This is a genomic window from Pontibacter sp. JAM-7 (assembly GCF_048548695.2).
GTDB lineage: Bacteria > Pseudomonadota > Gammaproteobacteria > Pseudomonadales > Balneatricaceae > Neptuniibacter.
The window spans coordinates 228,415-283,820 of sequence record NZ_JBLYIF020000005.1; the positions used below are offsets into that span (position 1 = coordinate 228,415).

The 55,406-nt window shown below is 51.1% G+C and carries 44 protein-coding genes and 2 tRNA genes (1 of these 46 running past the window's edge); 31 read left to right on the top strand and 15 right to left on the bottom strand.

Translation table 11 applies throughout. The annotated features are described in order from the left end of the window. A protein-coding gene (rlmD, locus tag ACFVYJ_RS08905) for a 23S rRNA (uracil(1939)-C(5))-methyltransferase RlmD (RefSeq protein WP_419415566.1) crosses the window boundary here: on the bottom strand, positions 1–498 show its 5' portion. It extends 852 nt beyond the left edge of the window; the window shows 498 of its 1,350 coding nt (coding positions 1–498); it begins with the start codon at positions 496–498; its stop codon lies beyond the left edge, outside the window. 132 nt (positions 499–630) lie between these two features. Between rlmD and ACFVYJ_RS08910 the strand changes: the two genes are divergently transcribed. Continuing rightward, positions 631–1,620: a glycosyl transferase family protein gene (locus tag ACFVYJ_RS08910; RefSeq protein ID WP_419415565.1), complete on the top strand. Its 990-nt coding sequence runs from the start codon at positions 631–633 to the stop codon at positions 1,618–1,620. On the opposite strand, the gene ACFVYJ_RS08915 is transcribed toward ACFVYJ_RS08910, so the two are convergent. After that, complete coding sequence (locus ACFVYJ_RS08915) at positions 1,617–2,795, bottom strand: cation:proton antiporter domain-containing protein (protein ID WP_419415564.1); 1,179 nt, start codon at positions 2,793–2,795, stop codon at positions 1,617–1,619. The two genes, ACFVYJ_RS08910 and ACFVYJ_RS08915, sit on opposite strands and share 4 nt — an antisense overlap. A gap of 113 nt (positions 2,796–2,908) precedes the next feature. Further along, positions 2,909–4,237, bottom strand: coding sequence for an MATE family efflux transporter (locus ACFVYJ_RS08920; RefSeq protein ID WP_419415563.1), 1,329 nt, complete (start codon positions 4,235–4,237; stop codon positions 2,909–2,911). A gap of 142 nt (positions 4,238–4,379) precedes the next feature. Here ACFVYJ_RS08920 and nfuA point away from each other — a divergent pair, with 142 nt between their 5' ends. The 6 genes from nfuA (at position 4,380) to ACFVYJ_RS08950 (ending at position 10,571) form a co-directional block, all read left to right on the top strand. Further along, positions 4,380–4,973, top strand: a complete 594-nt coding sequence (gene nfuA / locus ACFVYJ_RS08925) for a Fe-S biogenesis protein NfuA (protein WP_419415562.1) — start codon at positions 4,380–4,382, stop codon at positions 4,971–4,973. Positions 4,974–5,204: 231 nt separating this feature from the next. After that, positions 5,205–7,631 carry an endopeptidase La gene (gene lon / locus ACFVYJ_RS08930; RefSeq protein WP_419415561.1) on the top strand — a complete coding sequence of 809 codons (2,427 nt, stop codon included), beginning with the start codon at positions 5,205–5,207 and terminating at the stop codon, positions 7,629–7,631. A 116-nt stretch (positions 7,632–7,747) separates the two neighbouring features. Continuing rightward, positions 7,748–8,038, top strand: coding sequence for an HU family DNA-binding protein (locus tag ACFVYJ_RS08935; RefSeq protein WP_419415600.1), 291 nt, complete (start codon positions 7,748–7,750; stop codon positions 8,036–8,038). Positions 8,039–8,069: 31 nt separating this feature from the next. After that, positions 8,070–8,146, top strand: a tRNA-Asp gene (locus ACFVYJ_RS08940). Positions 8,147–8,219: 73 nt separating this feature from the next. Next, complete coding sequence (locus ACFVYJ_RS08945; RefSeq protein WP_419415560.1) at positions 8,220–10,103, top strand: SurA N-terminal domain-containing protein; 1,884 nt, start codon at positions 8,220–8,222, stop codon at positions 10,101–10,103. Between the two features lie 114 nt (positions 10,104–10,217). Further along, positions 10,218–10,571 (top strand): DUF4870 family protein, encoded by a 354-nt coding sequence (locus ACFVYJ_RS08950; protein ID WP_419415559.1) that lies wholly within the window; start codon positions 10,218–10,220, stop codon positions 10,569–10,571. 2 nt (positions 10,572–10,573) lie between these two features. Here the strand turns inward: ACFVYJ_RS08950 and dbpA are convergent, their stop codons facing one another. Further along, positions 10,574–11,947: an ATP-dependent RNA helicase DbpA gene (gene dbpA / locus ACFVYJ_RS08955; protein ID WP_419415558.1), complete on the bottom strand. Its 1,374-nt coding sequence runs from the start codon at positions 11,945–11,947 to the stop codon at positions 10,574–10,576. 147 nt (positions 11,948–12,094) lie between these two features. Here dbpA and ACFVYJ_RS08960 point away from each other — a divergent pair, with 147 nt between their 5' ends. Continuing rightward, the gene (locus tag ACFVYJ_RS08960) at positions 12,095–13,327 is read left to right on the top strand and encodes an FAD-dependent monooxygenase (protein ID WP_419415557.1); all 1,233 of its coding nucleotides are present in this window, start codon (positions 12,095–12,097) and stop codon (positions 13,325–13,327) included. A 92-nt stretch (positions 13,328–13,419) separates the two neighbouring features. On the opposite strand, the gene ACFVYJ_RS08965 is transcribed toward ACFVYJ_RS08960, so the two are convergent. Then, entirely contained in the window at positions 13,420–13,908 is a 489-nt protein-coding gene (locus tag ACFVYJ_RS08965; RefSeq protein WP_419415556.1) for a phasin family protein, read from the bottom strand. 319 nt (positions 13,909–14,227) lie between these two features. Here ACFVYJ_RS08965 and ACFVYJ_RS08970 point away from each other — a divergent pair, with 319 nt between their 5' ends. The 5 genes from ACFVYJ_RS08970 to ACFVYJ_RS08990 all read left to right on the top strand — a co-directional run bounded on the left by ACFVYJ_RS08970 (position 14,228) and on the right by ACFVYJ_RS08990 (position 21,106). Next, positions 14,228–17,149: an insulinase family protein gene (locus ACFVYJ_RS08970; RefSeq protein ID WP_419415555.1), complete on the top strand. Its 2,922-nt coding sequence runs from the start codon at positions 14,228–14,230 to the stop codon at positions 17,147–17,149. Between the two features lie 70 nt (positions 17,150–17,219). Next, positions 17,220–18,074, top strand: coding sequence for a DMT family transporter (locus ACFVYJ_RS08975; RefSeq protein ID WP_419415554.1), 855 nt, complete (start codon positions 17,220–17,222; stop codon positions 18,072–18,074). Between the two features lie 158 nt (positions 18,075–18,232). Next, positions 18,233–18,583 (top strand): ribosome hibernation-promoting factor, HPF/YfiA family, encoded by a 351-nt coding sequence (hpf, locus tag ACFVYJ_RS08980; RefSeq protein WP_419415553.1) that lies wholly within the window; start codon positions 18,233–18,235, stop codon positions 18,581–18,583. Between the two features lie 106 nt (positions 18,584–18,689). Continuing rightward, positions 18,690–19,673, top strand: a complete 984-nt coding sequence (locus ACFVYJ_RS08985; protein ID WP_419415552.1) for a TIGR00341 family protein — start codon at positions 18,690–18,692, stop codon at positions 19,671–19,673. Positions 19,674–19,861: 188 nt separating this feature from the next. Next, positions 19,862–21,106, top strand: coding sequence for a hypothetical protein (locus ACFVYJ_RS08990; RefSeq protein WP_419415551.1), 1,245 nt, complete (start codon positions 19,862–19,864; stop codon positions 21,104–21,106). Positions 21,107–21,186: 80 nt separating this feature from the next. Here ACFVYJ_RS08990 and ACFVYJ_RS08995 read toward each other — a convergent pair whose 3' ends face one another. The 3 genes from ACFVYJ_RS08995 to metH all read right to left on the bottom strand — a co-directional run bounded on the left by ACFVYJ_RS08995 (position 21,187) and on the right by metH (position 26,296). Continuing rightward, positions 21,187–21,750: a DJ-1 family glyoxalase III gene (locus ACFVYJ_RS08995; protein ID WP_419415550.1), complete on the bottom strand. Its 564-nt coding sequence runs from the start codon at positions 21,748–21,750 to the stop codon at positions 21,187–21,189. A gap of 11 nt (positions 21,751–21,761) precedes the next feature. Beyond that, the gene (locus ACFVYJ_RS09000; RefSeq protein WP_419415549.1) at positions 21,762–22,517 is read right to left on the bottom strand and encodes a DUF4197 domain-containing protein; all 756 of its coding nucleotides are present in this window, start codon (positions 22,515–22,517) and stop codon (positions 21,762–21,764) included. A gap of 77 nt (positions 22,518–22,594) precedes the next feature. After that, positions 22,595–26,296, bottom strand: coding sequence for a methionine synthase (metH, locus tag ACFVYJ_RS09005; RefSeq protein ID WP_419415548.1), 3,702 nt, complete (start codon positions 26,294–26,296; stop codon positions 22,595–22,597). 411 nt (positions 26,297–26,707) lie between these two features. Between metH and panD the strand changes: the two genes are divergently transcribed. The 4 genes from panD (at position 26,708) to ACFVYJ_RS09025 (ending at position 30,380) form a co-directional block, all read left to right on the top strand. Then, positions 26,708–27,142, top strand: coding sequence for an aspartate 1-decarboxylase (gene panD / locus ACFVYJ_RS09010; RefSeq protein WP_419415547.1), 435 nt, complete (start codon positions 26,708–26,710; stop codon positions 27,140–27,142). 193 nt (positions 27,143–27,335) lie between these two features. Then, entirely contained in the window at positions 27,336–27,953 is a 618-nt protein-coding gene (gene thrH / locus ACFVYJ_RS09015; RefSeq protein ID WP_419415546.1) for a bifunctional phosphoserine phosphatase/homoserine phosphotransferase ThrH, read from the top strand. A 152-nt stretch (positions 27,954–28,105) separates the two neighbouring features. Next, positions 28,106–30,085, top strand: a complete 1,980-nt coding sequence (locus ACFVYJ_RS09020; protein WP_419415545.1) for a diguanylate cyclase domain-containing protein — start codon at positions 28,106–28,108, stop codon at positions 30,083–30,085. Between the two features lie 43 nt (positions 30,086–30,128). Further along, the gene (locus ACFVYJ_RS09025; RefSeq protein WP_419415544.1) at positions 30,129–30,380 is read left to right on the top strand and encodes a hypothetical protein; all 252 of its coding nucleotides are present in this window, start codon (positions 30,129–30,131) and stop codon (positions 30,378–30,380) included. Here ACFVYJ_RS09025 and pabB read toward each other — a convergent pair. After that, positions 30,371–31,711 (bottom strand): aminodeoxychorismate synthase component I, encoded by a 1,341-nt coding sequence (pabB, locus tag ACFVYJ_RS09030; protein WP_419415543.1) that lies wholly within the window; start codon positions 31,709–31,711, stop codon positions 30,371–30,373. The two genes, ACFVYJ_RS09025 and pabB, sit on opposite strands and share 10 nt — an antisense overlap. Positions 31,712–31,866: 155 nt before the next feature. On the opposite strand from pabB, the gene ACFVYJ_RS09035 reads away from it, so the two are divergent. The 7 genes from ACFVYJ_RS09035 to ACFVYJ_RS09065 all read left to right on the top strand — a co-directional run bounded on the left by ACFVYJ_RS09035 (position 31,867) and on the right by ACFVYJ_RS09065 (position 41,417). After that, a complete protein-coding gene (locus ACFVYJ_RS09035; RefSeq protein ID WP_463255178.1) occupies positions 31,867–32,769 on the top strand; it encodes an alpha/beta fold hydrolase in 903 nt (300 codons plus the stop codon). A gap of 140 nt (positions 32,770–32,909) precedes the next feature. After that, positions 32,910–33,620 (top strand): GntR family transcriptional regulator, encoded by a 711-nt coding sequence (locus tag ACFVYJ_RS09040; RefSeq protein ID WP_419415541.1) that lies wholly within the window; start codon positions 32,910–32,912, stop codon positions 33,618–33,620. Beyond that, complete coding sequence (prpB, locus tag ACFVYJ_RS09045; RefSeq protein ID WP_419415540.1) at positions 33,610–34,503, top strand: methylisocitrate lyase; 894 nt, start codon at positions 33,610–33,612, stop codon at positions 34,501–34,503. Before ACFVYJ_RS09040 ends, prpB begins: the two co-directional genes overlap by 11 nt. A gap of 151 nt (positions 34,504–34,654) precedes the next feature. Further along, positions 34,655–35,782: a bifunctional 2-methylcitrate synthase/citrate synthase gene (prpC, locus tag ACFVYJ_RS09050; protein WP_419415539.1), complete on the top strand. Its 1,128-nt coding sequence runs from the start codon at positions 34,655–34,657 to the stop codon at positions 35,780–35,782. Positions 35,783–35,913: 131 nt separating this feature from the next. Beyond that, positions 35,914–38,511 carry a Fe/S-dependent 2-methylisocitrate dehydratase AcnD gene (acnD, locus tag ACFVYJ_RS09055; RefSeq protein WP_419415538.1) on the top strand — a complete coding sequence of 866 codons (2,598 nt, stop codon included), beginning with the start codon at positions 35,914–35,916 and terminating at the stop codon, positions 38,509–38,511. Positions 38,512–38,685: 174 nt separating this feature from the next. Next, the gene (prpF, locus tag ACFVYJ_RS09060) at positions 38,686–39,864 is read left to right on the top strand and encodes a 2-methylaconitate cis-trans isomerase PrpF (protein ID WP_419415537.1); all 1,179 of its coding nucleotides are present in this window, start codon (positions 38,686–38,688) and stop codon (positions 39,862–39,864) included. Positions 39,865–40,328: 464 nt separating this feature from the next. Further along, positions 40,329–41,417: a diguanylate cyclase domain-containing protein gene (locus ACFVYJ_RS09065; RefSeq protein ID WP_419415536.1), complete on the top strand. Its 1,089-nt coding sequence runs from the start codon at positions 40,329–40,331 to the stop codon at positions 41,415–41,417. Positions 41,418–41,466: 49 nt separating this feature from the next. On the opposite strand, the gene ACFVYJ_RS09070 is transcribed toward ACFVYJ_RS09065, so the two are convergent. From ACFVYJ_RS09070 to trxC, 4 genes are all read right to left on the bottom strand, one after another. Then, positions 41,467–41,781, bottom strand: coding sequence for an antibiotic biosynthesis monooxygenase family protein (locus ACFVYJ_RS09070; protein WP_419415535.1), 315 nt, complete (start codon positions 41,779–41,781; stop codon positions 41,467–41,469). Positions 41,782–41,935: 154 nt separating this feature from the next. Beyond that, complete coding sequence (locus ACFVYJ_RS09075; protein ID WP_419415534.1) at positions 41,936–42,145, bottom strand: cold-shock protein; 210 nt, start codon at positions 42,143–42,145, stop codon at positions 41,936–41,938. Positions 42,146–42,418: 273 nt separating this feature from the next. Then, complete coding sequence (gene metE, locus ACFVYJ_RS09080) at positions 42,419–44,701, bottom strand: 5-methyltetrahydropteroyltriglutamate--homocysteine S-methyltransferase (protein WP_419415533.1); 2,283 nt, start codon at positions 44,699–44,701, stop codon at positions 42,419–42,421. Between the two features lie 519 nt (positions 44,702–45,220). After that, the gene (gene trxC, locus ACFVYJ_RS09085; RefSeq protein ID WP_419415532.1) at positions 45,221–45,655 is read right to left on the bottom strand and encodes a thioredoxin TrxC; all 435 of its coding nucleotides are present in this window, start codon (positions 45,653–45,655) and stop codon (positions 45,221–45,223) included. A 220-nt stretch (positions 45,656–45,875) separates the two neighbouring features. Here trxC and ACFVYJ_RS09090 point away from each other — a divergent pair, with 220 nt between their 5' ends. The 6 genes from ACFVYJ_RS09090 to ACFVYJ_RS09115 all read left to right on the top strand — a co-directional run bounded on the left by ACFVYJ_RS09090 (position 45,876) and on the right by ACFVYJ_RS09115 (position 51,729). Then, positions 45,876–46,295, top strand: a complete 420-nt coding sequence (locus tag ACFVYJ_RS09090) for a CBS domain-containing protein (RefSeq protein WP_419415531.1) — start codon at positions 45,876–45,878, stop codon at positions 46,293–46,295. 126 nt (positions 46,296–46,421) lie between these two features. After that, a complete protein-coding gene (locus ACFVYJ_RS09095; RefSeq protein WP_419415530.1) occupies positions 46,422–48,584 on the top strand; it encodes a di-heme-cytochrome C peroxidase in 2,163 nt (720 codons plus the stop codon). A gap of 11 nt (positions 48,585–48,595) precedes the next feature. Further along, positions 48,596–49,936, top strand: coding sequence for a cytochrome P450 (locus tag ACFVYJ_RS09100; protein ID WP_419415529.1), 1,341 nt, complete (start codon positions 48,596–48,598; stop codon positions 49,934–49,936). A gap of 156 nt (positions 49,937–50,092) precedes the next feature. Then, positions 50,093–50,296 (top strand): hypothetical protein, encoded by a 204-nt coding sequence (locus ACFVYJ_RS09105; RefSeq protein WP_419415528.1) that lies wholly within the window; start codon positions 50,093–50,095, stop codon positions 50,294–50,296. 65 nt (positions 50,297–50,361) lie between these two features. After that, positions 50,362–50,853, top strand: coding sequence for a SixA phosphatase family protein (locus ACFVYJ_RS09110; protein WP_419415527.1), 492 nt, complete (start codon positions 50,362–50,364; stop codon positions 50,851–50,853). A gap of 24 nt (positions 50,854–50,877) precedes the next feature. Beyond that, positions 50,878–51,729: a CHAD domain-containing protein gene (locus ACFVYJ_RS09115; RefSeq protein WP_419415526.1), complete on the top strand. Its 852-nt coding sequence runs from the start codon at positions 50,878–50,880 to the stop codon at positions 51,727–51,729. 16 nt (positions 51,730–51,745) lie between these two features. Here the strand turns inward: ACFVYJ_RS09115 and modF are convergent, their stop codons facing one another. Further along, a complete protein-coding gene (gene modF, locus ACFVYJ_RS09120) occupies positions 51,746–53,182 on the bottom strand; it encodes a molybdate ABC transporter ATP-binding protein ModF (protein WP_419415525.1) in 1,437 nt (478 codons plus the stop codon). 93 nt (positions 53,183–53,275) lie between these two features. Further along, positions 53,276–54,751, bottom strand: a complete 1,476-nt coding sequence (ilvC, locus tag ACFVYJ_RS09125; protein ID WP_419415524.1) for a ketol-acid reductoisomerase — start codon at positions 54,749–54,751, stop codon at positions 53,276–53,278. Positions 54,752–55,104: 353 nt separating this feature from the next. Between ilvC and ACFVYJ_RS09130 the strand changes: the two genes are divergently transcribed. Then, positions 55,105–55,181: transfer RNA gene (locus ACFVYJ_RS09130), tRNA-Met, on the top strand. Positions 55,182–55,406: the final 225 nt, after the last annotated feature.

Consider the following 55,406-nt stretch of genomic DNA (forward strand, 5'->3'; position numbering starts at 1 on the left):
ACTGCCTCTGCGGCGAAAGCCTACCAGGGCGCTACCATCTTTCTGGCGTTGATTGATACCAATGCGGCAGCTACGCCGGTAGTTCCACTGAGGGCCTTCTATCGCGGCCTCAACCTGTTCCGGTACGACTCCACCTAACCGCTGCAACTGGTCTAGCACTAATGCTTGCTTAGTGACGAGTTGCACTACAGGTGCAAGATGTTGCAGATCGCAACCGCCGCAGCTTGTATAATGCGGGCAGAGTGGTTCTGCGCGATCTGCAGAGGCTTCGATGATCTCAGTGCAGTGAGCTTCATCAAAACGGCGGTGCTGCTTTAGCAGCTGAAACTTTATGGTTTCACCCGGTAGTGCACCGCTAACAAAGATCGTTTTACCCTCGTGCCGGGCGATGCCGCGGCCTTCATGGCTCAGACCGGTTATGTGCAATTGCTCTGGCAATGCGCTCGGTTTTTTTTTCACCGGCGGGCGGCGATGCAGCAGTGAGGGTTTTCGTTTCATGGGTGTTGGCTGGCAGTGGTAAAAAGCGGATTCTAGCAGAATGTTTTACGGTTTGGCGTGTCTATCTCGCTGGAACCATACCCCTATAGTTCATTACACTTATGCAATAACAAACCATCGAGTAATTGATTTATGACCACAGAGCACCCGTTTGCGCCCTTCGTTCGTATTCTTGGTAAGGGTAAGTCCGGCAGTCGTTCACTGGATCGGGAGGAAGCCCGCATTGCCATGGGGATGATTCTCGACGGGCAAGTTAGGCCAGAGCAGTTGGGTGCTTTTCTAATGCTGTTGCGGGTGAAAGAGGAGGCGCCGGAAGAGTTGGCAGGTTTTGCCGATGCCGTGCGTGCGCGATATGCACCGCCAGCAGGAATCAATGTTGATCTGGACTGGTCCAGTTATGCTGGTAAAAAACGTCGTCATACTTGGTACCTTCTAGTTGCATTATGTCTGGCGTCTCATGGTTATCGAGTTTTTCTGCACGGCTCGCGCGGTCACACTCCCGGGCGTATCTATGTCGAAGATATGTTGAGCCAGTTCAATCTCAGCCCAGTCACTGATTGGCAAGCCGCCTCAGCCGAGCTGGACCGCTGCGGCTTTGTGTATCAGTCGGTTGATCATTTTTGTCCGCCGTTGGGCCAGATTATTCAGTTACGCGCCATTCTCGGATTGCGTTCTCCGGTACATACTCTCTGCCGAATGCTAAATCCGCTGGATGCCCGTTGCAGTGTGGATGGCGTATTCCATCCGCCTTATGGGCCAATGCATCAGCGTGCTGCAGGCCTGTTAGGTACGCCCAGAAACCTGACCTTGAAAGGTGATGGCGGTGAGGCAGAAGTTCGGCCGGATGCGGAGTGTCAGTTGCAATGGGTACTGGAAGGCGAGTTAAGTGAATCTGTGTGGCAGCGCACGGTGCCGCAGCGTTTTGTCAAAGAGGCTGAGCTTGACCCCGCGATGTTACAGCAGGTTTGGCAGGGGACGGCATCACACCCATACGGGGAGGCCGCTGTCATCTCTACCCTGGCGCTGATATTGCGATTGCTGGGTAAGTCTGGCGATCAGGAGGCGCTGCTGCAACAGGCGGAGCAATTATGGCAGCAGCGCGATATCCAGCGGTTTGTTTAATCCCGGCGCAGCCGGTCATTGACCGCAATCGGTGATGGATAGTTGAGCACCACAATGTAGCTTGAAAACAGAAACGTCAGGATGGCTGTAGCCTGAATTAAATGGGAAGCTTCCTGGCCAATCAAGCTGGCGCTGGCTGCGATATAGGCGATCAGCAGGGAAAACTCACTGATCTGCCCCAGTCGGAATCCTACCTCCCAGCCAAGCGCTTTGGATTCATCGATGCGGCTCAGCAACACGCGGAAAATCATTGGCTTCAGCGCCAGTACCAGCATGGCCAGAATAATTGCAGGTAGGGCAATCATGCTGACCAGGCCCAGATTAAAGCTGGCACCGATAGAGAAGAAGAACAGAATCAGGAAAAAGTCGCGCAGGGGTTTCAGGCTGACCGCAATATATTGCGAGATCGGGCTGGTTGCCAATGCGACACCCGCGACAAATGCGCCAATCTCAGCGGACAGCCCGCACAGGTTGGCGAGTTCAGCCATTCCGAGGCACCAGCCCAGAGCCAGCAGAAAGATATATTCATGAAACCGATCAAACCGGGTAATCAGTTTTAGCAGGACATATTTGACTACCAGGAAAGCTGCCAGGATTAATAACGGCAGAGCGGCCAATGCCTTGGCAAACTCTATCATGGTGTCTTTGCCTTCACCGCTGGCGGTACTGTTATAGAGAAATAGCAGTACCAGAATGGCGATTACATCCTGTAGCAATAACAGACCAACTACCAGTTCGCCTGTGTGTCGATGATGTAGCACAGTGGTCGGTAGCAGCTTGATGCCGATGATGGTGCTGGAAAACATCAGTGCCGCCCCCACCACAATGGACTCGGTCTGGGTGTAACCAAATAGCAGGCTGACGCTGTAGCCAAGAAGAAAGAACAATACCGAGCTGCCGATTGCTACCAGAGTGGCTTTTTTCAGCATATGCACCAGATGGCTGGGTTGCATATCCAGCCCTAACAGGAACAGTAGGAAGATAATTCCGGCGTGGGAAATATCAGTCATCAGCTCGGTGTCGGATACCAATGAAAAACCGTATGGGCCTATGAGTGCGCCCAGCGCTATATAGGCAACCAGCAGTGGTTGACGGGTATAGAGTGCAACAGACGCCAGCACGGCTGCGCCGGTAAAAATAAGGAAAAAAGAAAAAACGAGGGACTGCTGATCCATTTTCAGGCTTCCTGCATGAGAACCTTTTTAACTCTATCAGAGCGCCGCTTACTAAGTCTAATAACCTGAGGAGAATACAGTTTTTAATATAAAAAACAAATAAAAACAATATTTTATATTGTTATATGAATCCATTTTCTAGTTTTCCAGATATGTATGAAAACCAGCGATGACAGTGCACGATACAGCAGTTGAACCCACCAGATACCCACCAAGCCAAACCCTAGTACCGGGCCCATGAGCCAGGCCAGCGGCAGGAAAAAGAACCATTGCCCCAGGCTGCTGATCAATAACACTGTGCGGTTTGCTCCGGCACCAAGCAGGGCCTGTGTAAATACAATACCAGCTACATCGACACAGATACCGGCAGCGGTTAATTGCAGGGGCAGGGTTGCTTTCTGGATCAGTGCTTCCGATTGTAGGAAAACGCCTAAGACGGTCTCTGGGATTAACCACAACGGCAGACTTAGCAAGGCTACCACGACCAATGCTGTGCGCCACACTGCCCAGCCCCAGCGATAAGCCCCTCGGGTATTGCCTGCTCCCAATGCATGGCTCACCAGAGAAGTGGCTGCGACACCAAACCCCACCGCAGGCAGAATTAGAAACAGCGCCAGGTTTATCAGCACATGGGCTACGGCTTGCTCCTGCGTGCCCAGGTAACCAACAATCCAGATCAGTGCGCAGATGGCGAGCGCAAACAGAAGTTGCTGTAAGCTGTGCGGGATGGATAGCCTTAACAGTGAAATAATGGCACTGGATGATTGCCGACGCCAGCGCATAAAACCTGCTTGTCTGGCATCACGCCAGACTAGCAAAGCATTGGCAATGCAGCCTGTGTACAGCGCAATTGCGGTTCCCAGCCCGGCCCCCGGAGCTCCCATACGGGGTAAGCCAAAATGGCCAAAAATGAGAGCGTAGCTGACGGCGATATTTAACAGGTGCGTCAGTAACAGGACTTTGACGTATATCACCGGGCGTTGCGTACCATTCCACCAGCCGCGAAATGACAGATTTAAGCCGATGGCCAGCATAGCAGCAGTGCGGTAATCAAAATATTCTGAGGCAATCTCCTGCACGGCGGGCGCATTATTCAGCAGGTTTATGAGGTACTCAGACTGCGTAATAAACAAAATACTCAGGGGTAGGGCATAGACGAAAGAGATAAAAATGCCCCAGTGCACCGGTCGCGCCGATTCCCCGTGGCGCCCCTCGCCATTGCGCCGGGCCACCAGCGATTGTACGCCGGATGACAGGCCAAGGATGAGACTGATGGCTACAAAGTTGGCATAGCTGCCGATACCGACCCCTGCCAATGCCGCCGCGCCTAACTGGCCAACCAGTGCTGCATCAACCAGATTAATAACACTTTGCGACAGCATGCCGCCGATGATCGGCAGGCCGAGGCTGAGGATGGTGATATAGCGGCGGGTGGCTGGCATCAGCAAGGTTTAAACGACTGGAAAAGCGGGAGTGTAACAGAAAATAAATGTGTAAGAGCTGTATAATATCTGACCAATTTACTAGGGTATAAATAGGGTGTATCCTAAGCTTAATAATTCTGCACTGCACACAGGATCTCGAATGATTATTACCGTTACCCCATCCGCTGAAGATTATCTGGCAGAACTGCTGGCCAAGCAGGACGTTAAAGGTATGGCGGTTCGCATTTTTATTACTCAACCTGGCACGCCTCAGGCAGAAACTTGCCTGGCCTATTGCCGCCCGGATGAAGTTAATGAAGATGACGAGATCATGGAATTGATCAAAGTTCGTTTTTATATCGACAAAAACAGTATTCCATACTTGGAAGAATCCTATATCGATTTCTCTCAGGACCGCATGGGCGGCCAGCTGACGATTAAGGCACCGAATTCAAAAGTGCCCAAAGTGTCGGATGAGAGTCCAATCGATGAGCGGATTCGTTACATCCTTTACACGGAAATCAATCCGGGGCTGGCCTCTCATGGTGGCGAGGTCAAACTGATTGAGCTGGTAGAAGAGGAAGATGGCATGATTGCCATCCTCAAATTCGGCGGCGGTTGTCAGGGTTGTAGTGCTGTGGATATGACGCTGAAAGATGGTGTCGAGCGCACGTTGGTCGAGCGGATTGAACCCTTGGTGGGTGTTCGTGATGTGACCGATCACAGTGTGCGTGAAAACGCATATTATAAATAGTCGATTATGTTCGCGCGCCAGCGCATTGTTTGTCTTCTAACTATTGATATAAGCTAGGGTAAGGTTCACTGCGAGTGGGCCTTACAGCGACCCTATTTAGACCGCCTTCAAGTGTTACATTTTTATTTTCAGATACTTGTAATAGCGTTTCTGACCCCCATGTAACCCTAATCGCGTTTCTAAAAGTTCTTCCGCAGTGCATCGCGGACCGATTGACGAGGCTGCTCTATCATGACGCAACAAGAATCTCAGACCCTGCAGGTAATTGAACTGCCCGTTTTGCCCTTGAGGGATGTGGTGGTATACCCGCACATGGTTATTCCGCTGTTTGTCGGGCGGGAAAAATCTATCGAAGCACTCGAAGCAGCTATGGCAGGGGACAAAGAAATCCTGCTGGTCGCACAGAAAAATGCCTCTGATGATGAACCTACCGTGGCCGATCTGTTCCCGGTTGGCACGGTCGCCAGTGTCCTACAGATGCTGAAGTTGCCGGACGGCACAGTCAAAGTGCTGGTTGAAGGTGATTATCGGGCGGCTATTCAGTCGATCAGCGAAGAACAGGGCTTCTTTACTGCTAAATCCAGCATCCTGGAGATTGAGGAGCTTTCAGAAGCCGAAAGTGAACTCTACAAGCGCACAGTATTGGAGCAGTTTGAGCGTTTCTTGCAGGTGAATAAAAAGATTCCTGCTGAGGTACTCACTTCGCTGCAGAATATCGATGATAGTGGCCGCCTCGCGGACACTATTGCTGCACATATGTCGCTGAAGCTGGATGAGAAGCAGCGATTGCTGGAGATGATCAGCAACAAGGAACGTCTGGAACACCTGATGGCTTTGATGGAGTCCGAAATCGACCTGGTTGAGGTTGAAAAACGGATTCGCGGCCGGGTGAAAAAACAGATGGAGAAAAGCCAGCGGGAGTATTATCTCAACGAACAAATGAAAGCGATCCAGAAAGAGTTGGGTGACCTGGATGAGTCCGGCACCAACGACATGGATGAGCTGAAAAAACGTATCCAGGAGGCGAAAATGCCTCAGGAAGCGTTTGATAAAACCATGAACGAATACAACAAGCTGAAGATGATGTCTCCGATGTCAGCTGAAGCCACTGTAGTGCGTGGTTATATCGATTGGATGTTGCAGATCCCTTGGTTCAAGCGCTCCAAACTGCGCCATGATATGAAACGGGCAGAAAAAATCCTCAACGAAGATCATTATGGTCTGGAAGAGGTGAAGGACCGTATTCTCGAATATCTTGCGGTACAGAAACGCGTCAAGAAACTTAAAGGCCCGATTCTTTGTCTGGTGGGGCCACCGGGTGTGGGTAAGACCTCTCTGGGTCGTTCTGTGGCGCGTGCGACCAACCGTGAGTATGTGCGCATGGCTCTGGGTGGCGTGCGTGATGAAGCTGAAATTCGCGGTCATCGTCGCACCTATATCGGTTCTATGCCAGGCAAACTACTGCAGAAGATGGCCAAGGTTGGGGTAAAGAATCCGCTGTTCCTGCTGGATGAGATCGATAAGATGGGCATGGACCAGCGCGGAGATCCTGCATCTGCGCTGCTCGAGGTGCTGGATCCGGAGCAGAATAACAGCTTCAACGATCACTATATGGAAGTCGATTACGACCTGTCTGATGTGATGTTCGTTTGTACCTCTAATTCGATGAATATCCCCGGCCCGCTGCTGGACCGCATGGAGATCATTCGGATTCCCGGTTATACCGAGGATGAGAAACTCAACATCGCACGCAACTACCTGTTGAGTAAGCAGTTTAAGAATAACGGTATTGCCAAGAATGAAGTGGTTATTGAAGACGATGCAATTGTCGGTCTGATTCGATACTACACCCGCGAGGCAGGTGTGCGAGGGTTGGAACGTGAAATCGCCAAGATCTGTCGTAAGGTGGTTAAAGAGTTGTCTTTGGCGGATGACACAAGCCGTCCTGTGCGTATCTCCGGTGAAGAGCTGGAACATTACAGCGGCGTGCGCAAATACAATTTCGGTGTAGCAGAAGAGCAGGACCAGGTAGGTTTGGTAACCGGTCTGGCCTGGACTCAGGTTGGTGGTGATATTCTTAGCATTGAGACCGCTGTGGTGCCCGGTAAGGGCCGTCAGGTGACCACGGGTAGTCTGGGCGACGTGATGAAGGAATCGATCCAGGCAGCGCTTACAGTCGTGCGTAATCGCTCTGATGCATTAGGCATTGATGCCGATTTCCATGAAAAACAGGATGTTCATATCCACGTGCCTGAAGGCGCAACACCTAAAGATGGCCCCAGTGCGGGTATCGGAATGTGTACTGCTTTAGTATCCGTACTAACGAACATACCGGTGCGTGCGGATGTCGCTATGACCGGTGAAATCACCTTGCGTGGACAGGTATTACAGATTGGTGGTTTAAAGGAAAAACTGCTTGCAGCTCATCGTGGCGGCATTAAGACCGTTATTATTCCTAAGGAAAATGAGCGTGATTTGAAGGAAATTCCTGACAATATCAAAGCAGATTTGCAGATAAAGCCGGTTAAGTGGATTGATGAGGTCCTCGACATTGCCCTGAAGTATCCGCCAAAGCCTAAAGCTGCGGATGAGAAAAAGGTTGTCGCTGGCAAAGAGAAGAGCAACGAAAAAGAAGTGGACCAAATCCAGCCACATTAGGCATCACAAGGCGTAGAAAGGTGGTGAGGGTTGTTGACACCGCTTTCTACGCCTTGGTATAAATGCCAGACCATCTTGCTGGGCATGGATAACGGGACACCGAAAAATAACGATCTATAAAGGGGAACAACGTGAATAAGTCTGAACTGATCGACGCTATCGCAGCTTCAGCCGACATTCCAAAAGCAGCTGCAGGACGAGCACTTGACGCTACTCTGGAATCTGTTTCTAGCGCATTGCAGAAAGGAGAGTCGGTTTCGCTGGTAGGCTTTGGTACTTTTGCTGTTAAGGAGCGCGCTGCGCGTACTGGTCGCAATCCGCAGACTGGTAATCCAATTAATATCGCTGCGGCTACACTGCCAACTTTCAAGCCTGGTAAGGCTCTGAAAGACGCGGTTAATAAGTAAGGTTCTCACGCGTCAGAATCTGATTGCTTAAGGAGCGGTAGTTCAGTTGGTTAGAATACCTGCCTGTCACGCAGGGGGTCGCGGGTTCGAGTCCCGTCCGTTCCGCCAAATCTTGAAAAGGCGCATTCCTTGAGAATGCGCTTTTTTTATGTGTCTTTATGGCCAGGAGTTAAGGGGTAATATGCTTCAGTCCATCCGGGATAATTCACAGGGCATCGTAGCCAAAATCATTGTTGGCCTGATCGCGGTCACCTTTGCGCTGTTTGGTGTTGAATCGCTGGTAAGCCTGACCGCAGGTAGTAATGCGCCAGCGACAGTGAATGGTACAGAAATTAGTCAGCAGGAATTGCTGCGCGGGGTTCAGTTGCAACGCCGCCAGATGCTGTCACAGATGGGTGAGAACGCAGACCCGACACTACTGGACGATAATCTGATTAGTGAAATGGTGCTCAACAGTCTGATTGATCAGACCGTGCTGCTGCAGTCTGCAGAAGGACAGGGGCTGGCATTCAGTGATCGTATGATCGATCAGATGATTGTTTCCACCGAAGCGTTTCAGGTGAATGGCAAGTTTGACCGCAACCAGTTCGAGCTGGTGTTGCGTAATGCTGGCCTGACACCCATGATGTACCGCCAACTGCTGCGTCGCGAAAAGCTGACAGAGCAGGAAAGCATGGCTTACAGGGTATCTGCGTTCACCTTGCCGCATGAAGTAGAGCATGTAGTGGCATTGGATCGCCAGACGCGTGATATGCGCTATTTTACGCTGGATGCAGCACCTGTGCGTGAGGCCGTTCAAGTTTCTGAAGAGGCCTTGGCCGATTATTATGCCGAGCATCAATCAGAATACATGACTGAAGAGCAGGTCGAGATTGAATACTTGCTGCTCGACCAGGCGGTATTGGCAGAGGGTGTTGAAATTACCTCTGCGGACTTGCAGGCAGCGTACGAAGATCTAAAAAATACCTATGTGGCGCAAGAACTGCGACATGCGGCGCATATTCTGATTGAAATTACCGATGACCGTAATGCTGCGGGGGCTCTGGCTAAAGCCCAGGATTTGGCCGAGCGCATCAAGTCGGGTGAGGCGTTTGCTGATCTTGCCCGTACTGAGTCAGACGATCCTGTTTCTGCTGAAATGGGTGGTGATCTGGGCACCAACGAGCGCGGTGTTTTTTCTCCCGAGTTTGATGATGCGTTATTCAGCCTGAATGAGAATACGGTTTCAGAACCGGTTAAAACCGAGTTCGGCTATCACTTGATCAAACTGTTGGGCACCGAAAAGGCGACTGTGCCGAGCTTTGCCGAAGCTGAAGCTGACTTGCGCGAGAACCTGCGCCAGCAGCGCGCAGAAGAACTGTATGTGGAAGCGTTGGAACGCCTGGCTGATATTTCGTTTTCAGCCGGTGATCTGCGCGAGCCTGCTGAAGCATTGTCTCTGACCATTGAAACAGCGGGTCCCTTTGGTCGTGCCGGTGCTGAAGATGACATTACATCAAGCCCTCGATTACTGGCGACAGCATTTGATCCTGAGCTGATCAAAGAAGGTTTGAACAGTACACCCGTTGAACTTGATTCTGGTCGTTCTGTCGTGCTGCGTATCACGGCTTACCATGAGCCGCGTGAGCAAACATTAGACGAGGTGCGTGATCAGTTAGTGGCGCAGCTTCAAGAGCAACAGATTGAAGCGGAAATGGATCAGCGTGCTGCCGCTTTGCTGAGCCAGCTTGAGGCAGGTGAAACCCTGGAAAGCGTTGCCGTTGAGGCGGAAATCAAGACCCAGGCCGGTGTCACGCGGAATCAGCGTGATGTAGTAGCCGAGATTCGCAGTAAACTGTTTGAAATGGCTAAACCAAAATCTGATCAAACTAACTTTGGTAAAGCGGTTCTGTTGGATGGCAGTGTTGCTATCATCGCACTGGACAGTGTCCAGGCAGGTGATACAGAACTGTCTGAACAGGAACTGCGTATGATGGGCCAGATGTTAAGCTCACGACGTGGTCAGGAAAACTATCAGTCATTGATGGGTTACCTGAAGGATCAGGCGGAAATAGAGCGGCTTTAATCCGGCTTGGCGTGCATAAAAAACCACCCTAAGGGGTGGTTTTTTATTTGCAGCGGGTCACGGTACTATGATCAGGGAATGTCACACTAAAAGCGATCACCGATAGGAGTTAAGATGCAGCCAATGATTCAGCCAGAAACCGGCAGTCAAGCCGGACAGTGTAAACTGATTTACATTCTTAACCTGGTGAGTCTGGTATTTGGTGTAACGGCGTTGGTCGCGGTGGTGATGGCGTATGTTTATCGTAAAGAAGCTGACAGTTGGCTGGCAACGCATTACCGGTTTCAGATACGGACTTTCTGGATCGGCGCTTTGTATGGTGTAGCTGGCTTGTTACTGACACCGGTGCTGATTGGTTTTCTGCTACTGCTATTGGCAACGTTATGGTGGATTATTCGTGCGGTGAAAGGGCTTAGCTTGCTGGATAAGGGGCAGGCGCATCCCGATCCAGCAAGTTGGTGGCTGTAACCTCAGCAGCGTCTGACCTTATAACGCTTGCCCTTGATGTTGTCCGCTAATTTATCGAGTGCGCTGCTAACCGCCTCTCTGCGCACTGAGACATAACTGATGAAGTCAAAAATTTGGATTTTGCCGACTTGGCTGCCGGCAATACCATTTTTACCAGTCAGCGCACCCAGGATGTCGCCAGGTCTTAGTTTGTTTTTACGCCCCCCACTGATACACAACGAAACCATTGCTGGTTTACTTGGCACATAGTCGGTGCGCCCGGGTGGCAGTTCTGCTACCCGGTGATTGGCATTCTGCAGTTCGCTGATGGTTTCGAGTTTGTACGTTTCTGAGTCCGCTATCAGGCTAATGGCCAGTCCTTTGTTGCCGGCGCGACCGGTACGCCCCACCCGGTGGATATGCACTTCTGGGTCACGGGTTAAGTCGTAGCTGATGACACAAGGCAGTTCATCGACATCCAGTCCGCGGGCCGCCACATCGGTGGCAATCAAGATTCTGAGGCTGCGACCACTGAATTTGACCAACACCCGGTCACGGGTGGGCTGATCAAGATCACCATGCAGTGCTGCTGAACTGTAGCGATATTGTTGCAGGAATTGCATCAGTTCTTCGCAGGTGTTTTTGGTGTTACAGAAAATCAGGCAGGATTCTGGCTGAAAGGTACTCAATACCTGCAGCAGTGCCTGTTGCTTCTGCTGTTTATCAACCCGGTAAAACCGCTGTTGTATTAAGGTTTGTGTCCCCGAGTCTTCTATTTCAACGGTGGCCGGGTTATTCAGATAAATGGCCGATAGCTCGGCGATAGCCTCTGGGTAGGTGGCTGAAAACAATAGTGTCTGCCGCGTCGGTGGCGTCTGTCCAAGGATGGTACTGATCGCCTCGGCAAAACCCATCTCCAGCATTCTGTCAGCTTCGTCGAGGACCACTGTATGTACCCCTTCAAGGGATAGCGTGCCTTTACGTAGATGGTCCTGAATCCTGCCAGGTGTGCCCACAACAATATCCACACCATGCTCGAGTGAACCGATCTGAGGCCCAATGGGTTGTCCGCCACACAGCGTGAGTATCTTGGTATTGGGACGATAACGTGCGAGTTTGCGTAACTCGCGGGATACCTGATCAGCCAGTTCCCGCGTCGGACAGAGTACCAATCCCTGAGTCGCACTGCGTTGATTATCAAGCCGATGCAGCAGCCCGATACCAAACGCCACGGTTTTGCCGCTTCCGGTTTTTGCCTTGCCTATCAGATCCTGCCCTTTCAGTAATACAGGCAGTGATTGCTGCTGGATAGGCGTCAGGGTGGTATACCCTAAAGCGTTAAGGTTTTCCCGCAAAGCGGACACCAGAGGAAGTTGATCAACCTGAGACTCAGACACGTTTATATACTCGCAAATTAAGGCGCGCATTATAAAGCATTGGCTTACGGATTGCGCGTAATGGTCAGCTGTGCCAGCGCTAGAGCAAGCAAGACAGAGTCGCTTTGGTTATACTGTGGCGCATCAGATTTCAGAGGTGGTATGTCTGTGAACGAGCAAGTGCGTTTTGACGTGATAATAGTCGGCGGGGGCATGGTTGGTGCAACGCTGGCCTGTGCACTGGGTGATACTGATCTTAAAGTGGCGGTGCTTGAACACCGCTATCCAGCGCCGTTCTCAGCTGAGCAGCCCCATGATCTTAGGGTCTCCGCCCTCAGTCTTGCATCGCAGAATATTCTACAACAGTTGGGCGTTTGGCAGGGGGTTTGCCAGCGGCGGCTGTGCGCTTACCGGCGTATGAAGGTGTGGGAGAAGAGTACGCATCTCGCATCCACAGAGTTTAATGCTGATGAAATCAATCAGTCCTGTCTTGGCCACATTGTAGAAAACCGCATTATCCAGTTGGCACTGCTCGAGCGCCTTGAGCAGTTTGATAATATCAGCCTGATCTGTCCCACCGAGGTGCGGCAAGTCGACTACGCACCTGCCAGTAGCCTGATTAACCTGCAGGATGGCCGTACCCTGGTTACTCGCTTATTGGTGGCTGCAGATGGTGGTGATTCCAGAGTACGTCAGGCGGCAGGTATCGGTGTGACTAAGTGGGATTACGACCAACATGCCTTGGTTGCTTCTGTTATCACTGACTATCCACAACAGGATATCACCTGGCAGCAATTTACGCCGACCGGGCCACTGGCGTTTTTACCGCTCTCTGGTCCTCATGCCTCTTTGGTTTGGTACAACACAGCGGAGGCGGTACAGCAGTTGAAACAGCTTGATAGCAGTGCGCTACGCGAAGCGTTTATGGCGCAATTTCCCGCTGAACTGGGTGCCATTCGTGAGGTACTGTCAGTTGGTAGCTTCCCGTTACGTCGCCAGCATGCGCAAAGTTATGTGGCTGAGGGACTGGCGTTAGTGGGAGACGCTGCTCATATGATTCATCCGTTAGCCGGGCAGGGAGTTAACATCGGTTTATTGGATGCCGCTGCGTTGGCTGAAGTCATTCTTGATGCTCAGCTAGAGCAGCGTGATTTCAGTCAATTGGATGTTTTGCGGCGGTACCAGAAACAACGCTGGGCACATAATCTGATGATGATGCAAACGATGGATATGTTTTATCGTGTCTTCAGCAACGACAACACGGCGCTAAAATTGTTGCGCAATATTGGTTTGGGACTGGCCGAAAGAGCCGGCCCGATAAAACAAAAGGTAATTGAGCTGGCAACAGGTTTGCAGGGTGGTATGTTACCCGCGCTGGCGCGTGGTGAATCGCTGAAATAAAAAAAGCCGGTCAGGGCGACCGGCGAAAGATTAGGCTAGGTGTTAACCAGCCAGAGTAGAGAAGTGGAGTCTAGCCGACTCCGGGGCATGAATTACTCAGCCTTTTTAGGGGCAGCTTTGCGCTTAGCTGGAGCGCGTTTAGCTGGCGCCTTTGGTGCTGCTGGCGCTTCGGTCGCTGCTTCAGTAGCGGCGGCTGTTGCAGCAGTTGCGGCTTCTACAGCATCAGTCATGAACTTGTTGAAGTCGGTGAAATAAGGCATTTCACCAATTTCAGCCAGGCTTTTTTCGATGATGCCGGCAATTTCTTCTTTCGCGTCAGTCAGGGCAGCCAGTTCTTTTTCGGCAACTGAAGTCAGTTTTTCTTCCAGACCTTTAAAGAACTGCAGTTGCAGATCAACAGCTTCTTTAGGATCTTTGGTTTCAGACAGTGCCTTCATCTGGGCAACACTGGAGTCAACGAAATCTGTAACGTATTCAGACTGTAGGGAGAACAGAGCCTCAACAGCTTTCTTGTTGGCTTCAGCCACGTCGATGGCAGGTTTCATTTTCTCTTGAACGTCTTTCAACAGATCTTCGTACATTGCTTATCCCTCTGAGAATCTAAGCTGGTTTTGTGCGTTGCAGCATTGAGATTAATATAGTGATTGAAAAATAGCCTGTCAATTATTTTTTTGTGCGTCGCACAAAAAAGTTATCAAGCTATTCTGAGCCAAGTTCAGCATAGTCAAAAAACAGGTTTTTATAGCGGTTAGAAAATAGTTGACGAGAAATGCCCAATGAACGCCTGCATCTAATCTCGGTCAATGTTGTTCATCTATAGCTATAGTCTTTACAATTAAATTATCTATGACACTGCATAAGGCGGTGTCGCCGTTGCAAAACAAAGGACAGTTGTTTTTTATGCCTACTCAGACCGGTGTATCCAGTTGCCATGCAGCCTTTGATTTCAACCAGACTCAGGTTATCGAGTCATTGGGGATTGAAGTCAATGAGTACGTCCACCGCAAAACCGGCATGCCGCATTATCATATTGCTGCCGATCATAGTGAGAATGTTTTCCTGGTAGCGTTACGTACCGTGCCGGAAGATTCCAAAGGCGTTGCCCATATTCTTGAACATACCGCGCTATGTGGCAGTGAGCGCTTCCCGGTACGTGACCCGTTCTTCATGATGACCCGTCGCTCGCTTAATACCTTCATGAATGCGATGACCAGTAGTGACTGGACCTGTTATCCCTTTGCCAGCCAGAATCGGAAAGATTTTTTTAACCTGCTGGATGTTTATCTGGATGCCGTGTTCTTTAGTCGGCTGGATGAACTCGATTTTCTACAGGAAGGTCACCGGGTAGAGTTCAAGGATAAAAATGACCCCAGTACGCCGCTGGAATACAAAGGTGTGGTGTATAACGAAATGAAAGGTGCCATGAGTTCGCCCATTTCGCGTTTATGGCAATCAACCACTAAGTACCTGTTTCCAACCACCACCTATCACCATAACAGTGGTGGTGAACCTCAGTGTATTCCCGATCTGACCTATCAGGAGTTGCTCGAGTTTTACCGCACCCACTATCACCCGAGTAATGCCGTACTGGTAACATTCGGTGATATTCCCGCAGATGAATTACAGGCGCGGTTTGAAGATCAGGCGCTGGCGCGTTTTGACAAACTGGATAAACAGATTTCTGTACCGGATGAAAAGCGGTATTTCTCCCCGGTTCGGGTAGAAGAGGCTTATGAACTGGATCAAGAGGATACCTCCGGTAAAACTCACCATGTTTTGGGCTGGCTTCTGGGCCACAGCAATGATCTGGATGAACAGCTAAAAGCGCATCTGTTGTCGCGTGTATTGCTGGATAACAGTGCCTCGCCATTGCGTCATGCATTGGAAACCACTCAGCTGGGTAGCGCGCCTTCACCGCTTTGCGGGCTGGAGGACAGCAACAAAGAGATGAGCTTTATGTGTGGCCTCGAAGGCAGTGAACCAGACAATGCTGATGCATTCGAGGCGCTGGTACTGGAGGTCCTGGAGCAGGTCGCGAAAGAGGGTGTGCCGCAGAATATGCTGGAGGCTCAGCTACATCAGCTTGAGCTGCACCAGCGAGAGATCAACGGTGATGGTTACCCATATGGCTTGAGTCTCATCATGTCTTGTCTGGGTGCAGCCGTACATGGTGGTAATCCGATGGCGCTGCTGAACCTTGATCCGGCATTAGAACGTTTACGGGCTGCTGCAGCTGAACCAGACTTTATCCAGACAATGGTGCGAGAGTTACTCGATAACCCGCACCGGGTGCGATTGACGCTGCGCCCGGATAATCAACTGACCACCCATCGTGACGCTGCTGAACGGCAACAGCTGGATGCCATGCAGCAGCAGCTTACCGAAGCTGACCAAGAACGTATTATTGCCCAGGCAAATGCGTTGGAAGCGCGTCAGGAACAGGTGGATGATGAATCCATATTGCCTAAAGTCACACTTGATGATGTCCCGCGAGAGATGAAAATCCCACTGCCGACGGAGCAGACGAGTGCACTGCCGCTGGTGCGTTATGATGCCGGCACGAATGGTCTGGTATATCAGCAGATCATCATTACCTTGCCGCAATTGAATGAACGCGAGCTACAACTGCTACCCCTGTATGGCATTTTGCTGACTGAATTGGGCTGCGGCCAGCGTTCATATCAGGAAAATCAGCAGTTTCAGGCGGAGGTTAGCGGTGGTATTCATTCCTTCGCCAGCCTGCGTGGTGCGATAGATGACGAGCAGAAGGTGAGTGGCAGTTTCACCCTGTCCGGCAAGGCGTTGCTGGCCAAGGAACATGAACTCGCTGCTTTGTTACAGCAAACACTGGCTGAAGCCAGGTTTGATGAGCTGTCACGCATTCGTGAAGTCGTCGCCCAGCAGCGGGTACGTAAAGAGCAGGGCATCACCGGGCAGGGGCACGCAATGGCGATCATGGCGGCCGTGGCTCGGATGAGTCCGGTTGCGCTGCAGGCACATTGCACCCGGGGTTTGGCTTCGGTTGCTTTTTATAAACAGTTAGATGAAGCCAGTCAGCAACCACAATCGTTGCAGGCGCTGGCAGATGAATTAGCAGCGCTGCACCTGAAAATTCAGCAAGCACCAAGGCAGTATCTGGTGGTGGCTGAAGAGGAGCACCAGGCGCAACTGCAACAGTCGCTGGAGCAGCTTTGGCAGCCACAATTGTTGGCTGATGTGCAGACGCTTTCTCTACCCCCGGTTCGCGAAACGGTGACTCAGGCTTGGACGACCAGCACCCAGGTCAGCTTCTGTGCCAAGGCTTACCCAACTGTAACGGTTGAACATGTTGACGCTGCGGCACTGACCATTCTGGGTGAATTCCTGCGTAATGGTTACCTGCACCGTGCTATTCGTGAACGAGGTGGGGCTTATGGATCAGGTGCTGGGCAGGACTCATCCGATGCAGTATTCCGCTTCTTCTCTTATCGCGATCCCCGCTTGCTGGAGACGCTGGATGATTTTGATAAGTCAGTCGACTGGTTGCTGGAATCCGAACATGATTACCAGAAGCTGGAGGAAGCAATACTGGGTGTTGTCAGCTCAATTGATAAGCCAGGTTCACCGGCTGGTGAAGCGAAACAGGCTTTCCACAGCAACCTGTATGGCCGTTCCCCTGAGCAGCGTCGACAGTTCCGTAATCGCATTCTAGCAGTGACCATAGATGACCTGAAACGGGTCGCTCAAACCTATCTGCGTTCGGACCAGGCCAGTGTTGCAGTGCTAACCGGTGCCCGCCAGGCGGAGTCTCTACCTGAGGCGTTTGAAGTGCTGCAGGTATAACTGAGCAGCACTGTTTAATGCCGCACTGCTCAGGTGCGGCAGCCCTTCTCTATGTCCATGGGAACCGCTAATGCAGGAATATGCACCCCACAGGGCTGCACTTTTGATTTTGTTGGCAGAGTTGTTTCTGGTGTGTTCTGGCATGGTGGTGAAGCAGATATCTGATGAAGTCAGTACTGCCTTAATCGTATTTGTGCGGAATCTGTTTGGCTTGATGCTGATGTTACCCTGGATGATGCGTCAGGGGCTGCAATCTATTGCCACCCAATGTATTCATCTGCATCTATTACGTGCATTGGTGGGCGTCACTGCGATGCTTTGCCTGTATTATTCCTGGGGACACCTAGCCTTGGCAGAGGCGGCGCTGTTGAAACAGACAGCGCCGTTTTTTATGCCGTTGTTCGCATTTTGGTGGCTGGGGGAGCGGGTCAGCTCAGCGGTTCTGATGGCGATACTGATCGGTTTTATCGGCGTTTTTCTGATCCTCAATCCGGTAGCGGGGAGCTTTGATTATGCTGTGGTGATTGCATTAGCGGGTGCCATGCTGGGGGCCTTGGCTAAGGTAGTGATCCGTCGTATGAGTGTGTCGGAACCTGCGCACAGGGTGGTGTTTTATTTTGCCTTGTTCAGCAGTCTGTTAGCGGCCATTCCGGCGGCACTTGTCTGGCAAGCGCCGAGCCTGCTGCAGTGGGGCTGGTTGTTGTTGATGGCGGTCACCTCAACCCTGGCGCAACTATTATTAAGTCGCGGATATGGTCTGGCACCGGCGGCTCAACTCGGCCCGTTTACCTATGCGTCAGTGGCGTTTGCTGCCATGTTTGGCTGGCTAATCTGGGGTGAAATTCTCGACTGGGTAACGCTTGGCGGGATTGCTTTGGTGGTAATATCCGGGTTGTTGAGCGCCACATTCCAATATAAAAAATAGCTTAAAAACAACGGACTAAGAAGTAATTCTGCGGTGTTTTCAGGTTTTTTTTTGCCTGGATCAATTTTTTATATTTCGGACAAAAAAACATTTTGTTTTCCTCTTTCAAAGTGGTACTACTGTAAGTGCAAGATAACTTTGCATTAAGGAAAAAAATAATGAACATCAACATCACTCACCGCAATGACAAAGTATCCCCTAGTGTAAGAGAGCGTATTGAGGCATGGCTGGAAACTTGTCAGCAGCGCTATGATGACATTAGCAGTGCTCAGATCATCATTGAGAAAAATGACCGGGAAGAGCTGGCAGAGGCGCGTGTCCATATCGCCGGTAAAGACCTCTTTGCTAAAGCAGTCGCTGACAACCTATACGCTGCTCTGGATGCATTGGAAGATAAAATCAATAAACAGTTAGATAAGGAGCATCAGAAACATACCAACAAAAAAGGTGTTCAGAAGCCTGTTGTTGAGATTGAAGATGACCTTGAGGCCTCTGCTGAACCTGTGTAACAGAGCCTGATTAATTCTTGCAAATAAAGCCCGGCACCTGTCGGGCTTTATTATTTAGTAGCCATGGCTGTATCGTAATAGCAGAGGGTCTCTGGCAGGGAAAGGCATGAAATATATCGAAGTTATTGCGAGTGAGAGAAGTGCAGCTACCATCAAAGAACTTGCTGCATCGGTGAAAGCAGAAGATCTGCGTTTCGGTCTCGTGGGCGAAGACGGCATGCAAAGCATGCGCGTGCTGGTGAATGATACCCAGCTGCAAACCGTATTGGATAAACTGCAGACCCTGTTAGGTGCGCAACCTACAGCACGCATTCTGGTGTTGCCAGTTGAAGCTGCTTTGCCGCAACCGGATAAAGAAAAAGTCGATCACCAGGAAGCTAAAGCAGCCCGTGAATCGCTGTATCAGGAAGTCGATAAGGGTGCCCGGCTGGATTGTAATTTTTTTCTTCTGGTTATTCTCTCCACCGTGGTTGCCACGATTGGCCTGATTGAAAATAACGTTGCCGTTATTATTGGCGCGATGGTGATCGCCCCACTGCTTGGACCGAATCTGGCACTCAGCCTTGGTACCGCACTGGGGGATATCCACTTGATGCGTATGGCGGCAAAAACGCTGCTGATTGGGGTGATGTTATCGATAGCACTGGCAGCCGTGACAGGTATGCTCTGGTCTGGTGAGTTAAGCAGCCCGGAGATTATGTTACGCACGAATGTAGGCCTTGAATCGGTGTTGCTGGCGCTGGCCTCAGGTACTGCAGCGGCTTTATCTCTGACCACCGGTTTACCCAGTGTGTTGGTTGGCGTGATGGTGGCGGTTGCGCTACTGCCTCCGGCAGCAACCTTTGGTTTACTGATGGGGGCCGGGCAGCCTTCGCTGGCCTGGGGGGCCGCACTGTTGCTGGCAGTGAATATTGTCAGCGTCAATCTGGCCAGTAAACTGGTCTTTCTGTTCCGTGGTATCAGCCCCCGTACCTGGTTTGAGAAGACCCAGGCACGACGGGCCATGATCCGTTATCTGCTGGGTTGGGTGATTACACTGCTGCTGTTGATCGTGGTCATCTATTTACGAAGCCATATTCCAGCGTTATAAGCTGGCCTAAGTCTGGTGTTGCTATCCAGTGTGTTTGTTTAATCCGACGTTTTGTTTTCGGTAGCCTATCAGTCATTCGCCTGGCAGAGCGGAGTTGTTTACTGCAATCAGTTTGTCATGAACTCCCGTTAGTTTATTGGATTGATGCGCCTGACAAGGGCAACTAAATCAATTCAAGGGACATTGTGATGAAACAGAAAGCGCTGCGTTTGGCCATGTTTGGCAGTTTACTTATCTCCGCTGGTGCAATGGCAGCCCCTGCTGCCATGGTGACCAACGCTGCAGACAGCGGCGTTGGTTCTTTGCGTGCAGCACTGGCCAGTGGTGCCAGTAAAATTGTCATCACACCAGCGGTTGGCGATATCATTCTGAATTCATCTCTGGTTTATGACGCTGAAACTGCAGTCTCTATCAAAGGCTCCGGGCAGCGTGTGATGGGCGTAATGGATGATAGCCTGCTGATGGTATCCACCGGGGCTGATCTGACTATCTCTGATCTGTCGTTCGCAGGTCCCGGCGGATATAGCATTGAGAACCCGGGCGGTGGCAAAGGGCTGTATATTGCTGTACCAGAAGAGCGGGTGGGTATGGTCAGTCTGAAACTGACCAATGTAACGGTTACAGGCACCGGGAATCATGGTGTGCATGTGTCTGATTGCTCTCTGGGTGATGCCTGTGGTGGTGGTTCGGGCGGTGCGGGAGAAGGTTCTGCGGCGTCCATTTATGTGCAACTGAACAACGTGGTTATTGATGGTGTCGGTTTCGGGAAACAGGATGCCGATGGACTTCGGGTTGATGACCGGGGTGCTGGTGATATTGTGTTAAACGCTACAGATTCCCATTTCCTTAATGTCGGCGGTGACGGTATTGAGCTGGATGAAGGCAATGAAGGCAGTGTGATCGTGCATGTCCGTAACAGTGATTTTATTGGTAACGGTGCTTATTGCTCAGATGAGCTGGTTGAAGACCCCATTGCGATTGACCCGAGTTGTAATGATGATGGTGATCCTGATGTCGATGATGCGTTTGATATTGATGAGGCCGGCCCCGGTGGTATCAGTGGCGTGATTAACAACATTAGTATTGTTGATAACTATGATGAAGGCCTGGATTTTGATACAGAAGGTGAAGGCGAAGGCAATTTGGTTGATCTGGACCTGATGGATATTTATGCCGCCGGAAATGCCGACGAGGCGATTAAAGTGTCAGAAGAGGGCAACGCAGATGTGTTAGTCCGTATGCGCGATATCTGGGTTGAAGGTGATGTAGAAGTTGAAGAAGAGGGTATGGGTGGTCTGCAGGTAAGCCTTAACGATGCTTTTATTGGTGATGATCTGAAGCTGTCGGAAAAACATGCAGGCGCTGGGCAGGTAAAGCTTCGCGATACTGTGGTTGTTGATGAAAAAGATTTTAATGATATTGATGAAATTTGATGGCATGACCGCCGACAAGGTGGTGCCATTGTGATGAAAAGCCGGCAGACTGCCGGCTTTTTTGTTCAGTCTCGCGAAGCTTAGCGTAAATCGGTCAGCATATCGGTGGTTATCTGTTGCCTGACCTGCTGCCCACACAATATTTCTACCAGTGTGAGCGCAAATACTTGTGCGGTCCCCGGCCCTTGGCTGGTGATCAGATTGCCATCACAGACCACCGCAGCATCAACCAGTTGGCAATGTGGGTCCTGCGCTAATGCCGATTGAAAAGCGGGATAACAGGTGGCCTGACGACCGGTCAGCAGACCATGTGGTAAGAGGGCGACGGCCGGGGTAGCGCAAATAGCCCCTAACCAGCGATCTGCCGACATTTGTGCCTGTAACATTTTGATCAGATTGCTGCTGTCCCGTAGGTGCTCCGCACCCGGCATGCCGCCGGGCAGAGTGATCAGATCAAATATCTGGTCAGTGATCTCATCGAGATGGGTATCGGCCAGTAACCTGACACCTCTGGCACAGGTGACGGTTTTCGATACCGTGGCGGCCACCGTGACATCGACGCCGGCGCGGCGCAGGACATCAATCTGGGTGACGGCCTCAATCTCTTCGACACCTTCTGCCAGCACGATCAGTGCGCTGGGCATAACAGACCTCCTTACTGACTAAATACCTGTTTGAGCAGCTCGGTAGTCCGTGCGGCAGGGTTGTCACGAATCTTCTTCTCTTCAACTGCCAGCATGGTAAACAGGCCGTCCAGTGCCTGATCGGTTACGTATTGGTCCAGGTCTACGTTCAGTTGGTCACCCACATAAGGCAAGCTTTTGGCTTCACCTGCTAATTGCGAGTAATAACGTGTAGCACCGACCTGTTGTAACGAGCTGTTTACCTCGGGCATAAATAATTGCTGTAATTTGCCCCGGGTGTGCTCCTCAAAATATTCAGTCGCAGCATTGTCGGCCCCCTGGTAGATTTTTTTGGCATCTTCAATGCTCATCTCCTTCACTGCCGTCACCAGCAGTTCGGCTGCCTGAGGTGCCGCATTTTCAGCTGCCCGGTTGATGCTGTGTTCAAACTCAGTCACCTGACTTTCCAACCCATATTTTTTAAGGATGCCAGCGACCTTGTCGATGCTGGGAGGCAGGGGAATGCGAATTTTGGGGTTATCCAGGTAGCCACCGGGCTGGCTAACCGTTTCGACAACGCGTTGACTGCCGACTTGCAGGGCTTCTTTCAGGCCTGCAATCAGGGTGCTGGTATCAAGGTTGCTGGTTGTGGTGTTATCCGGTTGTTGCAGAATTTGCTCGCCACTCTCTTTTATATCTTTTACCAGATCTTTCCAGCCTGCATGGCTGGTGGCAACAGACAGACTCAGGCTGAGCAGGCAGCAGATCGTTAAAGTGTTTTTTCGCATGGGGATCCTCCGTTGAATGCCTAAAGTATATGCCTTATTACGGAAACAAAAACGCCCGTCGGTGACGGGCGTTGGGTTTATTCTTCCGGCTCATAACCGAGGTTTGGTGCCAGCCAGCGTTCGGCTTCGGCTTTCTCCCAGCCTTTACGCTTGGCGTAGTCATCAACCTGATCTTCGCCAATTTTGGCAACACCGAAATACTGCGATTCAGGATGACTGAAATACCAGCCGCTGACTGCAGCGGTGGGCAGCATGGCGTAGGAATCGGTTATGGTCATGTTGGCGGTATTGTCTACATCCAGTAGCTGCCAGAGCAAACCTTTCTCAGTGTGTTCCGGGCAAGCGGGATAACCCGGTGCCGGTCGGATACCCTGATATTTTTCAGCGATTAACTCATCGTTACTCAGGTTTTCCTGACGGGCATAACCCCAGATATCACGGCGTACACGGTCATGCATCAGCTCAGCGAGGGCTTCGGCAAATCGGTCAGCCAGTGCTTTGACCATAATGGCATTATAATCATCATGGTCTGCTTCGTAATGTGCAACCAGTTCGTCACAGCCATGGCCGGCGGTGACGGCAAAGGCCCCCAGATAATCGGCTTTGCCACTGGATTTAGGGGCGATAAAGTCGGACAGACACATGTGGGGTTTGCCGGCAACTTTTTCAGTTTGCTGTCGCAGATGGTGCAGTGTCTCAAGCACAGTCGTACGGCTGTCGTCGGTGTAGAGTTCTATATCGTCGCTGTCGGTGCTATTGGCCGGAAACAGACCAATGACCGCTTTGGCCTGCAGTTGTTTCTCCTTGACCAGTTGTTTCAGCATCGCCTGAGCATCATGAAACAGGCGAGTGGCTTCTTCACCGATAATCTCGTCCTTGAGAATACGGGGATAGCGGCCCGCCAGTTCCCAGGAATGGAAAAATGGCGTCCAGTCAAAGTAGGGTAGGATCTCGTCCAGCGGGATATCGTCAAACACATGGATGCCCGGGTGAACCGGTACTGGTGGTGTGTAGTTCTCCCAATCGATGGCAAAGCGATTGTCCCGTGCTGCTTGCAGGTTGACGCGACGCTTGTCAGTCATGCGCGCTTTATGGCGTTCACGTACTGCTTCATAATCTTCCTTTATCTCTTTGATATAATTTGTTTTCTTTTCGCCAAGAAGGGCAGAGACAACGTTCACAGCACGGGAGGCGTTAGTCACATGAACCACCTGATCCCGTTTATAGGCTGGCTCGATTTTCACTGCAGTATGGGCTTTTGAGGTGGTAGCACCACCGATCAGTAAGGGGATATCAAAGCCTTGACGTTCCATCTCTTTGGCCACATGCACCATCTCGTCCAGAGAGGGTGTGATCAGGCCTGACAGGCCGATCACATCTGCATTATGCTCCCGCGCGGTTTGCAGAATGGTTTCTGCTGACACCATCACGCCAAGGTCGATAATCTCATAGTTATTACACTGCAGAACCACGCCGACGATGTTTTTGCCGATGTCATGCACATCGCCTTTCACCGTGGCCAGTACTACCTTTCCGTTGGCCTTGCTGTGCTCATCTTTTTCGGCCTCGATATAAGGCATCAGATAGGCAACCGCTTTTTTCATTACGCGGGCCGATTTAACCACCTGAGGCAGGAACATCTTACCGGCACCAAATAGATCACCGACTACCGACATACCATCCATCAGCGGGCCTTCGATTACCTGCAGTGGGCGCGGATGGTTTTGGCGGGCTTCTTCGGTATCTTCTTCAATAAACTCAGTGATGCCTTTGACCAGAGCATGCTCAAGGCGTTTATTGACCTCCCAGCTGCGCCATTCCTGCGCCTGTTTTTCATCTACCTGGCTGCCGTCTCCGCGATATTTTTCAGCGATCTCCAGCAGGCGTTCAGTGGCATCATCCCGCCGGTTCTGAATCACATCCTCGACTGCGTTACGCAGTTCGTCAGGCAGGTCGTCATAGATCGCCAACTGACCCGCGTTGACGATACCCATATCCATGCCCTGTTTGATGGCGTGGTAGAGAAATACGCAATGGATGGCTTCGCGTACCGGGTTGTTGCCACGGAACGAGAAAGAGACGTTGGATACGCCGCCGGAGATTTTGGCATGGGGTAGATTCTGTTTGATCCAGCCGGTGGCCTCGATAAAGTCCATGGCATAGTTGTTATGCTCATCAATCCCGGTGGCAACAGCAAAAATGTTCGGATCAAAAATGATATCTTCTGGCGGGAAGCCAACCTTATCCACCAGTACCCGGTAGGAGCGTTCACAAATTTGGGTTTTGCGTTGGTAGGTGTCAGCCTGGCCGGTTTCATCAAAGGCCATGACCACGACGGCAGCGCCGTAGCGGCGAATGGTACGGGCCTGTTCAATAAATTTTTCTTCACCTTCCTTGAGGCTGATGGAGTTGACCACCCCCTTGCCCTGAATACACTGTAGCCCGACTTCCAGAACATCCCACTTGGAGGAGTCGATCATCACCGGAACTCGGGCGATATCCGGTTCGGAGCCGATCAGATTAAGGAAACGATACATGGCGGCATGGGCATCCAACATGCCTTCGTCCATGTTGATGTCGATAATCTGAGCGCCGTTCTCTACCTGCTGGCGGGCCACATCCAATGCCGTTTCATAATCGCCTTCTTTGATCAGGCGCTTAAATGCAGCAGACCCGGTAACGTTGGTTCGTTCTCCAACGTTTACGAACAGGGTGTCGGCACCAATACTCAGTGGTTCAAGTCCGGCCAGGCGGCATTTTGGGGTAATGTCCGGTAACGCACGAGGGGGATGTTTTTCAACCGCTTCGCGAATCGCCTTGATGTGCTCCGGGGTTGTGCCACAACAACCACCAACAACATTCAGAAAGCCAGACTGCGCCCATTCGCCAATTTCATCCGCCATCTGCTCTGGGGTTTCATCGTAACCACCAAATGCATTGGGCAAACCGGCGTTGGGGTGGGCGGAAACGTGGGTTTCACAAATTCGGGACAGCTCCTGCACATACTGGCGTAGCTCTTTAGGGCCCAGTGCACAGTTCAGGCCGACCGAGATTGGTCGGGCGTGGCGAATTGAGTTCCAGAACGCTTCAGTGGTCTGTCCGGACAGCGTACGGCCGGAGGCATCGGTAATGGTACCGGAGATCATCACCGGCAGGCGGATGTCATGTTGTTCGAAATAGGTTTCAACCGCATAAATAGCGGCCTTAGCATTCAGGGTGTCGAAGATGGTTTCGATCAGAATGATGTCACTACCGCCCTCGATCAGGCCATCCAGTGATTCCGTGTACGCTTCTACCAGCTCATTAAAACTGACATTGCGGTAACCTGGGTCATTGACATCCGGTGAGATAGAGCAGGTGCGGTTGGTTGGACCCAACACCCCGGCAACGTAGCGGGGCCGATCAGGCGTTTCCTCGGTAGCCTCATCACAGGCCTCACGCGCAAGACGCGCTGCGACCACGTTGATTTCCCGGCTGAGTGCTTCCATATGGTAGTCAGCCATGGCGATGCGGGTAGCATTGAAGGTATTGGTTTCAATGATATCCGCCCCGGCATCCAGGTAGTCGCGGTGTATATCCTTGATGAGCTTAGCCTGGGTCAGCACCAGCAGGTCGTTATTACCTTTGACTTCACTTTGCCAATCGGCAAACCGTTCACCTCGGTAATCGGCTTCTTCCAGCTTGTGCTCCTGAATCATGGTACCCATACCACCATCCAGAATCATGATGCGTTGTTGCAATGTGCTTTTAAGCTGTTGGCTAAGGGTCTGATCTGTCACTATGCTGTCCCGTTGAATGAATGCCTTACAAAATAGGTGAGCTATTCTAAATCAATTGCTTAAAGAGTGCAGTGACCCTCATGCAAGATGCGATGAAAGGCGCTCATTTTAATGGTAAAAATGATGAATACCGGCGGTGCAACAACGTTGGCCAAAAGAATAGTAATTACAAACTTAATTTTTATATAAATGGTGTTAAAATGTGCGCCCTTTGCCGCCGTTAACTGGGGATAACCGTATCAGAAGGGTGGGTTTTTCAACCTGACTGCTGGTTAAGTTGCGGTGCAACAGCTCCGGCTGATCGCTAACTTTTGGAAGTTAGCCCTCAACTGGCCTGCTTTATGCTTCATATAGCAGGGTAAAAATGATGCTGGTATTACCAGCCTGGATGAGAGAACGCAGGTTTTATTTATGCTGCAGACATTCCTGAAGGCCAAGCTGCATCGCGTGACGGTAACCCACGCGGAACTGCACTATGAGGGCTCCTGTGCAATAGATGGTGTATTACTGGACCAATCGGGTATTCGCGAATACGAGATGATCCATATTTACAACATCAACAATGGTGAGCGCTTCACGACTTACGCAATCCGAGCTGAAGATAACAGTGGCATCATCTCTGTGAACGGCGCAGCAGCACATAAGGCCAGCAAGGGTGACCTGCTGATCGTGTGCTCATACGTTCAACTGGACGAGAAAGAAGCTGCCGAGTTTCAGCCAACCCTGTGCTATTTTGAAAACGCCAAATCGGATGGCGGTGTCGGTGCCACGGATGCAGAATTGCACCAGCGTAATGAGCTGACCAGTGTAAAACGCGCCATACCGGTGCAGCCAAAAGATATTTAATGGCAAGCGTGCTCTGCGCCTTGTCGAAAAGCCACCTTCGGGTGGCTTTTTTGTATCGGCCCCGGCGGGGCTGGGTGAAAATTTGTATAAGCATTGCAAGCGATTACCCGGCAGGGTAAATTGGCGCGCAGTTGTCCGCGCCCTGAAAACAGAGCTTCAGGCGCATCAATATGAATACCATGAGGAAGCTGTTGTGGAACTAGCCTGTCTTGACCTGGAAGGGGTGCTGATCCCGGAGATCTGGATTGCATTTGCGGAAGAAACCGGTATCGAAGAGCTGAAAGCCACCACCCGGGATATACCGGACTATGATGTGCTGATGAAGCAGCGTCTGCGAATTCTGGATGAGCACGGGCTGACTCTGCCACAAATTCAAAATACTATTAGCCGGTTGTCGCCATTAGAGGGTGCTGCGGACTTTATCAACTGGTTGCGTGAGCGTTTCCAAGTGGTGATTCTGTCTGACACCTTTTATGAATTTGCTCAGCCACTGATGCGTCAGTTGGGTTTCCCAACTTTGCTGTGCCATAAGCTGGAAGTGGATGAAGCGGGGCGGATCACGGATTACACTCTGCGTCAGCGTGATCCGAAACGTCAATCTGTACGCGCATTCCAGCTGCTGAACTACCGTGTTATTGCGGCCGGTGACTCGTACAACGACACCACCATGCTGAAACAAGCCGAAGCCGGTATTCTGTTCCACGCCCCAGAGAATGTTATTGCTGAATTCCCGCAGTTCCCGGCAGTGCATACCTTTGCTGATTTGAAGCAAGAGTTCCTCAAAGCCAGTAACCGTGATCTAAGCCTTTAACTCACGGGTCTACCCTATTGATACCGCTCTGGCGTAGTCGCCAGGACGGTATCATACGGCTGTTTGAGTATTTGCTGTCGCCATCCGGTGACAGCGGCCCGATGTCCGAGCTAGACTGGTGCAAAATCAGGGACGTTCGGACGAGTAAGCGAATGCCGACAGCAGCTGCGATTTCTGCTGCGCTCACCATGCGTGGCAAAGTCATTTTCATCGTCACTATGTTGCTGACATTGAGCTTCTTTGTCTTTTTTCTCGGCTATCTGCAAGCCGAAGCTATGAATGGTGTCAGGGCTTATGTCCGTGGCGAAGGCTTGTGGGCCAAGTCGCAAAAAGACGCCGTCATGTCTCTTTACCGCTACACCGTCGATGCCAAGCCCGCCGATTATGAAGCCTTTAAACAACATTTGTTGATCCCTTTGGGTGACCGTCAGGCGCGGCAGGCTTTGCAGCAGTCCCCGCCAGATGTCGTGAAGGCTTATGATGGTTTTCTTAAAGGGGGCAACCATCCACAGGACATTACTAGTCTTATCAACGTCTTTCGCTTATTTCATAACGTGAGTTACATGAAGCAGGCGATCGCTATCTGGACTGAAGCAGATCTGATTATAACGGAGCTGTTCAGGCTTGGCGCTGAGGTTGATGCACGTATTCAGCAGGGTGATATCAACCGAACTGATCTGATCCGGCGGCTTGAAGTCATTAATAGCCAGCTTCATGCTCTGGAAACCGAGTTTTCCCAAGTGCTAAGTGAGGGAGCCCGCTGGATTAAGTGGGTGACCACGCTGACAATGGGCTGTCTGATGCTGTTGCTGGTGCTAGGGTCAGTTTATCTGGTCAGGCGGTTTATTGCTCAGTTGTACGATACAGAACTGCGCCTGAGACGCAGTGAGCGTCGTTACCTGAGTTTGTATGAGTCAGGCATGCTGGGCATTGTGGAGTGGGAGTTATCCGGTCGGATTCTTGATGCCAACACAGCAGCACTCGAACTGCTGGGTTATTCCAAAGATCAGCTGACAGCCAAAACGTTTAACTGGGCCGAGCTGACGCCGGCTAATTTTCAGGAACAGGACGAACAGGCTATTGAGCAGATCCTGAAAAATGGTTACTGCGTGCCTTATAGTAAGGAGCTTTTGCATAAGGGGGGTCGCCGTGTGCCGGTTATGGTGGGGGGCGCTATGCTCGAAGGCAGCCAGGACCGCGGACTGGCCTTTGTGTTGGATCAAACCAGTCAGCGGGCGGTAGAGGACCAGCTTAGGCTGTCCGCTACAGTACTGGAGGGGAGCCGGGATGGCATCTTGATTGCCAGCCGTGCCGGGGTGGTGTTGAGCCTTAATCAGTCCTATTTGAGTATGACCGGATATTCTGAGGATGACGTGAAGGGGCGTTTTGCGCGTTTGTTTTCGCCGGACACCCCTGATCTGATGCGGCAGGTGATGATGAAGGCCATTCTGGAACAGGGGCACTGGCAGGGCGACACAGAGATTAAGTTAGCAGATGACAGCATGTTGCCGGTACGCCTCAGTATGACTGCCGTGTATGACAATCAGCATAATATGACGCATTTTGTCGCCATTTTTACGGATATCAGTCAGCGTAAGGCGCAGGAGCGATTACTGCATGCAATGGCGTTGCATGATCCATTGACCGGCCTTGCTAATCGCAGTTTGTTCGAGGACCGGCTGGGGCATGCCATTGCACGTGCCAAGCGTAATAATAGTCAGTGCGCGGTGTTGTTTATCGATCTGGATAAGTTTAAACCGATTAATGATCAGTTTGGCCATCATGCCGGGGATGAGCTGCTGTTACAGGTGGCTGATCGTTTGCGGCTTGAGATGCGAGAAAATGACAGTATCGTGCGCTTGGGTGGTGATGAATTCGTGGTCATTGTGGAAGCGGCGGAGGATAAGCTTTCGGTACGGAATGTCGCTGAGAAGATACTCCAGCGCCTGGATCGACCCTATGAGCTTTCCTGCGGCCCCGTGCATATTACATGCAGTATGGGTATTGGGATGTACCCAGTCGATGGCACGGATACTGCCAGCCTGACCCGTTCTGCGGACAGTGCTATGTATTTGGCCAAATCCGTGCCCGGCAGCTATTACCGGTTTTATTCGCCCTTAGCGGCTAAATAGTCGTCAGAACGTGTTTCGTCTCAAATTAACTTAGGTATGCCATATGACAAACGATGATGCTGTGATCAGCCTGTTAACAGAAATCAGAGATAATCAGCGGCAGTCACTGCAACGACAGGAGGAGCACTTGGCGATTGCCAAGGAGCAGGTTGAGCGTACCCGGATACAAATGGAAACGTCAATTCGGTTGCAGCAGCAGGCGGTAAGTCGGTTTCAGAAAGTATCCCGCATTGCTGTGCCGGGTATTATTGTCTGTGTGTTGATGATCCTGTATCTGCTATTGCGCTATTTTTGAGTACTGTTCAACGCGTTAAGCAGGTTATTTACCTTGTTAAAGGTTTCTTGATACTCCATCTCAGTGATGGAATCCGCCACGATTCCACCACCTGCCCAGCAATAGACTTTTTGCTGTTCACAGAGCACGGTACGGATGGTGATACTGGTATCCATCCGTCCACACAGGCTGATATAACCAATCGAGCCACAATAGATTGAGCGTCGATGCGGTTCCAGCTCCTCTATTATTTCCATTGCTCTTATTTTAGGTGCACCGGTAATCGAGCCACCGGGGAAACAGTGCTCCAGCAGATCAACAGGAGAAGCGTTTTCCGGTAGCTGGCCGGTAATGGTGCTGACCAGGTGGTGAACATTGGCGTAGCTTTCTACTTTGAACAGCTCGGGGACTTTGACGCTGTTGTGTTGGCAGACCCGGCTTAGGTCATTACGCAACAAATCCACAATCATCAGGTTTTCAGCTCGGTCTTTTGTTGATGCTTGCAGCTCTGCTTTTAAGGCCTGGTCCGCAACTGCATCAGCAGCACGTGGCCGGGTGCCTTTTATGGGTCGGGTCTTCACTTGCCCTTGGCGAACTTCAAGAAACTGTTCAGGAGAGAGGGACAGAATAGCGCCCTCTGCGGTATCGATAAACGCGGCATACGGGGTAGGCGCAACTTCACGCAGTTGGCGATAGGCGTGCCAGGGATCGCCCCGGTATTCGCTATCAAAACGCTGCGCAAAGTTGACCTGATAACAATCGCCTGCATGGATGTAACGGTCAATCTGGGACAGTTTCTGGTGATACTCGGTCTCATTGATATTGGCGCTGAAACGGCGCTGCAATCGAAAGGGTGCAGTTTTGCCGCTGGCTTCAGTTAATAGCTGCTGTTCAATATCATCAAGCTGGCTGCTGGGGACAGAGGGGGCGGCTACCAGTGTGGTCTGTTGTCGCTGATGATCGACCACCACGGCCCATAAATACAGGCCAAGCTGCAGGTCTGGCAGGCTATGGCTTTGGCTTGCCCGGTTGGGTAACGCTTCCAGTCGTCGCCCTAAATCGTAATTAAAGTGACCCATCAGGCCACCGCAAAAAGGTAGGTGCTCAGGTTGAGGCAGGTCCAGCGCATACTTACGGTACAGTTGATCAACCGCCGGAAAAGGGTTGTCCGGATTTTCAACCGAGCAGGTCAGCAGCTCTACTGGAGCTGCGGCCAGAATATCAAACCGGCCCCAAGGGCAAGCGGGTCGACCGCTATCGAGAAAAACACCATGGCCCATTGATCTGATTCTCTCAAACAGAGTCAGGCTGTTAATCTTGTAGGGTAGGCTGCGTTGCTGGATCGGGTACAAGGCTCAGTTGGCTCCGAAAGGCCGGGTCTCCGAATTACCAGGACGGTTAGGGCAGACGACTTTTTAATTATGGGCGATTGTATGTAACCACTGGTACCCTGTCTATGCCGATAGGGTTAGATGTACAAGCAAAGATTGTCGACAGTTTGCAGAGAATGATCCAAAATCTGACCATTGATTATTGGAGGATTACAGTGTTCAGCCCGCTACCCAGTCAAACCTCTCATCTGCATCTACCGGATCAGCATATTACCTACCGTATCTACCGTAACCCAGAAGTATCAACTGGACGTCGTTTGGTTCTGTTACATGGCGCTGGTGTTGCCGGTATCGATACCTGGGAGGCCTTTACGGCATTCCTTACCCAGTGGTCAGAAATTTTAGTTCCGGATCAACGCGGCATGGGTGATACCCATGCTCCGGATCGGCATGAACATCCCTATACGACTGGTGAACTGGTTAAAGACCTGCATGCGCTGGTTGACCATCTGGCCTGGTGGCAGTTTGATTTGGCCGGGTACTCGTTGGGGGGGCTGGTCAGCTTATTATTTAAGCAGCGTTTTCCTGAACGCGTCGGCAAACAATACCTGCTGGAGTCCGCCTTGCTGGACCGGCCATGCTGGGAGACGACATTGATTCTGCGTGAGGAGTTATCCGAAGCCGCAGTACATTTACGTCAACAGCAGGCAATTGAGCAGGGTGTCAGCCGGTTTTTGGATACGATTTCACCGAACCGTAAGGTGTCGCCGCTGGTGGAGCGAACCACTATTGAGCGTTTATCAGAACGCCCGGTGGGCTTTGCTAATGCGTTGGATTCAGTGACCCGGGCCAGCCGTGACGTAAACCGAGAAACGTTGGTTGCGGCACAGGGTGATGTGACCAGTTTTATTGGCGGCAACAGTGTAGATCTTATGCATCAATATCAGCGTGAATTGGCTGAGCGGATGCCTAACTGGCACTATTTTATGATTGCTGGCACCGATCATTCACTGCCGTACCAGAAGCCACGCCAGATTGCACAGATTATGAATCAGGAGCTGGAGCGTTTTTTGACCTGATAGGCAGCGATCCAGTGATAGGTTCGCCTATAAACTTTTGTATAGTGTTGACAATTTTTCAAGTTTTGCTGGTTGACGGACATTTTATGTCTATGTATTGTGGCTCAACAATCAAATTGTCGACAATCTAAAGGGTTGTGATGACAGACACTAATGTAAGCCAGATTTTTCAGCCTGAAAGCCGTACCTTGGCCGATCGGGTTTGTGAGCAAATTATCACTGCTATTGTGAAGGGTGAAATACCGCCCGGACAAAAAATCAGTGAAGCTGAACTTGCGCGGATCTACGGTATCAGCCGGGGGCCGTTGCGCGAAGCAATTCGCCGCTTGGAAGGTCTGCGTTTAATCGAGCGTAAACCGCATATCGGTGCCCGGGTGGTGCAGCTGTCTCTGAAGGAGCTGGTAGAGATCTACCGGGTGCGTGAAGCACTTGAGGGCATGGCCTGCCGTCTTGCGGCAGAAAACATGTCTGATGATGAGATTGAGAGCCTGCGGGCGCTGCTCTTTGTACATGAGCAAAGTGTTAAGGAATTGGATGGTCGTTCCTACTTTCAGAAAGAGGGTGACCTGGATTTCCATTACCGGATCGTGAATGGCAGCAAGAATTCCAAACTGCTGGAAGTGCTGGGGGGGGATCTTTACCACCTGGTACGCATGTATCGATATCAATTCAGTGTTTCCAGTAGCCGTCCACAGCGGGCGCTGAAGGAACACCATCAGATTCTGGATGCAATAGCAGCACGCGATCCTGAACTGGCTGAAATGCTGATGCGTCGCCATATTGGCGCTGCACGCAAAAATATAGAACAAAAACTGAACACAGCGTTAGAAGGTGATAACAATGGCAAATAACCTCTCTGCAGGAGCTCGTTTTCGTAAAGCTCTGGCTGAAACAAAACCGCTCCAAATTGTAGGCACAGTGAACGCATATCACGCCATGATGGCAGAGCGGGTGGGTCACCGCGCTATCTACTTGTCTGGTGGTGGTGTCGCTAATGCCTCCTACGGCCTGCCAGACCTGGGTATGACCTCTATGAACGACGTGCTGGAAGATGTACGTCGAATTACCAGTGCAGTAGAAACCCCGTTGCTGGTGGACATCGATACAGGCTGGGGTGGTGCATTTAATATCTCCCGCACAGTTAAAGAGATGATTAAAGGTGGTGCTGCTGCGGTTCATCTGGAAGATCAGGTGGCGCAGAAACGTTGTGGTCATCGTCCGAACAAAGAGATCGTCTCTCTGGAAGAGATGGTTGATCGGGTAAAAGCTGCCGTTGATGCAAAAACTGACGATGATTTCTTTATCATCGCCCGTACTGATGCATTCCAGATGGAAGGTATTAATGCGGCGGTGGATCGTGCTCAGGCATGCCTGGAAGCGGGTGCTGACGCTATCTTTGCGGAGGCCGTGCATACACTGGAAGATTATCAAGCGTTTGCCGATGGCATTAATGGTGCGCACTTGCTGGCTAATATCACCGAATTTGGTGCGACGCCACTGTTCAATCGTGAAGAGCTGGCTGAGCATGGCGCCAGCATGGTGCTGTACCCGTTGTCTGCTTTCCGTGCTGCCAACAAAGCTGCACTGAATGTCTATGAGCATCTCCTTTCAGATGGTGATCAAAAAGCCGTTATCGATACCATGCAGACGCGCATGGAGCTGTACGATTTCCTGAACTATCACGACTTCGAGCAGAAGCTGGACGCACTATTTGCTGCAGGCAAAAATAAGTAATCGTTTTGTTGGTGTTGCGAGGGCGTATTTCACGCCCGCGCAACATCGAATAGGCGTTACCTTGCATTGAATGCAAGTCAGAGTTGAAGAGAAAAAAGACCGACCAAGTGGGCCGCTAGAGCCCACCTTCTTCTACAACAGGAGCTAAAAAATGGCCGAAAAAAAATTGGGTGGAGCGGGGCTGCGTGGGCAATCCGCAGGTGAAACCGCATTGTGCACCGTGGGTAAAACCGGTGCTGGCCTTACTTACCGTGGTTATGACATTAAAGAGCTGGCTGACAAAGCCGAGTTCGAAGAAGTGGCTTATCTGCTGCTGTATGGCAAGCTGCCTAACCAGGCTGAATTGGATGCCTATAAGGCCAAATTGAAAGGTATGCGCGGTCTTCCTGAGCCGTTGAAAGCTGTACTGGAGCAGATTCCTGCCGATGCTCATCCGATGGATGTGATGCGTACAGGCTGTTCTATGCTGGGCAACCTGGAAACGGAAGCCGATTTTTCCGAACAGCATGACCATATCGATCGCATGCTGGCGGTGTTTCCGTCCATCATCAACTATTGGTACAACTTCTCTCAAAGTGGCAAGCGTATCAATACTGAAACAGACGCAGACTCCATTGGCGAACACTTCTTGTGGACCCTGCATGATAAAAAGCCAGACCCGTTACATACCCAGGTAATGCACGCGTCGCTGATCCTGTATGCCGAGCATGAATTTAATGCGTCGACCTTTACGGCGCGTGTTTGTGCTTCCACCCTGTCTGATATTCACAGCTGTGTCACCGGTGCTATCGGTTCTCTGCGTGGGCCACTGCACGGTGGTGCTAATGAAGCTGCGATGGCCATGATCGAAAACTGGACCTCTGCTGATGAAGCGGAAGCAGCGATCATGGGCATGTTGGAGCGCAAAGATAAAATCATGGGTTTTGGTCATGCGATCTACCGTGAATCCGATCCGCGGAATGCGATCATCAAAGAGTGGTCTAAGAAACTGTCCGCGCAGGCAGGTGATACTGTGCTGTACCCAGTTTCCGAGCGCGTTGAAGCCGTCATGTGGCGTGAGAAAAAACTGTTCTGTAATGCTGATTTTTTCCATGCTTCTGCGTATCACTTCATGGGTATTCCCACTGAATTGTTCACCCCCATTTTTGTTTGTTCGCGCGTGGCTGGCTGGACAGCACATGTGATGGAGCAGCGGGCGAATAACCGCATCATCCGTCCTTCTGCAGACTATACCGGTCCAGAAACTTCGGAATGGGTGTCGATTGAGCAGCGCCCTTAAGCGCTGATAATAAGGGCGGCCGCTTACCGGTCGCCCGAACATTGAAAGATAAAAATTAGGGTAGATAGGACCCAAGACGGCTGTTTCCCATCCGGCTGATGAGCCCTGCCCATTACTCGACGGAGTAAGTTATGAACACTGAATACCGCAAGCCGCTCGCTGGCACCGCACTGGATTTTTTTGATACCCGCGCTGCTGTAGAAGCAATCCAACCTGGCGCTTTCGACACCTTGCCATACACCTCTCGGGTACTGGCTGAACAACTGGTTCGTCGCTGTCAGCCTGACGCGCTGACTGATTCCTTGAAACAGATTATTGAGCGTAAGCGTGACCTGGATTTTCCTTGGTATCCGGCGCGTGTGGTATGTCATGACATTCTTGGCCAGACGGCACTGGTAGACCTGGCGGGCCTGCGTGATGCGATTGCAGAGCAGGGCGGTGATCCTGCTCAGGTAAATCCGGTCGTGCCAACCCAGCTGATTGTGGACCACTCGCTGGCGGTTGAAGCCGCTGGTTTTGACCCTGATGCGTTTGAGAAGAACCGCGCCATTGAAGACCGGCGTAACGAAGACCGCTTCCATTTTATTGAATGGACGAAAACTGCATTCGAAAACGTTGATGTGATTCCTGCCGGTAACGGCATCATGCACCAGATCAACCTGGAGAAGATGTCGCCGGTCATTCAGTCGCGTGAAGGTGTTGCCTTCCCCGATACCTGTGTCGGTACTGACTCCCATACCCCGCATGTGGATTCCCTGGGGGTTATCGCGATTGGCGTGGGTGGTCTGGAAGCAGAAACCGTGATGCTGGGCCATCCGTCTATGATGCGCCTGCCGGATATCGTCGGCGTTAAACTGACGGGCAAGCGTCAGCCAGGTATTACGGCAACAGATATCGTGTTGGCGATTACTGAGTTCCTGCGTCAGGAGCGTGTGGTCGGTGCTTATGTTGAGTTCTTTGGTGAAGGGTCCAAGGATCTGACCATCGGTGACCGCGCGACAATCTCCAATATGTGTCCTGAATTTGGTGCCACGGCGGCGATGTTCTACATCGACCTGCAGACGATTGATTACCTGAACCTGACCGGTCGTGAGCCGGAGCAGGTAGCACTGGTAGAAAATTACGCGAAAACCACCGGACTGTGGGCAGATTCACTGGAAACTGCCGAATATGAGCGGGTGCTGGAATTTGATCTGTCTTCCGTTGTCCGCAACATGGCGGGGCCGTCCAATCCGCACCGTCGTCTGCCAACCTCCGCTTTACATGAGCGCGGCATTGCGGTGGATCTGGATAAAGCCCAGGCAGAAGAAGAGCAGGGTTTGATGCCGGATGGTGCAGTTATCATTGCGGCTATCACCTCCTGTACCAACACCTCTAACCCGCGTAACGTGGTTGCTGCCGGCTTGGTGGCGAAAAAAGCCAACGAACTGGGCCTGGTACGTAAACCCTGGGTGAAATCTTCATTTGCGCCGGGTTCTAAAGTAGCCCGCCTGTATCTGGAAGAATCTGGCCTGCTGCCAGAACTGGAAAAACTGGGTTTTGGTATTGTGGCGTACGCTTGTACCACCTGTAACGGTATGTCCGGTGCCCTGGATCCGGAAATTCAGCAGGAAATCATTGACCGTGACCTGTACTCCACTGCAGTGCTGTCCGGTAACCGTAACTTTGATGGTCGTATCCATCCTTATGCCAAGCAGGCATTCCTGGCGTCACCACCACTGGTTGTGGCTTACGCGATTGCCGGTACTGTACGTTTTGATATTGAAAAAGATGTACTGGGTGTTGTCGACGGTAACGAGATCACATTGAAAGACCTGTGGCCATCGGATGAAGAGATCGATGCCATTGTTGCTTCCAGCGTGAAACCGGAACAGTTCAAGCAGGTTTATATTCCAATGTTTGACCTGGGTGAAAAAGAGCAAGCGGAAAGCCCGCTGTATGACTGGCGCCCAATGTCCACCTACATTCGTCGGCCGCCATACTGGGAAGGCGCGCTGGCAGGTGAACGTACACTGACAGATATGCGGGCACTGGCAGTACTGCCAGACAATATCACCACTGACCACCTGTCACCGTCCAATGCGATTCTGATGAACAGTGCCGCAGGTGAGTACCTGGATAAGATGGGTCTGCCGGAAGAAGACTTTAATAGTTATGCCACCCACCGCGGTGATCATTTGACAGCACAGCGTGCAACCCTGGCGAATCCGAAATTGCTGAATGAGATGTGCCGCGACGACAACGGCGACGTGATCCAGGGCTCCCTGGCACGGGTTGAGCCGGACGGTGAACAGATGCGCATGTGGGAAGCGATTGAAACCTACATGAACCGTGGTCAGAACCTGATCGTGGTGGCCGGTGCAGACTATGGTCAGGGTTCATCCCGTGACTGGGCTGCCAAGGGTGTTCGCCTAGCGGGTGTGGAAGTGATCGTGGCGGAAGGCTTCGAACGTATCCACCGTACCAACCTGATTGGTATGGGTGTCCTGCCGGTTGAGTTCAAGTCAGGCACGACCCGTCTGACTCTGGAACTTGATGGCAGCGAAACCTACAGCATTAAAGGTGACCTGTCGCCACGTGGCGACCTGACCCTGGAAATCACCCGCCGTAACGGTGAAAAACTGGATGTGCCGGTCACCTGTCGTCTGGATACCGCTGCAGAAGTGGCTGTGTATCAGGCGGGTGGGGTGTTGCAGAAGTTTGCCAAAGACTTCCTGCACCAGGCGTAAAGCTACCTGCGTTGCCTGGCGGGGTTCACAACAGAATCAATGTGCGCATTTATACATTATAAACTGCGTACCTTGACCCTGTTTTTTGCTTGGTTCCGGCTCCCCCGCAACGCTGTAGATACTTAGAAATTTTGCGAACGGTTCTGGCAACTGTTTGAGTACAGGAGCATCAATATGGCTCATACACCACAAATTAAAATTCCGGCAACCTATATCCGGGGCGGCACCAGTAAAGGGGTGTTTTTCCGTCGTCAGGATCTGCCGGAAGCGGCGCAACAGCCTGGTGACGCGCGCGATAAAATTCTGTTACGGGTGATCGGTAGTCCTGACCCCTATGGTCAGCAGATTGACGGTATGGGTGGTGCCACATCCAGTACCAGTAAAACCGTTATTCTCGATAAAAGCAGTCAGCCGGATCATGATGTGGACTACCTGTTCGGTCAGGTGGCAATCAACAAGGCATTCGTCGACTGGTCCGGTAACTGCGGGAACCTTACTGCAGCGGTGGGTGCGTTTGCTATTTCCGGCGGACTGGTAGACCCGGAACGGATACCGGAAAACGGTATCTGTACTGTACGTATCTGGCAGAAAAATATCGCTAAAACCATTATTGCTCATGTGCCGATCACTAACGGTGAAGTTCAGGAAACCGGTGATTTTGAACTGGATGGTGTGACCTTTCCAGCCGCGGAAGTGGTGATTGAGTTTATGGACCCGGCCGATGGTGCAGGTTCCATGTTCCCAACGGGCAACCTGGTCGATGAACTGGAAGTGCCGGACATTGGCAGTTTTCCGGTCACCATGATCAATGCGGGCATACCGACTATCTTCCTGAATGCAGCAGATATTGGTTATACGGGTACTGAACTGCAGAAAGATATTAACTCTGATGCGGAAGCCCTGGCACGCTTTGAAACCATTCGTGCTTACGGTGCAGTTAAAATGGGGCTGATTAAGGATATCGCTGAAGCCGCAGCTCGTCAGCACACGCCTAAGGTGGCATTTGTCGCACCGGCTACAGACTATGCGGCATCCAGCGGTAAAGTCATTAACGCTACCGATATTGATGTTTGTGTACGGGCGTTGTCCATGGGCAAGCTGCACCATGCCATGATGGGTACTGCATCTGTGGCAATAGCCACGGCAGCAGCGGTGCCGGGCACCCTGGTTAACCTGGCGGCAGGAGGCGGTGATCGCGACGCGGTAATCTTTGGCCACCCTTCAGGTACTTTGCGCGTTGGTGCTGCTGCCAGTCTGGAAAATGGTGACTGGACAGCCAAAAAAGCAGTGATGAGCCGCAGTGCCCGTGTATTGATGGAAGGTTTTGTCCGTATTCCCGGCGATACATTCTAAGCATTGCCGCGAAAGTCCGGTCATCCCCTGAGTTCATGATTTCGGACATGGGTCCCTATCAACCTGTTGTCTGATTCATTAACCCACCTTAGGTGGGTTTTTTTTGGCGATTAATCAGTAACAACCGGGAATCGAACAAGCTGATCGTTTTTTAAACAGTTTGTGATGTGTAATTTATTGATATTAATCAATTAATAAGTCTATTTGTAAACAAGTGTTTTGAAAAAACAGTCACATTTTCCAAAAATATCGGTTTGCTCGACAAGCCGCTGTTCTATACTCAATTGTAATGAGATAAATCGGTGGGTTTAGGGGCTTCACAGTTGCTTTGTTAACACACGCTGTATGTTGAATTTTAAAGATAAAATATAACTGTAGACGGGTTCGTTACCGTTAGATTACATACTGCCCTTTTTGCTTTAAGTGAGCCTTAATATTAGTGCTTTTTCACTAAGAGATAATGGATGAGACAGACAGAAACTACCTTACTAGAGCAAATGAAAATCAGCGAGTTTGAAATCGCGCATCGTAAAACGCTGTTTGATCTGGATGAAGATGACTTGACTGCCTTGCGTGAGGCCAAGTCAATCATTGATGAACGGATCGACGAAATTGTCGCACTTTTTTACGAATCTCAAACCAGCGTTCCGGAAATTGCTCTGCTCATTGGTGATGCTGACACCCTTAACCGTCTGCGTCACGCGCAACGTAAATACGTTATTGATCTGTTCAGTGGGCTCTATGACATCGAGTATGTGAATAACCGTCTGCGAATAGGCCTTGTACACAAACGCATCGGTGTCGAGCCTAAGCTGTATTTGTCGGCCATCTATACTCTGAAAAGCCTGTTGACCCATGTGCTACGCTCCGAAATTCATGAGGAAGATAAGTATCAGAAAACGGCGACGGCGCTGGAAAAGCTGATGATGTTTGACGTCACATTGGTGTTTGATACTTATATCCGAAGCTTGCTGGCAGAGATCGAAATATCCAAACAGAAATCCGATGAATACGCTTTGCATCTGGAAAACAGGGTTCGTCTGCGTACCCAGCAGTTAGAAGAACTGTCGCGCACCGATGCGTTGACCGGATTGCTTAATGTGCGGCACTTGAATGATACGTTGACCAGTTGTTTGCGTGCCTCGCAGCGGCGTGCTGAAAGTATCTCTGTGGTTTATTTGGACATTAATAACTTCAAGCAGATCAACGATACTCAGGGTCATAATAAAGGTGATGAAGTTTTACGTACCCTAGGCGGTGCAATTAGCAAGGTTAGCCGCAGTGAAGACAGCTGCTTTCGTTGTGGCGGCGATGAATTTTGTATTATCTTGCCGGATTGTGCTTCTGATAATGCAGAAAAAGTCTACCGGACGCGACTGCAAGAGGAACTTACGAGCCGGTGCGTAGACTTTACTATCAGTATTGGCGTAGCAGACACAGGGCCGAATGAATATCTTGAGCCTGAAGATCTACTGCATCAGGCAGACAAGAATATGTATGCCGATAAACGTAAAAACAAAGCCCGTGAAGCAGCGGCCACGCAGCCAGAGTGATTGCTGGAACAGGAGATCAGAATTAGGGGCATTCGCCCCTTTTTTTTGTCTACTGCTCTTGTGATAGTACCGCAGTAAAACCTTCAAATTTAGGTGGGCCTAAATATACATCACTGGCCGGTTTTGCATTGGCATGTGCCTTGCGGAATGCCTCAGATGTGGTCCAGTTACGAAACGCTTCTTCAGATTCCCATATGCTGTGAGATGCAAACAGGGTGTGTTCTGGTGTGGCGAGTCCCTGCAGTAACTGGAAACTCTTAAAGCCGGGTACATCTTCCAAATGCGTTTCCCGGTTTTTCCAGATCTCGATAAAGGTTTCTTCCTTGCCGGGGGCGATTCGAAAACGGTTCATGGCAATATACATACAATAACTCCATGGCAGAGACTGAGTAACATCAGGGTAAGGCAAAATCGTTTTGGAGACTAACAAAAAAGGGCAAACCGGAGAGGTTTGCCCTTGATATCAGTGCTCTCTGTTGCAGCGCAAGCGCTTAGTTCAACAGGAGCTTATCGGTGCCTTAGACAGCAACGATATTTTCAGCCTGAGGACCTTTAGGACCCTGGCTTACAGTGAATTCTACCTGCTGGCCTTCAGCCAGAGTTTTGAAGCCGGAGCTAACGATTGCGCTGAAGTGAGCGAAAACGTCTGGACCAGACTGCTGCTCGATGAAGCCGAAGCCTTTAGTTTCGTTGAACCATTTAACGGTGCCGGTAACTGTATTAGACATAATAATATCCTGAAGATAATTAAATAATTTGGTGCCTTACGGCGGTTTTTAGCGGAAATAAGACAGGTACTTTAAAACTACAGGACGAAGATTTATGACTAAAACTGCGTAGAGGAGTGAAGATACTTGGACTTCTTTCAAGCTGAGGCCAGAATACAGTGTTTCTGGGGGGAGTCAATAAAAGTTTGTTTTATTTTGCATTAATACGACCATTATTTGGTTGGGCAGGTCATTATTGCTGTGCCAGCCTATAAACCGGCACAGCAATGTACGTTAAGCGCTCTGGCTCAGTGAGTTATCTTCACGCAGTATCTTCGCCGCCGCGACCATGTTGATCAGTGCAGCCGACACTTCTTTCCAGCCACGCGTTTTCAAGCCGCAGTCAGGATTGACCCATAAGCGTTCTGCCGGGATTCGTTGTGCAGCCAGACGCATCAGTTCAACCATCTGTTCCACCGCGGGCAGATTAGGGCTGTGAATATCATAAACACCCGGACCAATTTCATTGGGGTATTTGAAATCGGCAAACGCTGCCAGCAGAGTCATATTGGATCGGCTGGTTTCAATGGTAATGACATCCGCATCCATTGCCGCAATTGCGGGCATGATGTCATTAAACTCGGAATAGCACATGTGGGTATGGATCTGGGTACGATCCTGTACACCACTGGCACTCACGCGGAAGGCAAACGTCGCCCAATCCAGATAGCTATCCCACGCGGAGCGCAGCAGAGGTAAACCTTCCCTGATGGCAGGTTCATCAATCTGGATGGCTGTAATGCCAGCCTGCTCTAAGTCACAGACCTCATCACGAATCGCCAGGGCTATTTGTAAGCAGGTGGTAGCGCGTGGCTGATCGTCACGTACAAAAGCCCACTGCAGCATGGTCACGGGCCCAGTCAGCATGCCTTTAACCGGTTTCGAGGTTAAGGATTGGGCAAACTGACTCCAGGCCACCGTCATGGGCTCGGGGCGATGGATATCACCATAGATGATCGGTGGTTTTACACAGCGTGAGCCATATGACTGAACCCAACCAAAACGTGAGGCGGCATAGCCCTCCAGCAGTTCAGAAAAATACTCCACCATATCATTACGTTCAGCCTCGCCATGTACCAGCATGTCCAGGCCATAACGTTCTTGAGCTTCGATGCAGGATTGAATCTCATGCTTCATCAGGTACTCATATTCACCGGCGGGCAGCTTTCCAGCACGATGGTCTGCGCGTGCACGGCGAATGTCCTGGGTTTGCGGAAATGAACCGATGGTGGTGGTGGGGTAAAGCGGCAGTTTGAGATGTTCCTGTTGTAATCGCGCACGCTCCACATAAGGGGTAGAGCGCACTCCCAGGCTAGCATTGACCGATTCAAGACGTTGCTGCACTGCTGGCCGGTGAATTCTGCCTGAGCTACGACGTGATGCCAGTGCCCGACGGTTATCCTCAAGCGCTGTATCTCCCTGGCCATTGAGTGCTTGCGCCAGGGTGTTGAGTTCGGCAAGTTTTTGCTGGGCAAATGCCAGCCAGGATTTAAGCTCTTGATCCAGTTCATGCTCTTGTGACAGGTCTACAGGGACATGCAGCAATGAACAACTGCTGCTCAGCCAGAGGCGATCACCCAGTTGTTCCTGCAAAGGTTGCAGTTGTTCAAGTTGCCACTGCAAATCTGTTTTCCAGATATTCCGGCCATCAATGATCCCCAGTGAGAGCACCCGATCCGCAGGCAGCTGGCGGGCGGCAATCAGATATTCGCTACCACCGCGGGTAGTATCCAGATGCAGGCCTGCTACCGGGAGTTCAATGACCCGGTGCAGCTTCGTGCCAAGGCTGCCAAAATAAGTAGCTAATAAGAGTTTAACGGGCGCGTCAGCTAACTGCTGATATGCGGATTCCAGCGCGGTTAACCAAGGATCTGCTAATTCAAGTACCAGTACCGGCTCATCGATCTGCACCCACTCGATACCTTGGTCCGCCAGCTGTTGCAGTAATAATGCGTACGTTGCCAGTAGCTTTGGTAACAGACTTAAGCGGTCAAAGGGCTCTTTTGCTGGCTTTGCCAGCCAGAGGTAGCTTAAAGGGCCCAGTAACACAGGCTTGATGGCATGGCCGAGGGATTTGGCGGCTGCAATCTCGGCTAAGAGTTTGTCCGGCTGCAGACAAAATTCCTGGTCTGGGCTGAGCTCAGGCACCAAGTAGTGGTAATTGGTATCAAACCACTTGGTCATTTCACAGGCACGCTGTGGTGTACCACTGGGCGCTCGACCACGGGCCATGCGGAAATAGGTATCCCACGCATCGGCTGAGCCATCCTGAAAGCGTTCTGGAACCACACCGAGGAGCTGTGAATGATCCAGCACATGATCATATAACGAGAAATCATTAACGGTAATGAAAGCCAGTTGGTTGTCGATCTGCTCTTGCCAGTGCTTCTGCATTAATGACTGGCTGACTTGCTTGAGTTCTTCACGGCTACTATCGCCGGACCAGTAAGCTTCTAAAGCAAATTTTAGTTCCCGTTTGGCGCCTATACGTGGGTAACCTAGGATGTGGGTCTGCATGACGTGTCCTTAATTAAATTCATAACAATCAATAAATAGTTGATATAAATTCATTATGGACGGCTTTTTGTATTAGCGAAAACGATTAGTTTTTGATATTTAGTGAATTTTATTCATGTTGTGAGTGGAATTAAGGGGATTTTTGATAGATATGATAGACACATAGCAACACTGCCAGCAGCACTAACGCTGTAAGGGAACCTACGAACAAGTCCAAGACTTTCTCTGCGGCGATAAATCAGCCTGATGCGCGAAAAGCAGCGCAGTGGAATGACACGTCCTTTCCAAGCTGCCTGAAGCAGAAGGCTGTTTTAGAATCCGCCCCATGGGGGGCAGAGCAATCCGATCTCTGTGTGACCGATTTTCGACAGGCAACCAGCATGCCTGTAATCGTTGCCTTGACCTCACATTGCTCTGAACGCCAGAGGCGTTTTGGGCTTATTCGTAGGTTCCTTTGCCTACCGTCGAGCGCATGGATGCCATGCTGCCTGCTGCTTTGAATACGGCTGGAAGTGCCGCTCAGTTAAAAAGTGCCTGCATCTGCTGCAGTATCCACTGTTTAAGTTGTGCCTCTTGCAGTGCACCGCTGATGCGGTTGATCTCTTTACCCTGATGAAATAACACCAGAGTAGGGATGCTGCGAATATTCATCTGTTGACTGAACTGGGGAGCAGATTCGGTATCAACTTTGGCAAACAGTAGACTTTCAGACTGTGCTGCAGTTTGCTCAAATATGGGTTTCATCATCTTGCAGGGGCCACACCAACTGGCCCAGAAATCCACCAACACCGGCAGCTCATTGCGCTCCAGGTAATGTGGTGCAGTCTGGTCATCCAATTCGGCGGGGGTGAAGGTATGCAGAGCATGTTTGCATTTACCGCACTTACCCTCAAGGTGAGAGCGGTCTTGTGGAATTCGATTGCTGGTGCCACAGGCTGGGCAGACTATGTTCATTAGATCCCTCAACTCAGATACAAAGGCAGTTATTGCGATAGGCTGCTTGGCAGATGCTCTGCAGCTGGACGCAGTAGGCGTCATATTGGCGTAAATACTGCACTGTTCTCTTGTTTTGCGATTATGCCGTTTCAGGCTGTTTTTTGCCCGTTTTATGTGTCAATTAGGCACATAAATGGCGCGAATGCACTGTCTCGGCGCATTAACGGAGTGCAGTAACATGAAACTGGCAAAAATAGCAGATTTTATGCAGCGTGACTTTGCCCATATCACCCCTGATATGCTGGTCGCCGCCGCCTCTAATCAACTGGTTAAGCACACGATGCTTGGCGCGCCGGTGGTTGATGCCGATGGTAAACTGGCCGGTTGGATCTCCGAGCAAGAGTGCCTGAAAGTCACTATTCAGGTGGTTTATCATAACCAGCGGGTTGCAACGGTGGGTGAGGTGATGAAACCCGATGTGCTTACTGTCAGCCTGAACCAGGACCCACTGGCACTTGCCCAGCAGATGCTGCAGGAAAAACCCAAAAATTACCCGGTGGTAGATGCCCAGGGTAAAGTTGTTGGTGTGCTTAACCGTCGTCACCTGCTGACGCTGTTGCTTGATCAACTGCCGACACTTGGCCGCTCTGCTGGCTGAGTGGGTAATGACAAAACAAGCAAGCCTGCGAGTTGGAGCAAAGCCATATATACTGAGGCAGCTTGACCGCCGATAACCGGATGTAATCGGCGTGGGATAATCCAAACACTGAAAAGGAGTTCTCCGATGCTGCGGCTTACCTCCCTGATCGCGCCCGGTTATTATCTGTGGCGTCACCGTAAACCTGTTTATGTGTTACTGGCGCTGCTCTTATTGTCGATGCTGGTGGCATTAATAATCGGTAAAACCTACCAACACTGGGATGATGATCCAGATCGCGGTGCCGCAGCGGTGAGTGAAGGTTACTTCGGTGAAAACTATTCTACGCCCATCTATCTGAATCAGGGGTGGGATGCCGCGGATAGTTTATGGTTCTATACCACGACTCAGGGCTCAAACCTGCTGCCCTATGACTTCTTTCTAGTGTTAGAACTTGCCAGTTCTGATGAGTTGCTGCGCTCAACCCGCAATATTGACCGCTTTCGCTATTTGCCACAAAAGCCGACCTTTTTTAATCCTGATGGACTGCCTGTGGGGTTTGCCAAGGATACTTATCAGGGCACGGACTACATGGGCTTTACCTGTGCGGCCTGCCATACCGGGCAGGTGAATTATCAGGGGCAAGCCATGCGGATAGACGGCGGTCCGGCGATGGCAGACATGGTGGGTTTTCTGGAAACCTTGGAACAATCCATGATGGCCACCCTGAACCAGCCGGAAAAGCGGCAGCGGTTCATCAATCAAGTAATTGCACTGGATAACGACTATCAACGTGAAGCTGATGTGCTCTCCGGGCTGGAGGAGTGGGCGAGCCGCATTCAGCTGTATAACACCGTCAACCATAGTCATGTTGATTATGGGTATGCCCGGCTGGATGCATTCGGCAGAATTTATAACCGGGTACTGCAGCACATCATCAACCGCCAGCAGTTGGCAGAAGCGTTGTCCATGGTGACCGGCCCAAGTGGCAACACGCTGTTGGACACGCTGCAGATTGATAAGGTTCTGGAAGGTGTTGATAACACTATCGTGTCGGAAGAGCAGTTTGCTGAAGTCATCGTTCGCCTGCAGTCTGATGCGGCAGGTTATCCGGGCTTGAATTTACGGGATATGCTCCGCATCCGTGACCAGCTGTTTAATGAACCCAATGCGCCGGTCAGTTACCCCTTTCTCTGGGATATTGTGCAGTCAGATTATGTGCAGTGGAATGGTCTGGCGAGCAATGCCGGGGTAGGGCCGCTGGGGCGTAACACAGGGGAGGTAATCGGGGTGTTTGGTAACCTGGATTGGACGGCCCACAAACCCGGTTTTGATTTTTCCAGCCTGTCTGCGTTGATCACCGGCCAGCGGCGTAAGCATGAGCAGATTAACTTTAAATCTTCCATTGATCTGATCAATCTGGAGCGGCTTGAAGCCCACCTGAAAAGCCTCATATCGCCCGACTGGCCGGAAAGTATTCTCGGCAGTATTGATGTCAATAAGGCAGCACGTGGCCGCCAGATTTACGCCCAGTATTGTGAATCCTGCCATGAAGTGATCCAACCGCGAAACTGGGATCGGGTTGTGATTGGCAAAATGATGGCGGTGGATCGCATTGGTACCGATCCCGCCATGGCAAGCAACAGTGTCAATTACAAAGGGAAGTCAGGGAACTTTAATCAAACCATTCAGGAGACCGATGTAGGCAAGCTCTACATTGCCAATGATGCCCCTGTTGTGCAGATTCTTACCTCGGCGACCACAGGTGTCGTCGCCACGCCAGATGCGGACAAATTGTTTGTGCGACGTTGGTTGGACTGGCTGTATACACTGGCGATGTCGTTTTTCCAGAATGATATTAAAGCTACCGTAAAAAGTGGTAATTACACCCCGGACACCACGGCCCAACCCTATAACTCGCTGCTGGCATATAAAGCCAGGTCGCTGAATGGTATCTGGGCAACGGCACCTTATCTGCATAATGGCTCGGTGCCGACCCTGTATGACCTGTTACTGCCAAAACAACGCATCTGTGCTGCAAGCGAATCTGAGTGTGTCGCTGATCCGGATGAGGGCGAATACCGGCCTGACAGCTTCATAGTGGGCAGCCGAGAGTTTGATCCAGTAAAAGTCGGCTTTCGCAGTGCCGGCTATGCTGGCAAACAGTTTACTACCCATCGGGTTGGTGACCTTAACGGGGGACATGAATACGGTGCAGGGCGTACCGCGCAGCTCGATGGCAAGACCGTTTTGCCTGCATTGGATGAGCAGCAGCGCTGGGATTTGATTGAGTATCTGAAAACGTTATAAGGATGTGTGCCATGGCAAAGGATTATCTTGCTGAGTTTGACGCGGCAGCGGCTGAAGACAAATACCCGTTGGTGAAACAGTGGATGGCAAGCGAGCCGCTGGGTTTTTTTGCCCAGCTTCGTGAGCAGAGACCAATACTGGTGACGCCTGAGTGTACCCTGGTGGCGTTGTTTACTGATGTGCGTGATGCACTGGCTATGCCGAATATTTTCACCTCGGACCTGTACAAACCCAAGATGGGTGTGACCGAGACAGATGTCGGTTATCTGATGGCACATAACGATGATGCCCTGCATACCCGTGAAAAAAGTCTGATGCAGGGGTTTCTTAACCGGGAAGACCTACCAAGGGTCAGAAAGCTGGTAGCTGAAACCGCCCGGCAGACCCTCGAACAAGCTGATGGTCGTATCGAGCTGGTCAATCAGTTCAGCCGGATCGTTCCCACCGTGCTGGTACAGGAGTATTTCGGGCTTGATGGAGCGGCCCCGGCAGACCTTATTCGCTGGTCATATTGGAATCAGGCGGATGCATTCTACAACCAGCCGTTTGATAAGGTACCTGAGGAAGAATCACAGCGCATTATCGCAGAGCATGACAAAGTATCAGAAGAGCTGGTGGCCTACATCGCCAAATTGATGGCGCGCAAGTTGCTGTATGTGAAAGCTGAACAGACGAAAAATATTCTGCTACGCGGCTGGTATGCATTGCAGGCAACGCTGCGCCATCTGAGGGGAGAACCCAAAGCCAAACGCCAGGATGATATCGTCACCCGCATGTTGCGCAGCCGTTTTGCCAATGAAGTGGATTTCTCCCTGATTCGCGTTGGCGTCAATGCCGGTGGTTTGTTAATTGGGGCGGTGGAAACAACGTCCCAGGCAGTCACCCAGGTAGTGGACTTTTTTCTGCAGCGTCCAGCACTGTTGCAGCAGGCCAGAGCCGCAGCAGCACAAACAGATACCACCGAGTTTGATGGTTATGTCTGGGAGGCATTGCGGTTTGTCCCCATCTCTCCCTTCAGTTTCCGTAAACTGTCACAGGATTACACCCTGGCTAAAGGAACGCCGCACCAGACCATAATAGCCAAGGACACCAATGTGTTGCTGGTGACCCAGTCTGCCATGTTTGACCCTTACTGTTATGAGCGGGCCAACGAGTTCCAACCGGGGCGGAATTTTTATCATCACTTTAACTTTGGCTATGGTCCCCATGAGTGCCTGGGGAAATATGTTGGTAAAGAGATGATTCCGGAGATGGTGCGCCAGGTCTTGTTGCTGGATAACCTCAGGGCGATCTCTGTCATGGACTATAAGGGTACGCATTTCCCTGAACACTATGCGCTGGAATGGCAGTAATCCCGGAGCGGATAAACCTTGTCTGACTGCGGTTTCGGCTACTGGCTGGATGATTTAGTGCGTATTGAGGTGAATACAGCCCCGGTGTGCACTAAATTATATATAGGGATGACCTGACATTAACCGATAGCTTAACCCTATACAGCAAGGTCAAACATGAGTGAGAAAACCGTTCAGCAACACACGCCGGATAGCTATGATGCAGCACCAAACCCTGACTCCGATACGTTGGCGCGTGAGCAGGCAGTGCTACGGGACGGCCGCCGTTACCAGGTGAGTAACCAGCGGGGTTGCGCGTCAGGCAAGCTGCGTTATGTCGAGGGCAATATGCCTAAAGGCGGCTGCAGGTTCTTATCCTGAAAGGGTCATATCAATGTCACTTTTCTTTGTCATGCTGCCTGCTCTGACTACTGCAGGTACTGGCCATGAAAAAGTTAACGCTGGTTCGCCATGCCAAATCCAGCTGGCGTCATGAGGGGTTAAGAGATTTTGAACGGCCCCTTAATCGGCGGGGCAGGGGTGATGCGCCTTTAATGGGTCAACGGTTGGCCGAGCTGGGCACTAAGCCCGACCTGATACTCACCAGCCATGCTACCCGTGCCCTGACAACTGCACGTATCTTTGCGCTGCAACTGGGTTATCCAATTGAACAATTGCGGCTGCATGAGTGTATCTATGATGCGTCCGATCAGGCATTACTTGATCTGATCCGGACAACACCTGAGGATATCGAGCATCTCTGCTTAATTGGGCACAATCCCGGCCTGACCGGGCTGGCACGTCTCCTTGGCGTTCAATCGCTGAGTAATATACCGACCTGTGGCATGGTCGTATTCAACATTAAGGCTGCGACATGGGCAGAGCTTGATAGTCTGGGGGCCAATCTAGACTGTATGGATATGCCTAAGAAACTTTAATCAGCTTTCAACAAAGCGGTTGTTATGTCTGACCCGGTATTTGAAAAAATTAGTCCGCTGATACAGCGCCAGGTGCACCATTTACAGCATCACCATGTGTTGTCGGATGAGGCTGTGCATGAGCTGCGGGTATTATGTAAACGCTTACGCGCCGCCCTGCGTTTGTATCAACCCATTTGCCGAAAAGGTGATTTGCGTCGAGTTGACTTGCCATTGCGTCAAACCGCCCGTGCTTTTGCCGCCAGGCGTGATAACCATGTGCAGTTAAAAACCCTAAAGCGTCTGCTCAAGCATTATCCTGACCTGAAACCACTGACCGAGGGTTTTAAGCAACAGCTGCAATCTGACAGGCAGGCACTGGTAGAACCTGATACCACACGTGCTGCACAGTGGCTCAATGAGGCCTTGGTGTTATGGCAAAACCTGATGCAGCAGTCTGATGCAGATTTTGTCGCGCCGGGTCTTGCCTACAGTTATGAAAAAGCCACCCGACTGGGGGACAGGGCACTGCAGGGCGACCGTGATAAGCCCTACCACCGCTGGCGAAAATGGAGCAAATTCTGGCTCTATCAGCAGGAACTCCTGGTGCGACCGAAAGGCAGCAATAGCCAGATCTATCGTGAAAAGCTGACGGAACTAGGCAGTGATCTGGGGCGCTTTCATGACCTCTATCTGCTGCAGGCCAGTATCCTTAAACATGTTGATTGTTTTAGTAGCCAGGCGGATGTCACGCTGCTTTTACAACGGCTTGCTGCCAGCAAGCGCAGCTATCGCCGAACCTTTGCTGCAGAATATCGGCCGTTATTCGGCCTTGCCTTTGGCGAACTGCCGCTGGTATTACCGGATGCCTGGCATCCGCAGCCGACTGGCAGTTAGGTTGGCCGGGGCAGGGTTAATCAGCGGTTAACTGCTGATAGTTTTTAATGCCACTGATGCTATCTTCGGCATGGTGGTTAACGTAGAGAACGGTGGTTTCGCTGGCTGCACAGATCTTTTCAATCAGCGCCAGTACCAACTGCCGGTTGATATCATCCAGACCCAGGCAGGGCTCATCCAGAATCAATAGTGTCGGATGTTTTACCATGGCGCGGGCGATCAACAGCAGGCGCTGATCACCAAACGACAGTTGGTTAAATGGCTGATGGGGTCGGTCAGACATCCCCAATAGTGCCAGCCATTGATCAGCGAGTTTCAGCTGTTCGTCTGTGGGCTTCTGATATAGACCAATACTGTCATGGCAGCCAGAGATGATGACATTACGCACACTGGTGCTGGTGCGGTACTCCCATTGCAACGCCGTTGAGACATAGCCAATATACTGTTTGATCTGCCAGATGGTTTCGCCGTTGCCGCGTTGCATACCAAAAACAAAAATATCATTGGTGTAGCATTGTGGGTGGTCACCGGTGATCAGGTTTAACAGGCAGGTTTTACCACTGCCATTGGGGCCACTGAGTTGCCAGTGCTGTCCGGGCTGAATGGTCCAGTTCAGGCCATCAAATACCACTGCATCGCCATAGGCAACGCGGGCATTACTCAGCCTTACCAGTGGCTCCTCAGGGTTCAGCGCAGGCGGGCGATTATTCACCTCGGCTGGCGGAATCTGTAGCTCCGTGGTTTTGATATGCAGTAACTGGTACAGCTCATTAAAAGCCTGCTCATCTGTTCTATCGACACAATGGTGCAATTGACCCGCATCGACATAAGCAATGTGACTGATAAAATCCGGCATCTCATCGAAGCGGTTTAATACCAGCACCAGCGCACTGTGCTGTACCTGTTCCGCCAGCAGCGACAGCAACATGCTGGCAGATTCAACATCCAGGCCGTCAAAGGGTTCATCCAGTACCAACAGTGCAGGTTTCCTGGCCAGCGAACGCAGTAACAGCATTTTGCGTGTTTCACCGGTGGACAGTTTGCGAAAACTGCGGTCCAGCAGGTGTTCGAGTTTGAACTGCTGAATTAATTGTTCCAGTAACTGGCGATCAAAATTTGGGAAGCGATCGGCATCTTCGTGCAGGATCTCATGGACCGGCGTGCCTTCGGCGATGACATCCAAAATATCGGCATCATCCTTTTTCAGTTCGCGCTCTATCAGTTCACGCTGCACTTCGAAAGATACCAGCTCAACATGGTCCGGCAGCCCTGTGATACTGCCGTCAGTGATAATACCCATACCCGCGAGCAGGGCAGCCAGTGCTGATTTGCCAGAACCGTTGCAGCCGGTGATCAGCCAATGCTGGTTGGGCGCAAGCGTCCAGTTAATGGACTCGAGAAAAAAACGATCGCCAAATGTGGCAGTACAGTTATCGATGTGGATAGTATTCATGCGGTGGCTTGCCGGTGTTATGCGGGGTTGTCGTCAAATAAAAAAGCCAGAGCAGATGCCCTGGCTTTTAGTGACATCTATCTGATTAAGTCATCAGATGATTTTTTTCATGTCAGCCATGTGCTTACGCAGTTCGGTGCCGATGATCTCAACCGGGTGCGTACGCAGTGCTTCGTTAACTTCGATCAGGCGTGCATTGTCGACGCCGTTATCATTGCCATCCAGGCCTTTACCAATGACGTCAGTTTTGATGCCGGTCATAAAGTCGCCCAGCAACGGCAGGCAGGCGTGGTTGTACAGGTAGCAACCGTACTCAGCAGTATCGGAGATAGTTGCATTCATTTCGTACAGTTTTTTACGCGCAATGGTGTTGGCGATCAGCGGCGTTTCATGCAGTGACTCATAGTATGCAGACTCAGCGATGATGCCAGCAGCCGTCATAGTTTCGAAGGCCAGCTCTACGCCCGCTTTAACCATAGCAACCATCAGAATGCCCTTGTCGAAAAACTCCTGTTCTGTGATGTCAAAATCACCGGCAGGGGTTTTCTCGAAAGCAGTTTCTGCAGTGTCAGCGCGCCAGCCCAGCAGGTTAGCGTCATCGTTGGCCCAGTCTTCCATCATGGTGCTGGAGAAAGTACCGTCGATGATATCGTCCTGGTGCTTATTATACAGAGGACGCATGATCTGCTTCAGTTCTTCAGACAGGTCATAAGCTTTCAGCTTGCCAGGGTTAGACAGGCGATCCAGCATGTTGGTAACACCACCGTATTTCAGTGCTTCGGTGATAACTTCCCAGCCGTACTGGATAAATTTGGACGCCCAGCCAGCATCAATGCCTTCTTCAACCATTTTGTCGAAGCACAGCAAAGAACCGGTCTGCAGCATGCCGCAAAGAATAGTCTGTTCGCCCATCAGGTCAGACTTAACTTCTGCAATAAAGGAAGACTCCAGTACACCCGCTTTGTGACCGCCGGTGCCAACAGCGTAAGCTTTGGCCAGCGCCATGCCTTCACCTTTAGGATCGTTTTCTTCGTGAACGGCAATCAGGGTTGGTACACCGAAGCCACGCACGTATTCAGCACGCACTTCAGAACCTGGGCACTTAGGGGCGACCATGATGACGGTCAGGTCAGGACGAACCTGCATACCTTCTTCAACAATGTTGAAGCCGTGGGAGTATGACAGGCAGGCGCCTTGTTTCATCAGAGGCATAACAGCCTGAACCACAGGGGTGTGCTGCTTGTCTGGTGTCAGGTTCAGGACAACATCAGCTTCTGGAATCAGCTCTTCATAAGTACCAACAGTGAAGCCATTCTCGGTGGCGTTCTTCCAAGACTGGCGTTTTTCAGCGATCGCGACAGGGCGCAGCGCATAAGAAACATCCAGACCACTGTCACGCAGGTTCAGACCCTGGTTCAGGCCCTGAGCACCACAACCAATGACAACCATCTTCTTGCCTTTCAGCGCGTTTACGCCGTCATTGAATTCTTCAGAGGACATGAAACGGCATTTGCCGAGCTGTGCCAGCTGTTCGCGCAGCGGCAGAGTATTAAAGTAGTTCTGTGACATGTTGGAACCCATTGGTTATTGGTTGGTGCTACCTGTTATAGGGATAGCAGGTAATAAAGACCCGGTACTCTAGTAGAATTTGCGCGTATCGTAAAATGATATATTCGATTCGTACTGTTGCGTTTTTTGCAATTAGATTAATGCGTGTACAGACATTATGTTTTTTTTGCAGATGCGGAAAAAAGAACTTGCAAGGGTAGAGGGAGGTCTATAATATGCACGCCACGTTGATGCACGGAGAGACGGCAAGCCAACAGGCAAAGCCTTCTCATCTGAAAAAGCCGAGTTAACTCAATGACCTGGCGATCTTAACTTGCAATACCAGAGCAGGTTAAGCACAACGAAAATTTTGGTGCGGGGTGGAGCAGTCTGGTAGCTCGTCGGGCTCATAACCCGAAGGTCGTCAGTTCAAATCTGGCCCCCGCTTCCAATTCTTAAGACCAGCCGATGTGCTGGTTTTTTGCGTTCTGGGCCATGGAAAAGTGGTTTAGGAGTAGCGTACGGGAAGAAAGCGTCGGGCTCGGCTCTCTATAAGCGCCGCGGGGAAGGTCGTCAGCTTCACTCAGCCCTCAGCTTCCAATTCTTAAGACCAGCCGATGTGCTGGTTTTTTGCGTTCTGGGCCATGGAAAAGTGGTTTAGGAGTAGCGTACGGGA

Coding starts and splice junctions, on each gene's coding strand:
- ACFVYJ_RS09075 (WP_419415534.1), bottom strand. CDS start 42,145: ATGTCTAATACAGTTACCGGCACCGTTAAATGGTTCAACGAAACTAAA.
- ACFVYJ_RS09065 (WP_419415536.1), top strand. CDS start 40,329: ATGAGACAGACAGAAACTACCTTACTAGAGCAAATGAAAATCAGCGAG.
- ACFVYJ_RS09020 (WP_419415545.1), top strand. CDS start 28,106: ATGCCGACAGCAGCTGCGATTTCTGCTGCGCTCACCATGCGTGGCAAA.
- ACFVYJ_RS08995 (WP_419415550.1), bottom strand. CDS start 21,750: ATGCCCAGCGCACTGATCGTGCTGGCAGAAGGTGTCGAAGAGATTGAG.
- ACFVYJ_RS09100 (WP_419415529.1), top strand. CDS start 48,596: ATGGCAAAGGATTATCTTGCTGAGTTTGACGCGGCAGCGGCTGAAGAC.
- acnD (WP_419415538.1), top strand. CDS start 35,914: ATGAACACTGAATACCGCAAGCCGCTCGCTGGCACCGCACTGGATTTT.
- prpC (WP_419415539.1), top strand. CDS start 34,655: ATGGCCGAAAAAAAATTGGGTGGAGCGGGGCTGCGTGGGCAATCCGCA.
- ACFVYJ_RS08910 (WP_419415565.1), top strand. CDS start 631: ATGACCACAGAGCACCCGTTTGCGCCCTTCGTTCGTATTCTTGGTAAG.
- metE (WP_419415533.1), bottom strand. CDS start 44,701: ATGCAGACCCACATCCTAGGTTACCCACGTATAGGCGCCAAACGGGAA.
- ACFVYJ_RS08985 (WP_419415552.1), top strand. CDS start 18,690: ATGAAATATATCGAAGTTATTGCGAGTGAGAGAAGTGCAGCTACCATC.
- trxC (WP_419415532.1), bottom strand. CDS start 45,655: ATGAACATAGTCTGCCCAGCCTGTGGCACCAGCAATCGAATTCCACAA.
- lon (WP_419415561.1), top strand. CDS start 5,205: ATGACGCAACAAGAATCTCAGACCCTGCAGGTAATTGAACTGCCCGTT.
- ACFVYJ_RS09040 (WP_419415541.1), top strand. CDS start 32,910: ATGACAGACACTAATGTAAGCCAGATTTTTCAGCCTGAAAGCCGTACC.
- ACFVYJ_RS09070 (WP_419415535.1), bottom strand. CDS start 41,781: ATGTATATTGCCATGAACCGTTTTCGAATCGCCCCCGGCAAGGAAGAA.
- prpB (WP_419415540.1), top strand. CDS start 33,610: ATGGCAAATAACCTCTCTGCAGGAGCTCGTTTTCGTAAAGCTCTGGCT.
- ACFVYJ_RS08950 (WP_419415559.1), top strand. CDS start 10,218: ATGCAGCCAATGATTCAGCCAGAAACCGGCAGTCAAGCCGGACAGTGT.
- ACFVYJ_RS09095 (WP_419415530.1), top strand. CDS start 46,422: ATGCTGCGGCTTACCTCCCTGATCGCGCCCGGTTATTATCTGTGGCGT.
- prpF (WP_419415537.1), top strand. CDS start 38,686: ATGGCTCATACACCACAAATTAAAATTCCGGCAACCTATATCCGGGGC.
- panD (WP_419415547.1), top strand. CDS start 26,708: ATGCTGCAGACATTCCTGAAGGCCAAGCTGCATCGCGTGACGGTAACC.
- ACFVYJ_RS08915 (WP_419415564.1), bottom strand. CDS start 2,795: ATGGATCAGCAGTCCCTCGTTTTTTCTTTTTTCCTTATTTTTACCGGC.
- ACFVYJ_RS08945 (WP_419415560.1), top strand. CDS start 8,220: ATGCTTCAGTCCATCCGGGATAATTCACAGGGCATCGTAGCCAAAATC.
- ACFVYJ_RS09115 (WP_419415526.1), top strand. CDS start 50,878: ATGTCTGACCCGGTATTTGAAAAAATTAGTCCGCTGATACAGCGCCAG.
- ACFVYJ_RS09110 (WP_419415527.1), top strand. CDS start 50,362: ATGAAAAAGTTAACGCTGGTTCGCCATGCCAAATCCAGCTGGCGTCAT.
- ACFVYJ_RS09035 (WP_463255178.1), top strand. CDS start 31,867: ATGATCCAAAATCTGACCATTGATTATTGGAGGATTACAGTGTTCAGC.
- ACFVYJ_RS09000 (WP_419415549.1), bottom strand. CDS start 22,517: ATGCGAAAAAACACTTTAACGATCTGCTGCCTGCTCAGCCTGAGTCTG.
- ilvC (WP_419415524.1), bottom strand. CDS start 54,751: ATGTCACAGAACTACTTTAATACTCTGCCGCTGCGCGAACAGCTGGCA.
- ACFVYJ_RS09025 (WP_419415544.1), top strand. CDS start 30,129: ATGACAAACGATGATGCTGTGATCAGCCTGTTAACAGAAATCAGAGAT.
- ACFVYJ_RS08970 (WP_419415555.1), top strand. CDS start 14,228: ATGCCTACTCAGACCGGTGTATCCAGTTGCCATGCAGCCTTTGATTTC.
- ACFVYJ_RS08990 (WP_419415551.1), top strand. CDS start 19,862: ATGAAACAGAAAGCGCTGCGTTTGGCCATGTTTGGCAGTTTACTTATC.
- hpf (WP_419415553.1), top strand. CDS start 18,233: ATGAACATCAACATCACTCACCGCAATGACAAAGTATCCCCTAGTGTA.
- ACFVYJ_RS09105 (WP_419415528.1), top strand. CDS start 50,093: ATGAGTGAGAAAACCGTTCAGCAACACACGCCGGATAGCTATGATGCA.
- ACFVYJ_RS09090 (WP_419415531.1), top strand. CDS start 45,876: ATGAAACTGGCAAAAATAGCAGATTTTATGCAGCGTGACTTTGCCCAT.
- nfuA (WP_419415562.1), top strand. CDS start 4,380: ATGATTATTACCGTTACCCCATCCGCTGAAGATTATCTGGCAGAACTG.
- ACFVYJ_RS08975 (WP_419415554.1), top strand. CDS start 17,220: ATGCAGGAATATGCACCCCACAGGGCTGCACTTTTGATTTTGTTGGCA.
- ACFVYJ_RS08965 (WP_419415556.1), bottom strand. CDS start 13,908: ATGTACGAAGATCTGTTGAAAGACGTTCAAGAGAAAATGAAACCTGCC.
- modF (WP_419415525.1), bottom strand. CDS start 53,182: ATGAATACTATCCACATCGATAACTGTACTGCCACATTTGGCGATCGT.
- ACFVYJ_RS08920 (WP_419415563.1), bottom strand. CDS start 4,237: ATGCCAGCCACCCGCCGCTATATCACCATCCTCAGCCTCGGCCTGCCG.